Below are 57671 nucleotides of genomic sequence, written 5' to 3' on the forward strand. Positions count from 1 at the left end.
CGCACCCTCGGATGTTGCCGATGATATTCCTTCAATTTCTTTAAGCATACCTTCCATGGAATTGAATATTTCCCTGGAGTTTTTGTTGAAATCATTTATGAGGTTATTTGTAAGAGCCGTATCGCTTATGTACTGTTCCATCGTCTTCAGTATTAAATTGTAGTCGTTGTTGATATCGGAAGCTATAAATTCAAGCATATTATTGGAATTTACGGAAAGGTTACCAACGGAATCTATTACGTCCTTGGTAATACCCTGTATTTCGGTTGCAGTCTGTTTTGAGTATTCCGCTAACTTTCTTATTTCTCCAGCTACTACCATAAATCCCTTTCCGGCATCTCCGGCTCTTGACGCCTCTATGTTTGCATTAAGGGCTAACATATTGGTTTGGGAAGTCACATGAAGTATCGCTGATGACAGTTTGTTTATTTCATCAACGGATTCAGCCCTCTTTAATGCTTCTTCAAGATTCTTTTTTGTTTCATCCAATATTTTAGACAAGCTGTTTTGAGATAATAGAAAATTATTTTTTAATTTTAAAGCCTTTTCACTGATTTCCTTGGCAGACAAAGCGCCTTCTTGTGCTTTTACAGTGATTGATTCTACGGATTTTTTAATATCTGCCGAAGAGTTTTTCATTTCTACAGTGGAAGTTGCAGTTCTTCCCATACCTGACGAGATTTCTTCCGTGATAGAAGACAGTTCCTCAATCATGGTATTGAGCTGAGAAATCGAATGAGTGGAAGTGTTAACAAAGCTGTTTACGTTGTTGGCCTCAGACATAACATTTCTTATTATTTCCGATACGCTTATGTTTATTTGGTTGAAACTTTTTGCTAAATTGCCTATTTCATCTTTCCTCTTTGTATATTTATCATTTAAAATCAGTGTAAAATCTCCATTTGCCATTTTGTCACATTCTCCGGTTAAAAATTTAATAGGTTTGTCTATTCCGACAGCTATGATATATGATACAAGTATTCCTATAAGGGAGGATATTGTGGAAATAATTATAAATTTTGTTTTCAATTCTGTAAGTCCGGAAAGTACTTCTTTTTTATCCATCTCTACAGCAACAGACCATACTCTTTCCTTTACCGGAGCGTATCCGATAAGCTTTGGAGTTCCGTTAAATTTATATTCTCCAAATCCGGTTTTCCCTTCCGACATTAAAGTCTGAAGGTTGCTGAAATTTTCAAATCCCTCAGCTGTTTTTGTAATATTGCCGGAGATGGTAGCCGATGAGCCTGCGTCGGTTTCGTTTTCTTTGACAGTTGCTGACGAGCTGACATCTGCTTTGTCTTGAGTTACTGTTGCACTGGAGCTTGCGTCAACTATTTTTGATATTATACTTTGGTCCGAATGGGCAATAGTTTTTCCTTCCTTGTTGATTACAAAAGCACTTCCTGTTTTTCCTAATTTTGTTTCTTTTGCCAAATCGCATAACTCATATCCATCTCTGAAAGCAATTAATGCACCTATTGTATTTCCGTTATTTTTTATGGGCACAGCATATACCATAACGATGGAATCGCTCCCTTTGTCCTTGATGGGATCTGTTACAGTTTTTTCACCCGACATAGCATTTTTGAAATATTCTTCGCCTTTTAAATTGGACTTTTGACCGTTATTGTATATGGCATTTCCGGATTTATCTACTATTGCCATTTTTAAATATCCGGATCTTTTAACCTCCTTGTCCATCATATTTATAATTTCGGATATATCCTCAGGGCTTTTCTCAACATAGGATATTTTTGTATTCGACGATATTATATCCAAAGAACTCAATTCTTTGGATATTCCATATTCGATTACTTTTGAAGCCTCCAATGCAAGTTGAGGCATTGTATCTTTTGTATTTTCAATTAAAGCCTTAGATGAAGTATTATAAGACTGGATACCTAATCCCGTGCAGATAATAATTAATAAAATAGCCATAAATGTAGCAATTCTTATCTTGATATTTTTCATTAGTATCTTCTCCTAAAAAATATTTTGTTTTTCTTCTTATACCCCAAATATACTACAATACTAAAATTTTATCATAATAAAATTTTACTATCAATGATTTTCGTGTTGATTTCCGATGGTTTCGGCGGTATCTGTATCAACCTTACAAAACTGTAAAGATTAAATAGGATTCTTTTGATATAATATTACCGAAATTGGAAAAGTTAAGTACGAAAGGAGGATATATCAATTTTATAACGGAAAATTGATATGGATGTACGATGGTATTCAGCAGCTTGGTATTTTTATTCGTGTTTTTACCGATAGTCTTGATTCTTTATTATATTTCAAGTGATAAACTAAAAAATTACATATTGCTGGTGTGCAGTTTGTTTTTCTATGCTTGGGGAGAACCTAAATATATTTTTCTGATGATCATATCGATATCTGTAAATTATGTTTTTAGTATTAATATTTCAAGAAACAATAAAACAAAAAGAATGTGGCTTATATTTTCACTCATATTTAATCTGGGAATCCTGATTGTATTTAAATATACAAATTTTCTTGTGAGAATTATAAACTCAGCAGTTAATACTAACTGGCATCTTCCATATATACCGTTACCATTGGGAATATCATTTTTTACGTTTCAAATAATGAGTTACCTGATCGATGTTTATAGGAATGACGCAGAAGTACAAAAAAATATTTTTGATTTGGCATTATATATAAGTCTATTTCCTAAACTCATAGTTGGTCCGATAGTACAATACCGAAGGGTAGGTAAACAAATAAGAAATAGAAAACATTCATTGAATAAATTTGCCCTAGGGGTAGAAAGATTTATAATCGGGCTGGGAAAGAAAGTCATATTTTCTGAACAACTTGGCATTGTTGCAGATGCTGCTTTTAACTCTCAGATATCGGATTTATCTGTTATGGGCGGCTGGCTTGGAGTTTTGTGTTATACCCTTCAAATATATTATGATTTCAGCGGATACAGTGATATGGCAATAGGACTTGGAAAGATGTTTGGATTTGATTTCCCGGAAAATTTTAATTATCCTTATATTTCTCAATCAATATCGGAATTTTGGAGAAGATGGCATATATCCTTGGGGAATTGGTTTAGGGATTATGTATATATACCATTGGGAGGAAACAGATCGGGGTTAAAAAAACAGTGCAGAAATTTGTTTATAGTATGGCTTCTGACGGGCATATGGCATGGAGCTGATTGGACTTTTATTGCATGGGGATTGTATTATGGAGTACTTATAATTTTTGAAAAATTGTTTATGGGAAGATGGCTGCATAAATTGCCTGAAGTGTTTAGACATGTATATTTGGTATTTTGGGTTATGATAGGATGGATATTTTTTAGATCCGAAAGTATAATTCAAGCAAAAAATTTTATAAAAGTTATAATGGGTATTAATGACAATCTGCTGTATGATAATTCGTTTTTGACATATATAGATAATTCGGGATATTTAATTATCTTAGCGATTTTATTTTCAACTAATGTAATACCAAAGATGAAAGATTTAATGAAAAGAAAGAATAAAAATTTGTTTGAGAATAACTTAGGATATTGCTTACATTCCGTATTTTTATCTTCCATATTGTTTATCGCTGTAATATTGTTAGTAAATTCCACTTATAAGCCATTTTTGTATTTTAACTTTTAATATGAATTTAAATATCAAAAAAATAATGTGAAAAAGGGATGATTATAATGAGCAACAATAAGGCTAAGTGGATAGCCATTCCTTTTATAATAATAATTTTAAGTATATTTTTTGTCAACATAATTGTCGGGGATAAAACGATTAGTACTCAGGAGAATAGGACGTTACAGCAAAAACCTACCATAGGGGATCTGAAAGACGGGACATATGGGGATAAATTTGAAAGTTATTTTTCCGATCAGTTTGTGTTTAGGGAAGAGTTATCTAAAATATACAGCAGAATGAAAATTGCTATAGGGAACAGTAAGATCAACAGTTATTATTATTTGCTTGAAGATAATTGGATTATGCCGTCTCCTTCTAAAATAATTCCGGATTCGGAATTAAAGGATATGGCAAAGGAGATAAACGGTTTAGCTGAGATAGGTATAAAAACCGGGAAAAAGGTATACTATGTATCTACTCCTCATAAAGACAGTGTGCTGTCCTATTTATATCCAAAGCATACTGATGGATTGGATAACACATTAAAAAATGAAAAGAATGTGGAGAAATATTTTGATACGACAAAAATTAAAATTATAAATATAGACGAATATTTTTTAAGTAAATTTACAGAAAAGGAAAGAGAAAAATTGTATTTTAAAACTGATCATCATTGGAATGGAATAGGTGCATTTGAGGGATTTAAATATATTATAGAAAAGATGGACATGCCCGGAGTCAATCCTTCTTGGGACAAATACGTTACAACAACATATGATAAAGGAAGATTTTTGGGAAGCTACAACAAGAATATTGGGAATTTGGTAAAAGAAAAAGAATCAATACCTTATGTTTATTTAAAAAACAAACCTCATTATGAATTTTTTACATTTGACGGGGTTAAAGAGATTAAAAAGAGAGAAGAAGATTTTGTTGCTACCCATAGAAACAGGAAGGAAATAATATATGGCGGTGCATACATGTTCAGCAGCGCATGTTCTATTCTAAAGATAAGAAATAAAGACGCTTTGTCAGATAAAAAAATAATTATATTTATAGACAGCTATCAGCCTCCCACCTCATTAATGTTTGCAGATGTGTTTTCTGAAGTTCAGCTTGTGGATCCGAGGTATATTGAAAAATTGAATATGAGTGTTGAAGATATAATAAAAGAAAGCGATGCTGATATACTCATGTTTATGTATAACAACAGAGGATTTAAAGAAATGATAAACACGATGGAAGAACACGGTTAAAATTTTCTGATTAATTGATTGCTGTTGAACCTTACAAAACTGTCAAGAAAACTGTAAGGGTAAGGTTTCACCTATTTTAAAGAAGATGAAGAAAATATAATTCCAGAGTTATGGTAACTCACAATGAAGAAGTGGCATTTACGACGGATATATGTATAACCGTGAGAGACGGAAATGAAGAAAAGACATATAAATTGGTCGGCATATTAAGGGACAGGCTGATATAATAAAGTAAAATTAACCAAATATTAAAACATTTAATTTTTTATGGGGGTAGATACGCGATTTAGTTTAGAGGAATGGGAATTTTAAAAAATTACAAAATTATAAATATAATGATATTATTTGTAATTATTTTGTAACTTTTGGGTGTTATAATATTAATAACGATGGAGTTAATATATTTACCTTAAAACCTTCGGATTTTTTGATTGGGGAAACTAAAATATTTAATAACTCAGGGGGAATCTAAATGATTAAGTTATTAATTGCAGAGGAGGAACCAATTGTTGCTGAAAGGTTGGAGTTTATTTCAAAATCCGCAGATAATAAATTAAAAATCGATATAATATACAATTTCGCTGATGTATTAAAATATGCAATATTGGATGATTATGATATCTTCTGCCTTGATACGAAATTCAAGGGTACTTCCGGTTTTGAAATTGCAAAAAAAATAAGAGATATGGCTAAGTACAAGCTGACTCCCATTATATTTATTGCTGAATCCTTAAAGAATGAAGATAAAATAACGGCTTTTGAAGAAATACACTGTTATGATTATATAGTCAAGCCTTTCACAGATGAAAGATTAAAGAAACCGCTATATGAAATAATATGCAACAAAATAAAAAAGAATGGGAAGAACGAATATCTTGATTTGGTAGATAGAGGTTGTTCGTATCATATAAATCAGAATGACATAGTCTATATTGAGATTCAGAACAAAAAATTGGTGATTACAACCGTAAAAAAGAAAATAGTACTGCATACTTATACGCTGCATAATATTTTAAATAAACTGACATCAAATTTTGTACAGTGCCATAAAAGCTATGCAGTAAACCTTAATTATATAAAAAGAATCGAGCCGGAAGGCAATGTTATTAGTCTTGAATGTACGGATTCGATTATCCCTATAGGAAGAAAATACAAGAAAAATCTAAAGGAAAAGATTTGCAGACCATATTGATTTCCTTATTATTACAAAAAAATGCTGTTCGAGATGTTGTTTGAGGTGTTGTTTGAGGTGTTGTTTACGTAAATCTATTGACATGGTAATTTTAAGGTGATATTTTTAAATTAAGGAAATGGACAAGTTCAAATATTTGATTTGAGAATAGATAATAACACATTAATAATTTTTAATTAAGGGGTAATGTTATGGTAAGTCTGCAAGATAATATGGAGATAAACAAAGAAAATTTAATAATTTACGAAAAAAATAATTTAGTTGTAATATACAATAAAGTGTTGGGGAAACACTTTATTGTATCGGAAGAAGTATATAACTTTTTCAAAAATGCTTCCGAAGAAAAAATTACCTTTGAAGAATTTATAGATTGTTTTCAAGATGAAGAAGACAGAAAGTATATAAAACAAGTCATTTATTGTTTAACACAGATGGGTGTATTTACTTCCAAGAGGAAAGGAAGTCTTGAAAAAAAGGTAAATTTCATGGGAGAAAATATACATTTTTGCATTACCAAAAGGTGTAATCTTAAATGCAAGCACTGTTGTGCAAGTTGTGATATCAATAGATCGGATACTTTGAGTACTGAACAAATTAAAAATATAACGGATATAATTGAACCTTTGAATCCGAAAACAGTGGTACTGACAGGAGGAGAACCTCTAATAAGAGACGATTTTTCAGAAATAGTAAATTATATGAAAGAAAAAATAAAAAACATATGTTTAGTATTATCGACAAATGGAACATTGATTGATGATAAAAATATTGATTTAATTGTTGAGAAATTTGATAGAGTCGAAATAAGCTTAGACGGGATAGATGAAGAAACATGTAGTGCCACAAGGGGAAAAGGTATATTTGGAAGAGTAATAAATTCGGTAAAATGTTTGCAGAAAAAAGGATTTTACAATATAGGGTTATCCATGGTATTCGGTGACAAAAATATGAACCTCAGTAAACAATTCAGAGAATTAAATAAATCTTTGAATACGAGAGCGTTGGAAAGATATTTTGTTCCGGAAGGAAGGGGAAAGGAGAACGTGTTGGAATACTGTTCTGTAAATACCAATTTACCTATTTCAATTCCTAAAATGCTTCATAAGTTGTATTATGACGAGGGAAAAAGAAGTAAGAAGATAAGCTCATGCTCGTGCAGTGCTTTTAAATCACAAATATATATAGATGATGATGGAAGCATATATCCGTGTCCATCCTTAATAAAAGAAAAATATAAAATAGGAAGTATATTTGAGAGAGAAACGGTATTGAATATAAAAGACAAAAATTTGGATAAAATTGATGCTTATAAAAGATTTCAAGGCTTATATCCCTTCAATTTTGAAAAATGCAGTAAATGCGATGTAAATATATTTTGCTGGAACTGCCCGGCAGTTTTGGATATCGCAAAAGAAGATGAGGAAGATTTTAAAAGATGGTGTAGTATGATGAAACCCGTTTTAAACGGAATTGTCTGGGATGAAGGGGTGATTTAATGGATTTTACCTTATTTGCAACATCCAAATGTAACTTAAAATGCAGATATTGCTATGAAGGGAACAAGAAGTCAAACAGGGATATGACAAAGGAAACGGCAGATAAGACAGTTGAATTTATAGCAGACAGAATTAAAGAATCAGGCAGCTCAGGGCTGATAAATATAACGTTTCACGGAGGAGAACCTTTACTGAATTTTGAACTGATAAAATATATATCATCTTGTATCTTGAAAGAAATCCACAACGAGGTTATCTTTAATATGACAACTAACGGAACAATAATGACGGACGAAATGGTTGATTATATAAAAAATCATATAAACAATATATCCGTCAGTATAGACGGGACAAGAAAGGCCCATGACTTAAACCGGACTTTTTACGATGGAACAGGTTCTTATGAAAAAGCGGTATTTAATGCCGAGAGGCTTTTAGCTAAAGGTATAAACGTAAGAGGAAGAATGACTTTTGACTCTCAAAATGTGGGGGAATTGTATGAAGGGGTTGAATCACTGGTCGATATGGGATTCAGATATATAGTTTCCGTAGCGGATCTTTATGATGAAAGATGGAATGAAGAAAATATAGAGATATTGAAAAAGCAAATACTTAAAGTATCAAATATAAAGAAAAAAAACCCACATCAGGAGATTTCACTGACGGCAGCAGATTTATTCAGCAGAAAAAAGGGAGATTGTTTCGGAGGTGTTGCCAACTACACAATAGATTCCGACGGCAGTATTTATCCTTGTACTTTCAGTGCCGGAAACAAAGATTTTGTTATAGGGAATGTAAATGACGGAAATCTGTTGAAAGAAAGAATATGCAAACTGATTGAAATATATCAAAAGGAAAATAAATGCTGCGCCGGATGTACAAGATATGAATACTGCGAAGGAGTAAGGTGTAAAATCCTGAACAAATTGATAACAGGAGATTATACAACCCCTCCCGGCATAGTATGTGCCGTGGAAAATATAAGGGTCGATATTATGAAAAAGTTGCTTAATGTTTCTTGACAAATGCAACAAGCCGGCATAATAATTGATATCGGTTGCCGGCCTGAGCACAGTTAAACAGCAAAATCAGAAAATATACCGGAATATTCATACAGGGTATTTCTGTTAATGCTGAAACTTATATTAAGGAACCAAATATAAATTCAACAAAGATGGAAGAAATCCTGCTTGAATATAGATGTAAAATCCAAAAAATATTTATAATAATGGGATTTTACAAAACTATAATCATGAAAGGGGGATAAAAAATGCTAAAGATCAAGAAGATAGAGAATAAAATAGAAGTTAAAGACGTAGCAGGGCAAAATGATCCATGTAAATATTATTGGGAAGATGAAGGGAAAAAAGGAAAATATGATTGTTTAGTTGACTGCTATGATCACTCAGCTCCATATGGCTCAGACTTGTATTAAATAAAATATGATTTAGATTAAGTTTTATAACCTGTACTAATTTTATCAAGGTAGGCTGTAGATAAAGTTATAATTAGTCTGCCTTGATAAATTATTTTCTATAATTTGTGAAACGCATTATCTAAAATGTATAAATTGGAAGAAAATAAACTTGTTTTTTTAATTAACCTTACAAAACTGTCAAGAAAACCGTAATGGTTTTGTAAGGTTTATCTGATACAATATTTTGTAAGGGGATGATAAGATGAAAGTATACATACATTTGGCGTTATCATATTTAAAAAAGCAGAAGGGAAGAACTGTTGCTCTGGTATTGGGCGTTGCTCTGGCGGTGATGCTTGTATTCGCGTTTAATGTTATATCCGAAAGCCAAAGCAGAAATCAGCTTGCAAATATTTATAAGATGTACGGTACATACCAAGGTATCTTTACTAATCTGATGAAAGATAAACTGGGACAAATTAAAAATGATAAAGATGTAGCTCAATCTGCAGCAGCCACCAATTTTGGAAATATCGTTGCCGATAACGGACTTTCAATGATATTGAATTCTTCAGATAAGGATTATATAGAGATGAACGGATATAAACTTGTAAAAGGGCGTCTTCCTAACTCTCAGGGTGAATTGGTATTGGAAGCTCAGGCCCTTGACAAGATGGGATTAAAAGAAGAACTCGGGAAAACAATAGATTTCAAAATAAAAAAACAGTATACAGACGGAAAAGGAATGAAGCAGGTACATATAGAGAAAAGAAAATTTAAATTAGTAGGTATATTGGATAAACCCAAACAGTATTATGACGGAATTTATTCGTTAAAAGGTTTCACCTATTTTAAAGAAGATGAAGAAAATTTGATTCCGAATAGTCTGATAACATATGATGAAATAGTCAAGCTGAAATCGAATTCAAATCTGTCGGGAGAATTGAATCAGATAAGAGAAAGGTACGGTATCGGAAGACTGGATTATGAAGTAAACAGCCAGCTTATATCTGCTCTCAATGATCTTGCTTCTCAGAATACAAGCAGTTTTAGAGACAAATTAAATATACTGGTGGTCATTACCGCAGTTTTGCTCATATATAACATGTTCAACATTTCTTTGATAGACATGATAAAACAAATAGGCATGCTCAGAGTTATAGGAGCATCGAAGAAACATACAAGGTTGATAATAGGATTTCAGAGTTTGTTTATTTTAATAGTAGGAATTATTTCGGGACTTTTACTGGGGACTGTATTTTCATACTTCGGAATTAAATTATACAGTTTTATGTCAACTCTGCTGGATGTATCCGAATCATCGATATATATAAGCTCAAACAGTATATGGAAGGCAATAGAGGTAGGGATAATAACAGTTGCGGTATCAAGTATGATTCCGATATGGATGTCTGGGAGAGTATCGCCTATAGAAGCTGTAAGGAAGACGGATAGATCAAAGAAAAATCATCAGAACGGATGGCACCACAGAGTGGGAAAGAAGCTGTTTGGACTGACAGGGGAAGTGGCCTATGAAAATGTATGGAGGAATAAGTGGAGAACTCTGATAATAGTGGTATCGGTGGCCATGGCAGGATATTTATTTGTGTACGATATTGCAATCGTTAATAATGCAGAGCTTGATAATGCGACTTCTATTCAGATGTCAAATATGCAGGAGAATAGTTTTAAATTATCTTTTACCGGGAATACGGATTCTGATTTCGTGGGATATACAAAGGAAGATGTAAAAAGGATATCCGATATAGATGGAGTGAAAAATGTGGGCACAAAGGTTACTTTAGAAGGATTTTTGGAATCGGATATAAAGGACCTGCATGATGATTTCGTAAAGTACAACGGTATTACCGGAAAAGATGTAAGTACTCCTATAGAAGTGAAAGGATATGACGAAAAGCGGCTTAAAGGATTTCAGAAATATGTTGAGAAGGGAGATGTATCCTCTTTAAACAATTCCTTAAGTGAATATCCCAATGCTGTAGTGTTTAACTATTATTATGATATATTAAAGAATCATAGTTTGGAGAAGGTCAGGAAGAACTTAAAAATAGGAGATATAATAACGATACAAATTCCCAATATTGAAAATAACAGTTTTAAATATAAAAAGTGTAAAGTAAGAGTAGCTGCCCTTCTGAAATCCGAATGGGTTTTTAAGGGAGACAGTACGAGAGGGAGATATATGGAAGTGATTCTTCCTCAAGAATATCTGATGTCTGTATCTGGGAAAAACATGTATGATCAAGTCAGCGTACAATCAGAGGAGAGAAAGGATATCCATGTATATAATGAAATAAACAAAGTTTTGCAGAATAAGCTGTTTCCATATGTAGAGAGTAAATTAAGCTATATAGAAGAAAGTGAAGAGTCAAGAACAGAAGTATTAAAATCACATATGGTAATAGTAATCCTTATCTTATTTATAGCGGGAATGAATGTATATAATACTATAAAAAATAACTTGTTAATAAGGATAAATGAATTTTCAATAATGAGAGCTATTGGAATGACAGTTAAACAACTCAAAAGCATGATAATAAAAGAAACGGTTGTATATGGAATATTTGGCAGTATAATAGCAGCTTTTTTGGGAATTTACAGGGTTTATGAAGGCTATGAAAGAGTGAGCAGAGATTATAAAAATGGTTTTGGAGTTATCAATATGCCTCAATTCAAATTTCCTATAATCCCGATACTATTATACAGTGGAATAGTAATAGGCATATGTATATTATCAGCGTATATATCTGCAAGGAAAGCAGGAAAGTTCAATATAGTGGAAGGTTTGAATGTTACTGAATAATATAAATTTGATGAGGTGAAAATGATGGATATATTGAAAACCGATAAGCTTACAAAAATATACGGAAGAGAGGAAAATAAAGTAGAGGCTCTAAAGGATGTCTCCATTTCCGTTGAAAAGGGGAAGTTTATTTCTGTAATAGGCCCCAGCGGTTCGGGAAAGAGTACACTGCTTCACTGTATGGCGGGATTGGACACGCCTACGTCGGGTAAAGTGCTTTTAAACGGAGAAAACATATTTGATCTGTCCGACAATAGGCTTTCCGTACTGAGAAGGCGTAATTTCGGATTTGTATTTCAGAGTTTTAATCTGATACCTGTTATAGATATATATGATAATATAACCCTTCCCGTATCTTTGGATAATAAAAGCATAGATAAAGATTATATATCTGAAATAATAGACATTTTGGGATTAAAAGATAAAATAAAAAGATTTCCAAACGAGCTTTCGGGAGGACAGCAGCAGAGAGTGGCAATAGCAAGGGCACTGTCAAATAAGCCGGATGTAATATTTGCAGATGAACCTACAGGGAATCTGGACAGCAAAACAGCGGAGGAAGTAATAAAATTTTTTAGAATCTGCGTAGAAAAGTTGGGAGAAACAATAGTTATGGTAACTCACAATGAAGAGGTGGCATTTACGACGGATATATGTATAACCATGAGAGACGGGGAAATTTTAAGCAAGAGAGACAATGGGGAGAGAAAAAAGTGATGTGGTTATAATATTTGATTAACTGCCAATGGGGGATAGAAATGAAAGATAAATATTTTGCGGATGAGATCTGTGATGTAATATCAAAAGGTAATGAAGTTATATTGAGTAACAGACTAACTGGCAGATGGCTTAAAATTCCGGCAGAATGTTATGAAGCCATAAAATATTCCGTGGAGACTTCAATTCCTATAAATAGAGTTACGGACGTTTTTGAAGATAAAGATGATCAAAATTATTTTAACAGATTGATAAAGAGTATTGATGGTATTGGTTTGCTGATGACCGGCAAGAACAGCAGATTTGAAATAAAATCTGTTCAAAAGGTGGTATTTTCAATAACAAACAGATGCAATTTAAAATGTGAGTATTGTTGTGTAGATTCCGGTAATAGCACGGGGAAAACCGATATATTATCTACCGGCGACGTGAAAATGGCAATTGATAATGTTTTAAAGTTAAATCCGCTGAACCTTGTGATTTCGGGAGGGGAGCCCTTAATAAGGGAAGATTTTTATGATATTCTGGAATATATCAAAGAAGTGTATTCGGGAAAGGTAATTTTATGTACTAATGCAACTTTGATTAAAGAAAAAGATATCAAAAAATTGGCGGAAAATGTTTATGCCGCCGAAATAAGTTTAGACGGATATGATGAAAAAAGCTGCAGCCAAATAAGGGGAAAAGGGATATTTACCAAAGTTATTAACAACGTTAAGTTACTGAAAGAAAATGGAATGAAATATATAAGTTTATCAATGGTAGCAGGGAAATTTAACGAGGATTGGGTTGGGCCATTTTTAGAGTTAAACAAAAAACTGGGGACCAGAGCAACCGTCAGAAATTTCAGCAGGTTAGGCAGAGGAGCACATACTTATCATAAATATTTATCGGATGATTTTGCAATGCATTATTATAAGATGAGCGACTTTGATGACATGAGCACATTTCGGACCAATTATTGCTGGGCCGGCAGTTCCCAACTGTTTGTAAATTATGACGGTAATATATATTTGTGTCCTTTGCTGCAGCATGAAGAATTTAAGATATGTCATGTTTTTGATTTAAATGATGATGTCATAAAAAGAATATTGAAAAGAAACTTTCCTGCATTTTCTAATTTTGATAGGATAGAAATCAGGAATGTTTCCTGTTGTAAGAATTGTAAGATAAACATATTTTGTGATGTATGCCCAGCCAAGGTATATACATTATTAGATAATAGAAATGCATTTGATTATAATTGTAATTTCATGAAAAAAACATTAATGCCTAAAATATGGCGGATATCATAGTTACTTTATTTGATTGAAAGGTGATACATATGAAAAATAAAGTAAAGGCAGTACTGATGGATACGGGAGTTGATAAAAATCACGAATATCTGAAAGATAATATAATAGGAGGAATGTCTTTTAGCTGTGATGATGAATATATAACGGCGGATGATAATTATGAAGACGAGAACGGCCACGGGACTTCCTGTGCCTCCGTTATAAAGAGAGAATTCAAGGATGTGGAAATATTTGCGGTGAAAGTCCTTGATGAAATGGGAAGGACAAACATACAGATATTAGAAGAAGCCTTAAAGTATTTCTTGGATAAGGATTTCAGGCTTATAAATTTGAGCCTGTCGGTCATAGAAAATGAAGAAGTGGAAGATCTGTACGGAATATGCGGGAAGCTGAAAGAAAAAGGCAAGATAATTGTATGTTCCCTTGCAAACGGATTTGAAAAAAGTTATCCTGCTTCATTTGATAATGTTATAGGTGTTAAGGGTTTTATATTGGAAGATGAAAACTCTTTCTGGTACAGCAAAGATAAAGATATCCAGTGCATCATGGACAATAACCCGTATATGAACTGCAAACCAGGAAATTCTTATGCTCTGTTCGGAAAATGCAACAGTCAGGCAGCAGGAAAACTTACGGGAAAGATTGCCCGTATGTTATCGGAAGAACCGGAAATGACATTTGAATCATTAAATGACAAACTCGAAAGGATGGCTCGCAGAAAAAACTGGACAGAAAAGGATTTGGAAGCAAGCAAAAGGTACCCCGACTTTAAGAAAAATTTATATGACAAAAACAGTCCCATTCTTTTAAAGACAGCGGATGCCGTAAAAGAAGCACTAAAATTAGATAAATCCGATGGTATATACGAATACGGCCTTTTCAGCAGGAAAATCGGATTAACATATGATAACTGCTTTGAAGTATTAAAGAAACTGGAAGGAAAATTTAATATTAAATTTGATTATCCCAATATATCAAGATATGATTTCGTATCAATAGAAACCCTAACGGATCTTGTAGCAAAGACCTTATCATATCAAAAAGATAATATATAATTTCCATTAACATAAATAATGATGGAGATGAAAAAATGAACAAAAGGAAAAACATAAAAAGGTTTTTAAAAATATTGTTAAAAAACAGTAAAGGCATTATGCTTATATACTTTATCATAATGCTCTCCATATCAGTATTGGGCCTTTTTCAGCCTCAGCTGATAAAGAGAATCCTCGACGATGCCATACAGGGGAGCAATATTAAATTACTGATAAAACTTGCAGTATTATACGGTTTAATAAGCCTCATAACAGCCATGCTTAATATAATACTGCAGTATATGTACTCCAAGATGCAGAAGAAAATCTCAATCAATTTGAAGATGAATATCCTAAAACATATATCAAAACTATCGGGGAATTATTTTACAAACATAAAAACCGGGAATATACTCAGCACCATAGAAAACGACATATACACCATAGAAAGTTTCGGAGTTGACGTATTATTCTCATTAATAATAGACATTTTCACAGCCGTCATGGCTTTATTCTTTCTAATAAAAATGGAATCAAGCCTGCTGATTTTAGTTGTATTACTTCAATTCATTCTGATGTTCAGCCAATTCAAATTCAATAAGATCATATCGGAAAGAATAAGTGAAATAAGAAACAAAGCAGGAAACATATCAAACATAATAGAAGAATACATATCGAACATAATGAACGTAGTAATAACAAAATCGATCTTTAAATTCTTTAAAAACTATATAAACAAAGAAAAAAACATCATAAAGAAATTCGTAAAACTTGACGTTATCATTTCATGCAATTCCTCCTGGGGAAGACTTTTAAGCAGCTTAATAACAATATTAATCTACGGATACGGAGGATACAAAATAATAAACAAAGAAATGACCTTCGGTGAACTCATTGCATTTCAGCAATATGTAGGAATGTTCATAGGGCCCTGCATGGAAATAATAAACGCAAACACCAAAATACAGAGATCTTCAGTATCAATAAACCGAGTATTTAATATAACAGACGAACCAATAACCATAAAACAAGACAATAAAGGGAAAAGATGCACCGAAGACTTCAAAGGAAACATCTCATTCAACGAAGTCAGCTTTTCCTATAACAAAGACAATAAAATCTTGGACAAGATAAACCTAAAATTTGAAAATGGAAAAGCGACAGCATTAGTAGGATCAAGCGGCTGCGGAAAAACAACAATAATCAAACTTCTGTACAGACTTTGGGATGCGGACGAAGGAAACATAACAATAGACGGAATACCATTAAAAGAATACAACCTGAAAAGTATAAGAAAAGAGATCTCAATAGTAACCCAAGATCTTTTATTATTCGACGATACAATAATGAATAATTTAACCTTAGAAAAAAATAAAGATAAGAGCTATGTAGAAGATTTGTGCAGAAAAGCGGGGATCTATAACTTCATCTCAAATCTTCCCCAAGGATTTGACACAATAGTAGGAGAAAGAGGAGTAAAACTGTCAGGAGGACAGAAACAGAGAATAGCCATAGTCAGAGCCATATTGAACAATTCAAAGATAATAATATTTGACGAAGCCACCTCAGCCTTAGACAGCATATCCCAAAAGAAAATATCCGAAAACATGAAAGAATTCTTAAAAGAGAAGACAGTCATAGAAATAGCCCATAGATTATCCTCAATAAAAGATGCAGATATCATATATGTAATACATAAAGGGAAAGCAGTGGAAAAAGGGAACTTTGAAGAATTGGTAGAAAAGAAGGGATATTATTACAGATTCTTGAAGGAACAAAGTATGGATTCCGATGCAGATTCTATTGCATAAATTTTTATTATTTTTACTTGTGATTCTCTTGACTTATATAACAGTATCTGTTATTCTATATACATAGATACACTATGTATATAGATGTCATATGTATAAGGAGGTAGCGGTATTGAAAGTCGATAAGGAATTGATGAGGGGAAGTACTACGATGATTATTTTAAGCCTGCTTAATGAAGAAGATATGTACGGATACCAAATAATAAGCAAACTTAAAAAACTATCCGACTCTATTTTTAACCTTAAAGAAGGCACTCTGTATCCTATTTTGCACGGCCTTGAAAATAAAGGCTGTATAATTTCCTATTGGGTTGACGGAGAAGCCGGGAGGAGAAGAAAATATTACAGAATAACGGAAGAAGGGCTGAAATTTCTAAAAGGAAAACAGAAGGAATGGAAACTGTATACGGAGGTTGTCAATAAGATTGTGGGGGATTTTTGCTATGAATAAAGAATTGAATAATTTTTTAGATGAAGTATGCGAAAGAATTAAATATAAAAAGATACATAGTGAAATCAGAACCGAGCTTTCGGAACATATTTTAAGTTTGGCGGAAGAGTACAAAAAAGAAGGGCTGACGGAAGACGAGGCCGTAAGGAAAGCCGTTCTGCAGATGGGAAACAGTGAGGAAATAGGCGACAGACTAAATAAGCAGCATAAACCGGAAACGGAATGGTCTCTGCTGTTTTTGGTATCAATCATAGTATCCATAGGCGGTATGATTATGTTTGAATGCAGCAAATATCAGTCAATGAACAGTGTATATTTTGAAAGATATTTGTTTATTGCCCTACTGAGTATTGCTGTAATGCTCGGCGTTTATTTTTATGACTATACAAGACTTAGAAACAGATCCTTTTCTTTATATACAGGGTTATTTATTTTGTTTTTAATTATAAAATTATTTGGTATTACTGTTGCAGGCCGTCCGATTATTAAGGTAGGTTCTTTTTCGGTTTTGCCTGAATTTTTATCTCCTTTCTTTTTAATAGCCTTCGCAGGAATTTTGGATGGATATAAAGGCGGGGGAACTTTTAGCCTTGTAAAGCTGATTATACTTGCTTTTTTGTCTGTTGCATTGATGTTTTTATTTCCCGCTAAGGGTATGGCAATGCTCCTCTTTGCAGGTTTTTTTGTAATACTTATGACGGGGATTTTAAGAGGAAATTTCGGCGGAAAGGTAAGAAATCAGATGTTGCTGCTGTTCTGCATATTTTCAATGATAATTTTCCTTGTATTGTTATCGCTTCAGCCATATCAATTGGAGAGAATAAAGGTTTTTTTGGATAAAGACAGAGATATTATGGGATCAGGTTATCAACAATATATAGCACATAAGTGGCTTTCAATGTCCAAATGGTTCGGGAAAACCGGTCTTACCTTTAACGGAAGTCCCCTTGAATCGATTTTGCCCGGGGCAAATACTGATTTTGTTTTCGTAAATATAGTTGCCACTTTTGGAAAGGCTTTGGGGTTAGGTCTTATAATAGCGGTTGCTGCTTTTATTATAAGAATGTTTGCCGTAACAAGAAAAATTAAAAACGACTATGGATTTTATCTGTCCTTATCTTCTTGTGTTATTTTATCGCTGCAGTTTATTCTCAGCATACTTGTAAACCTTAATATGTTTCCTCTGGCATCGGTAAGTATGCCCTTTATTTCTTACGGGGGAACGAATTATATTGTGGACATGATACTTTTAGGCATTATATTGTCTGTATGGAGGAGAAACAATATAGTTAAAAGGACCGGAATAGGGTCAAAGAGTCTGCCATACCGAAAGTTTATATCATATGAGGACGGTAGGATAATCATTAACTTAAAGTGATATTTATTATATGCTGGTTTTTAATGCCGGCATATATTTTTTTTGTAAATTTATAGAGGATTATTTCGATTTATATAGAAATAATAATAAAAAGAGGTGAAGTTTAATGTATAAATACAAGAACACTGTGATTAAATTGTTCCAGGGGGATATTACAAAGGTAAAAGCAGACGGAATAGTGAATGCGGCAAACAATACCCTTCTTGGAGGAGGAGGGGTGGATGGAGCGATACATAGAGCGGGAGGACCGGAAATTCTTGAGCAATGTAAGAGAATAGGAGGATGTCCCACCGGCGAAGCAAGAATAACTACTGCCGGTAAATTGCCGAGCAAATATGTGATCCATACCGTAGGACCGATTTACAGAAAAGGAAACTCGAGAGAAGCAGAGCTTCTGCACAATGCATATTTTAATTCTTTAAAATTAGCAAAGGAATATAGTTTAAAATCTGTGGCATTTCCTTCTATATCTACAGGGATTTATTCTTATCCCATAGATAAGGCCTCTGATATAGCCATAAAATCAATCATAGAATTTATTGATAAAGAAGATTTTATTGAAGAAATAATTTTTGTTTTGTTTAATGATAAAGACTTTAGCATATATGAAAATAAGTTGAATAAAATTTTTAGGTAATACCCCTTGTATTAATAAATTCACATTAAGGGATATATTTTAAAAATAGGAAATTGATTAATATTGACTTAGTAAATCATTTATTATACTATTTTATAGTAAGACGATATTGAAAAATAAAGGGAGTGTTTATTATTTTTGCAGATACTCACAGGATTATCGGAAATAATATATATGAAAATGTACTTTCAGTATACGATATAGAATTGGATAAATCTCAGCTTCTTTGGGGGTCGGTACTTCCGGATATTTTACCTCAGTTCAAATTTCACAGACACTACCAAAAAGAGAGTTTGAACTATATAGTTAATGAAATAGTGAAGCTGATATTTTTGTTCAGATATATTGATTTTAATGATGAAATGGTTCCCTTGAAATTACAAATAGTTAGTAAGAAAATAGGAATTATATCTCATTATTTAAGTGATTTTGTTTGTTTTCCTCATGCCAACAGATGGACTTTTAAAAACAGTATGTTTAAGCATATATCTTATGAATCCAAATTAAATAATTATGCTCCAATTCATTTATTCAAAAAAAATGTGATTAATGTAGAAGATGTAGATATTTTTCAATATAAAATAATAAAATTAAGGCCACTGATTAAGGAGTATATTGAAAAAGTCGTAAAAGAATATTCAGAGGATATGAGTTTTGAAAGAGATTTGGATTATTCATTATCTTTAAGCCTAAAAGTGACGAACTTTATATTTGATACCATAAATGCCTATGATGAAAATACTGTAAAACAGTTTGCCTTTGAATTTTAAATCTCCTTATTTTTTGATAGGGAGATTTTTTTATAACCCATTTTTTATATGTAAAAATTAATAATAAGGGGGGAAGATGATTATGGAATTGATGTCGGAAAATTTGATTATCAGAAATTCAACATTTAATGATTGTAAAACCTTTGAAGTATGGGAAAAAAAGGATTATGTGAAAGAATTCTTGGCAATTGACGATTCAAGAGATTATGAGGAAGTAGTAAGAGAATTTATACTTAGGGAAGATGATTTTACAAATATGCAGTTTACGATAGTTTTTAAAAAAATTTTAATTCCTATTGGAAGAATCTATATTTCTCACTATGATGAATGTTTAAAGTCTTTGGATATAACAAGGATATACATAGGGGAAGAAGAATATATAGGGAAGGGTTATGGAAAAGAGGCTATGAAAATAATTTTAAGATACGCTTTTGTAAACCTTGAAATGGAAAGAGTGACTCTGGATACGTTTGACGGCAATAAAAGGGCCGATAATTTATATAAGGAATTAGGGTTTGTAGACGAAGGCTGTGCCAGAAATTCCATTAAAAAGAATGGAAAATATTATAATCTTAATCTTAAATCAATGCTTAGAGATGAATATTTTTCAAGATATATAAGATAGTATAAGGAGACTTTATATGAAGAATAAAAAATTAACACTATTATTTGTATTTATTTTATTATTTACATTTATTTTTTCAGGATGTGAGTATAAAGATGAATCTCAAGTTATCTCACCTTCCGGTGAAAACAATTTAGTCGTTCATTTTATTGACATAGGTCAAGGAGACAGTATATTTATACAACTTCCCAATGGACAAACTTCCCTTATAGACGGAGGTTCAAAAATATATGAAGATACTCTATGCGATTATTTAACTAAATTGGGAGTAAAAAAGATAGACTATTTGGTGGCTACTCACCCTCACGAAGATCACATAGGAGGACTTCCAAAGGTAATTAAGCAGTTTGACATTGGGAAAATATATATGCCTGATAAAACATCAAATACTAAGATATTTGAAGAGCTTTTAAATGAAATAAAATCGAAAGGTTTACATATTACGGTAGGTCATGGGGGAGATAAAATAGCCGAAGATGATGAATTTTCATACGACATATTTGCCCCTAATAATGATGATTATGGTGAAATCAATAATTATTCCATAGTTACGAAGATCCAGTTTAAAGGAGTATCTTTTTTATTTACGGGAGATGCGGAAAATATTTCTGAAAAGGAAATGATAGACAAAAATTATGATTTGAAATCGGATATTTTAAAAGTAGGGCATCATGGAGGGAGAACTTCAAGCACTAAAGAATTTCTTGAAGAGGTAATGCCTAAGTATGCCGTTATAAGCGCAGGGAAGGATAATATGTATAATCATCCTCATAAGGAGACTTTGGATAGGCTTAAGGCTATTGGTGCTCAAGTATATAGAACCGACGAGTCGGGAACTGTAATAGTGACTACTGACGGCAGCAATATTAAAATTTCAACCGTAAAGAGCAAATCCGATTCTCAAGATAAGGTATTTATCGGGAACAAAAATACAAAGGTATATCATTCCGAAGATTGCGGAAGTCTTCCAAAAGAGGAAAATCGGGTATATTTTAATACAAAAGAAGAAGCAGAAAAAAGTGGATACAAATCTCATGAAAAATGTATCAAATAGGAGATGAAAGTATGATAGGAATAATCGATAGAATAGAAGAAAATATCGCCATGATAGAAATTGACGGAGAAATGGTTCCTACTGAAATTCATAAGCTTCCCAAAGGAGTAAAAGAAGGGGATGTTTTGGAAGAAAAAAACGGGAAATTCAAGATTCTTCCCAAAAAAACAAAAGAAAGAAAAAAATATATGGATAATTTATTTAAAGAATTAAGCGGACAAAGGGACAAATAACTAAAACCTTAAGAATTATATTCTTGTACAAATATGAATATTTTGGTAAAATAAAGATAAGGTAATCGGAAAAAAAGCAGGGTGTGGTGGGAGTAGGGATAACAAACAAAAATAATCACCCTGTTGCCGCAGAGTGATTATAACTAATTAACACTTTAGTGGCAATCGCATTTTTGCGAATCCGATTACCTTATTAATATTATACCATAAATGAATAAAAAGTAAACTTAGAAGTTTTAAAACTCAAAAATTAAATTTTCAAATTCAAATTTCAATTTTTGCCATTTATATGTATGTATTACGATAAATATATATTGACTAACCCGGTGATATATTGGAATATGTGGAAGATTTATAGCGCCGGTGATGAAGTTGAGTCAAGGTATTTTTGGATATTAGGGGTATAGTTTAATTTTGGGGATTACTTGGCAGATAAATTTTTAAAAAAACTGTTGACAAATATTTAATAGTTTAATACAATAAATAGTTAAATAAACTATTTAAAGCGATGATAAGAAGAGTAAACTGTTGCTTAAGGCTATAGAGAATCGGCGGTGGTGGAAATCCGATGCAATAGGGCAGTTGAAGAACATCTTAGAGGATCTAACCCAAATCTCTCGGGAGAAAGTAGACTTAGACGGAATCAGCCCGTTATCAGCTGAACAGTATCGATTGATGATCCGTACTGGACTTAAGTGAGTATTTTACTAATTAAGGTGGTACCACGGAAACTAAACCTTCCGTCCTTCTGGACGGAGGGATTTTTTATTTTAAGGAGGAATTTTAAATGGATAAGCTAAATGTATTGGAAACTCAAGTAGCTATTAAAAAACTAAAGGATTTTTTTGAAAAGAGAATTTCAGAAAAATTAAACCTTACAAGAGTATCGGCACCTTTGTTTGTCGCACCGGAAACAGGATTGAATGATAATCTAAACGGATATGAAAAAGCCATATCTTTTGAACTACACAATTATCATAAAAGGCTGGAAGTAGTACAGTCTTTAGCAAAGTGGAAGAGGATGGCATTAAAGGTCTATGGTTTTAAGGCGGGAGAAGGATTATATACGGATATGAACGCTATAAGGCCTTTTGAAGAATTGGATTATGCTCATTCCGCATATGTGGATCAATGGGATTGGGAGAAAGTTATATTAAAGAAAGATAGAACAGAAGAATTTTTAAAATCAACGGTTGGTGAAATATATGAGGTTTTTAAAGAAACAGAGGCTTTTATAAACGGTTTGTATCCTGGCCTTGAAAAGAAGTTGCCGGAAGATATTTGTTTTATTACCACTCAGGAATTAGAGGACAGGTATCCTGACAAAACACCAAAGGAAAGAGAAAGTTTAATTTGTAAAGATAAAAAGGCTGTTTTTTTAATGAAAATCGGAGGCAAACTGAAAAGCGGAGAACCTCATGACGGAAGAGCACCGGATTATGATGATTGGGAATTAAACGGAGATATTATATTTTGGAATCCCACATGCGGAGAAGCTCTGGAACTTTCAAGTATGGGAATAAGAGTTGATAAAGATGCCTTGGAGGAAGAATTGAAATTAGCTGATTGTGAAGAAAGAAAAAAACTAAAATATCATAAGATGATTCTGAGCGGAGAACTTCCCGACACGATCGGAGGAGGAATAGGACAGTCGAGAATATGTATGTTTTTCTTGGATAAGAAGCACATAGGAGAAGTTCAATCATCATTTTGGACAGATGAAATAATAGAAGAATGTAGAAAAGAAAAGATTTTTCTGCTATAGTATAATTAGTTTTGTTAATAATATTTAGGTAGTAAACTAAGGGGGAACAAAATTGACCAAAAAAATATATTTTTTTTACATTTTAATTGGTGTAGGAATTGGAATAATATTTTCGACCTTTATATTTAAATTGAATCCAATAATTGAGTATAAACAATATTCGGATGATGAAGTAATAGAAAAAGCAAAAGAATTGGGTATGGTCTTTGTTAAAGAAAATATTGATGTGAAACCGTCATCGAAAGAAGAATACAGTTCATTTGTTGTTAAAAATGGGGATACATTGATTGATATATCGAACAACCTGTTTAAAAAAGGCTTTGTCGATGATCCCGATGAATTTACTCAATTTGTTAAAGACAAAGGTTTGGAAAGAAAAATTGCACCTGAAAAGTACGAATTAAAAAAGAACCTTAGTTATACTACTATTTTGAAAATATTAACGGAGAAGGAATAATTATTCTGTTATTGGTAAACCCCATGATTTTTTTAAGATCATGGGGTTTATATCAGCTTATGCTATATCGTATCCTATTTTTTACAACCACGACAGAGGAAAAACAATATAAATATAAAAAAAATAAAAAATATAGAATTATCTTTTTTGGGTTTTCTATGGTGATTATTTCTGCCCTCGGTCATTTTCATATCTCTTCCGTCCATAAGAACACCTCCATAACTTTGGTTAATATATAATTATGATTTACATGAAATAGAGGTTACATCTTTAATTTTTATGCAGATATTTGCATTTTTCTACATTTTTAAATTTTATATAACAAAATAAATTTATTTTAGCACAAACAAAAAAATATGTAGTATAATTAACATAAAAGATTTTTAAAACATAAATTACTTTTAATGATGGTTTAATCCTTCACTAATTTGGCAACAATTGTTATGGGAGGGATATTTATGGCTACGGCTAACCCAGAGTTATGTAGAATATATGAAGGGTTAAAATATGATTTTTTGTTTAATAATGATATTAATTCTATACATATCCTCCTTTCTTTATATGACTTAGAAGAAAATATAACTAATATTTGCCCTAAGTATAAATGCATTAAAGAAATAAAGAAAAAGATAAGAAGTTTATTAAGGTATAGAAAGGATAGAGATTTAGTTTCAAACAATATTATTTTATTGATACATGAAGATATCGATAGATTGGAATTATATTTCTATTTGGAGGGTTACAAATACGGCTATTATAATTATAAATGGGTAAATATTTTAGAGAAAAAAGCGTTAGAATCTTATGGGATGGAAAAGTTATATGAAATGAGAATTTTATATCATTATAGGTTTAATTTTGGGGAAATAAGAAAAGTAAAAGAGGGATTTGAAGCAGAAGGAAGAAATGTAAACAGAGACGGTGAATTTAAAAAGTTGGTAAATTCTTTCTGTGAAAGGGTTATCAAGTCAAAAATTGTTAATATAAATAAATATATAGATAGACAATTAACTATTGATTATAACCATAAGGTTTTAAATATCAAATCTGACAGCCATAAATTTACACACGAAGAAATAAATAAGGTTTATGGTGTAATTATACGGGGTATATATAAAAATATGAGAAGAGTCTATACAGATGCCAGTTGGTTTGGATTGAACGACAAAGTACTTAGAAGGTATTCATAAGGTATAAAGTTATTGAATACTATTTAATATCATTAAAGGGGGTTTATGATATGTACGTAAAAAATCATATGTTAACAAAGGATAAGCTGACAGTAGTATATCTTGATGAGGATATGAGAAGTGCATTAAAAAAGATTGATGAAGGAGATTTTTTGTCTCTGCCCGTATTTGATCGCAGTAATTTTAAAGGTATCTTGATGAAAGAAGCAATATACAGGTATTATTATGATTCCGATTTTTGTGGTAATAAATCTAAATTTCTTGATGATGTTAAGGTAAAGGATATATACAGTATAAATTTTAAATCCATAAGGGAAAATGAACCTATAGAAGATGCTTCCTATTTGTTGAATGAACTGAGAACACCTTTTCTGCCGGTATTTGATGCCAGAAATAATTTCGTAGGCATACTTACCCATAAAGCTATTTTTGATGCCTTTTCGGAAATGTTCGGACTGGGAGAAGGAACGAGAATTACGGTAAATTTGCTTGATGTTCCCGGCCAATTAGCAAAACTTACGGAAATTATAAGGAAAGAAAATGTGAATATTCTCAATATCGCTGTAATGGATGCTAAAATTATGGATGTATATAAAGTAGTTATAAGAATAAATACTAAAGATGTTGAAAATATTATAGAAAAAATTGAAAAATCAGGGTTCAAAGTTGAAGATGTAAGCAAATAGTGTATAAAGATTTTTAAAATGGGAAAAATATTCCTCTAGATAGTAATGGAGGGATATTTTATGAAAAAAAGTAATATCATAATAATATTTTTGATCTGTACGGTACTTTTTATTATAAGCTTTGGATATGGATATTATTTTATTGATAAAAGAGTATCGGAAAAGCCTAATACTGATAATGATCTTGTAGCTTCAGATGATGAGAAAGGTGATTTGGAAATAATTAAGGAAGAAGAGCGAATTTCTCCTAATACTTTTATTGAAACCCAAACTAAATATACTGAGTGCGGCCATACTATTACTAATGTTTCTCAGGCTCAAGATGAATTTATTAATATGATAGAATCTGAATTTAGAGAATATATGAAGGATAATTATCCTAATACTAAAATAGTATCATTTTCTGCTAAGAAAATAGTTCTTCAGAAAGTAAAGAATTATCTTTGCCCTAATCATTATGTAGTGGGTGAATATCAAGGAAATATTGCTATATTTAAGATAGATGAAAACGGAGAAAGAGTTTTAGAAAAGCTGTTTAATGATTATCCCATATCACTCCTTAATGATGTAGATCAAGAAAAATTAAAAAAAGGAATAGTTGTTGATAATGAGGAAGAATTGTCCAACGTTTTGGAAAACTTTATAAGTTAGATTGACGAGGAACCGATAAATTGTCTATTGGTTCCTTTTTCATAATATTCAACAACAGAAAAGAAAGGGAAAAATAATAACAGGGGAGAACTTGACAAAAAAATTAAATTACCTTAATATAATAGTATAGTCATATGTCAAGACAGATGACTATACATAAATAATTTATAGAAAGGGTAATTTAAAATGAATAGAAATAATAAACTTTATAAAATGTTAATTTCAGCTTTATTATGTTCCATCGGCATCATTATTCCGGTATTTTCTCCTGTAAGAATTGTGTTGGAGCCTGCTTCTTTTACATTGGCAAGTCACGTGGCAATTTTTATCGCAATGTTTATTTCACCGTCTACGGCAGCTTTTGTAGCAGTCGGAACTACAATCGGATTTTTGATTAGCGGATTTCCAATTGTTGTAGTAATGCGTGCAGCGACTCATGTTATTTTTGCCGTTGTAGGAGCGATTATAATAAATAAACATCCTAATATAATTAAATCTTTTAAGTCGGCCTTACCGTTTTCCTTTGGTATTGGTTTGCTGCACGGCCTTTGTGAAGTGCTTGTGGTAATACCATTTTATTTCAGCAACAGCATGAGCGGCGGTTATTATGCTCAGGGATTTGTTAAGTCGGTTATTTTGCTGGTCGGGGTTGGTTCCGTGATTCATAGCATGGTTGATTTTTATATTTCTCAGGTTATTTGGAAATATGTTGCTAAAACAATAAAGATTCCTAAATATACAAGTAGGAAAGATGCTGTGGCAGCCAATATTGATAATAATGAAAAGAAGTCAAATATTTAGAAAATCTTTTTATACGGAATATAAAAAACTAAGCTGGTTTTAATGCCAACTTAGTTTTTTATATAGTTTTTTTGAAAAAGTATGTTAAAATAGAATAAAAGATATAAAGGAAGATGTAAATGATTATAATAGGAATAGATCCGGGAATTGCAATTGTCGGATATGGAGTTGTTAAATTAACCGGAAACAAATTTGAAGTATTGGATTATGGCGCTATAACAACGGAGTCAAAAATGGCTTTTCCAAACAGATTGAAGATTATATATAATAAGATGACGGAAATTATTGATAAATATAGTCCTACTGATTTGGCAATGGAAGAATTGTTTTTTAACAAAAATGTTAAAACGGCTATTAAGGTAGGACAGGCAAGGGGCGTTGAGATACTTGCCGCTGTTAATAAAGGAGTGGAAATATACGAATATACTCCGCTGCAAATTAAACAGGCTGTTGTTGGATATGGAAGAGCGGACAAAAATCAGGTTCAGGAAATGGTTAAGATGTTATTGAATTTAAAGGAAATACCCAAGCCCGATGATGTGGCGGATGCCCTGGCAGTTGCTCTTTGTCATGGGAATTCGTTAAAATTTAAAGAAATGTTTAGAATGAAATGATGGGAGTTGTATTAGTTGTTTGAGTATATTAAAGGCTGTGTGACTTTTTTGGGAGAGGATTATTTAGTGTTGGAAAATAAGGGGATAGGATATAGAATATATACGTCGAAGAATTCTATAGCTAAAGTCAGTAATACAAAAGATGAAATTAAAGTCTTTACATATTTAAATTTGAGGGAAGACGGAATATATCTTTATGGATTTTACGATTATGAAGAACTGAATATGTTTAAAATGCTGTTACTGGTATCTAAAATCGGACCTAAAATGGCTCTGGGGCTGCTTTCTTCATTGACTGTCAATGATATAAAATCCGCTATATTCAATAATAATCCGGACTTATTGTCGAGAGCCCCGGGGATAGGTAAAAAGACGGCGGGAAGAATTATACTGGAATTAAAGGACAGAATAGACAGTATAAGCATAGATGAAGTCAAAATTGGCGGAGAAAACCGAAATATTGACGATGCAGTTTCCGCCCTTCTTTCTTTAGGATATACGAGAAATGAAATTAACAATGTTTTTTCTCAAATGGAACTTGGAAATTTAAAAACCGAGGACATAATAAAGCTATCAATTAAAAAACTTTTAAAAAATTAAAGAAAGGTAATTGATATTATGCAGGATAATGATAACAGAATAGTTGCGCCTTCTTTTAAAATTGAAGAAGATGAAAAAGAGACGGCTTTGAGACCTAAATGGATAGAAGAATATATAGGGCAGGATAAGGTTAAGAATAAGCTGAAGATATTTATACAGGCAGCTAAAGAAAGGAAGGAACCTTTGGATCATTCCCTTATTTATGGCCCTCCGGGACTTGGAAAAACAACTTTGGCTAATATAATAGCTAATGAAATGGGAGTAAATATCAGAGTAACTTCGGGGCCTGCCATTGAAAGGCCTGGGGATTTGGCAAGTATACTTACAAATTTGGGGGAAGACGATGTATTGTTTATAGATGAGATACATCGATTAAACAGGAGCGTTGAGGAGATATTATATCCTGCCATGGAAGACTTTGCTCTGGATATAATTATTGGAAAGGGGCCCAGTGCGAAATCCATAAGGCTTGATCTTTCGAGGTTTACACTAATCGGAGCAACTACGAGGATAGGACTTTTGACTTCTCCTCTCAGGGACAGGTTTGGGGTAATACTGAATCTGGAATTATACGATGAGGAAAGTTTAAAAAAAATAGTTAAAAGGTCTTCCAAAGTATTGAATATAAAAATAGATGACGAGGGAGCTTTGGAAATTGCCCAGAGATCCAGAGGGACTCCCAGAGTTGCAAATCGAATTTTGAAGAGAGTAAGAGATTATGCCCAAGTTGTGGAAAACGGAGTAATTACAAAAGAGGTCGCCGAAAATGCACTAAAGATGATGGAAATCGATAAATTAGGGCTTGACAGTACTGATAAAAAAATGATATTAACTATAGTAGAAAATTTTAACGGAGGGCCTGTAGGATTAGATACTCTTGCTGCGGCAACGGGAGAAGAAAAAGAAACCATTGAAGATGTTTATGAACCTTATTTGATTCAAATCGGATTCTTAAACAGGACCCCCAGGGGAAGAGTACTGACAAGAAAAGCTTATAACTATTTTAATTTACCTTATCCTGAAGAGGAATTGGAGTGATTATTATGCCGTATATGGGTAAAGCTTTAATTATTATGGGATTGGTATTATTAATTATCGGAGGGATATTAATGCTGGGAGGAAAAATCGGGCTCGGAAAACTTCCAGGGGATATTTTTATTAAAAGGGGGAATTTCACGTTTTTCTTTCCGATAGTTTCATCAATAATTATTAGTTTGATACTTACAATATTATTTAACTTATTTAGAAAATAGAAAGGAAATGAACTTATGATGAAAAAAATATTTTTTGTTTTGCTGATATCGTTGTTTGCGGTTTCGATATTACCTAAATTTGCATTTGCATCAGATGGACAAGTTGAATATGTAGAGGTAAGGATAACATCTTCCTTAAAATCGTCTCAGAAAATAAAGCTGTCAAGCAGCGGGAGATTTTTAACAGGAGATTTTGAAGAATTAACCCCTAAGACCGAGTTTATAGATAAGGATGAAATATACATAGTGCCGGGAGAAGCAGAGAAAATAAATATCTTGGATAAAGACGGCAATATTTTAATGACCATGGATTCCAAAGAGAAAATATATTTTTCTTCGGAAGATATGAATAATTCAGTATTAAAGGTAGAAAATAACAGATACAGAGGTTATATTCGTTTTCAGAGAAAAGGAAACGACCTTATTGTGATAAACAGAGTTACTCTTAATGATTATTTATACGGTGTTGTTCCAAGGGAGATGCCATCTTCATTTCCTTTTGAAGCATTAAAAGCTCAGGCTGTAGCAGCAAGAAACTTTGCTTTAAAAAATGTTGGGAAATATTCTTCCGAGGGATATAATCTATCCGATACTACTGATTGTCAGGTTTACGGCGGAATGGATGCCGAAACAGAAATAACAAATAAAGCCGTTGATGAAACCAAAGGAATTATTGCCGAATATAACGGAGAATTGATAGATGCAGTATATTGTTCAAACAGCGGAGGAATAACCGAGGAAAGCGGAAGTGCTTGGGCGGTTGATGAACCTTATTTGAAATCTATAGAAGATTCTTTTTCAACGGATTCTCCCAATAGCGTATGGACTGCGGTTTTTTCGGAAAGTGAGCTTAAAGAAAAATTGAAGACAAAAGGAATAAACGTAGGAGATATAAATAATCTGGAAGTGTTGGAAACATCTTCATCGGGAAGGGTACTAAAGCTAAAAATTGTGGGAAGTGCGGGAGAATATGTTTTGGAGAAGGATAAAATAAGACAGGTACTTGGGTTGAATGATATAAAAAGTACCCTTTTTACCATAGCTAAATCTAACGGTTTCGGAGAAGGAACAAAGGAAGTTTATGCAGTGGACGGAACCATGGATAATCCCAAAACGGTAAATTTAAATGATGCTAATGTTATTAACGGAGACAGTAAAAAAACTGTGAGCAGAGGAATGGTAAAAAGAGTTGTAACTTCCGCAGGGGATAAAGAAATATCAGAGCCGGAGGAAAAGAATAGCGGCGGTGATTTTGTAATTGAAGGGAAAGGTTATGGTCATGGTGTTGGAATGAGCCAATGGGGAGCAAAAAAAATGGCGGAGGAAGGATATAAATTTGAGGAAATCCTAAAATATTATTATAATGGAGTAGACGTAGTGAAGGAAGATATGTAGCGAGGGATGATATAATTGAAAAGAAAAGATTTTGATTATTATTTGCCGGAAGAACTGATTGCACAAACTCCTTTAGAGGACAGAGAAGAGTCGAGACTTATGGTACTTGACAGAAAATCGGGCAGTATTGAACACAGACATTTTAAGGATATTGTTGACTACCTAAATGAGGGGGATTCTTTGGTTCTAAATGACACACGAGTGATTCCTGCAAGACTTTTCGGAAACCGAGAAGGAAAAGAAGAAATCATAGAAATACTTCTTTTAAGAAGGGTTAAAGGAAATGTATGGGAAACTTTAGTGAGACCCGGCAAAAAGGTTAAACCTGATGTTAAATTGGTCTTTGGCGGAGGAATGTTGAAGGGAAATGTTATAAGTATTGGTGAAGAAGGAATAAGACTGATTGAATTTGAATATGAAGGAATATTTGAGGAAATATTGAATAGTTTGGGAGAAATGCCTCTCCCTCCATATATAAAGAAAAAGCTCAAGGACAAAGAAAGATATCAAACGGTTTATTCTAAAAATTTGGGTTCTGCGGCAGCTCCCACAGCGGGTCTTCATTTTACCAAGGAATTATTAAAAAGAATCCGAGATAAGGGAGTCAATACGGTTTTTATAACTCTTCATGTAGGGTTAGGAACATTCAGGCCGGTGAAAGAAGATGAAATAGAAGAACATCATATGCACTCCGAGTATTTTCAAGTATCTGAGGATGCCGCAAGGATTATCAATAAGACAAAGGATGAAGGGAAAAGAATAATAAGCGTCGGTACTACATCTACCAGAACTCTTGAATCCATCGGAGATTCTTCCGGCAGGGTAAGTCCTGCAAGTGGCTGGACGGATATATTTATATACCCGGGGTATAAATTTAAAGTGATTGACGGACTTATAACTAATTTTCATTTGCCTGAGTCGACTTTGATTATGCTTGTAAGTGCGTTTTACAGCAGAGAAAAGATATTGGAGGCTTATAAGACAGCTGTCGACGAAAAATATAGATTTTTCAGTTTCGGGGATGCGATGTTTATTAAATAGAAGGAGATACATAATGGCTGCAAAATTTGAAGTTATAAAAGAGTCTCAAGAGTGCAAGGCAAGGCTGGGGAAATTATATACACCTCACGGTATAGTTGAAACCCCTGTTTTTATGCCTGTAGGAACTCAGGCTACGGTAAAAGCTATGACTCCCGAAGAAGTAAAAACTTTGGGAGCACAGATAATATTGGCAAACACTTATCATTTATATCTCAGACCGGGTCATGAGCTTATAAGGGAAGCAGGAGGAATTCATAAGTTTATGAATTGGAACGGTCCCATTCTTACCGATAGCGGGGGATTTCAGGTATTTAGTTTGGGAGATTTGAGAAAGATAACTGAAGAAGGTGTAGAATTCAGATCATATATTGACGGTTCGAAACATTTTTTAAGGCCCGAAGATTCTATAGAGATTCAAAACTGTTTGGGATCGGATATAATTATGGCTTTTGATGAATGTACTCCGTACCCGAGTACATGGGAATATACAAAGGAATCCATGGAAAGAACGGGAAGATGGGCCGAAAGATGTAAAGAGTATCACGAGGATTGGGATAAGCAATCTTTGTTTGGTATTGTTCAAGGAGGAATGTATAAAGATCTCAGAGAAAAAAGCGCCGAACAGATCACTTCTTTGAATTTACCGGGCTATGCAATAGGAGGGCTAAGTGTGGGGGAGCCTAAGGAACTTATGTATGATATATTGGAATTTACAACTCTCCTTCTTCCTGAGAATAAGCCCAGATATCTGATGGGAGTGGGAAGTCCGGATTATCTCTTTGAATCTGTTATCAGAGGAGTAGATATGGCCGACTGTGTGCTTCCTACCAGAATCGGAAGAAACGGCACGGTACTTACAAGCAGAGGGAAAATAATAATAAAAAACGGAATATATAAAAGAGATTTTGGAAAATTAGATGAGGAATGTGATTGTTATACATGTACTCATTATTCAAGGGCTTATATCAGACATCTTTTTAATGTCCATGAAATTCTGGGTGCAAGGCTGACTACTATTCATAATCTGTATTTTTTATTAAAACTTATGGAAAATATAAGAGAAGCTATTAAACAGGACAGACTTTTGGAATACAGAGATGAATTTTATAAAAAATTTGGATATGTTTAATAATAAAAGAAGGAATTCAATAGTTTTTATTGAATATAAAATATATTATTAAGGAGGGATGAATCTTGCAAGGTAGCGGTAACTTTGGAGCATTAATAATACCTATAGCTTTCTTAGCAATTTTTTATTTCATTGCTATCAGGCCTCAGCAGAAAAAGGAAAAAGAAATCAGAAAGATGAGAGAAGAATTAAATGCAGGTGATGAGATAATTACCATTGGAGGGATCTACGGTAAAGTTGTTAAGGTTAAGGAAGATCTTGTTGTAATTGAGCTAAGCTCAGGAAAAGTTAGACTTGAAGTGGCTAAATGGGCAATTGGTAGCGTTACAAAGAAGAAAGAAACAAAGAAGAATGAAAAGAAAGAAGAAGGGAAAGAAAAAGCTGTTGAAAAAGATAGCAAGAATGATAACGTAAAAGAAGAGAATTCCGAAGATTTATCAGAAAATGATAAAAAAGATGATAACGAATATAAAAAATAATTTAAAGCTTCCTTGTATAAAGGAAGTTTTTTATGTGTATGGAGTAATAAATTCTCCTCCGTTTAAATAGAATTGAGTAGGGATAAGGAGGTGGAATTTTGAATAAAAAAATATTAAACGTATCGATTAACATTTTAAAAGGTTTACTTGTTTGTTATATTGTCACCATAGTATTTATTTTAATTTTTTCAGCATTACTTACATATACAAAAGTTAAAGAAAACAGCATTCCAATGTTAAATACAATAACCATGATCTCAAGTATAAGCTTGGGAGCAATATATTCAACTATAAAAATCAAAGAGAAAGGATGGCTCCATGGAGGAATTGTGGGGATATTGTATTACGTTGTTTTACTGATATTAAATTATACTTTTGCGAAGCCTTTTACAATGGATATATATTCCATGTCTAAACTTTTAATTTCCTTGGGAGCGGGAGTAATAGGAGGAATGATCGGGATAAATTTAAAATAATCTTTTGTCAAATAAAAAACAAATAGTTTTCGCTTTAAAGTGAAAAGACTATTTGTTTTTTATGTCTTTTAAAAACTATTTTTTGAAGGACTTTATTCCTTTAGGGGGGGTAGGCTGGTAAGACCAATAGCGAGAAGCGGTGTTATTGGATTGTCTTATTGCTTTCACTGCCATAGCAGCTAAAATTTCAAGACATTGTTTTTTCATTTGATGTTTCCTCCTTTTTTTGTAATATTATCATCGGCAGCATTAATAAAGCTGTTGCGAATATTGACCATGCTATAACAAATCCAATTTTATCAGAGAAAAAAATGGCAGCTATAGTAAAAAATAATGACATTATGATAATTAACATCCTGCTTATTCTTCTGTATTTTTTTTCTTCCATTTTATTAAACGGATTATTGGAATTTTTGATAAGAGAAAATTTCCATATTATTGGTATGGATAAAATTATCACGACGACACCGATATATAATTTATGTTCTTCCAAAACAGAGTTAAAAGTTAACAGTGAAAAATAATTGATCATTGCAGTAGTATAACATCCCGCATATGATTTACTGTGGTATCCTCCTGTATATGCTCTCAGCAAGCAAAAACCGAATGCAAATAAGATACTGATTAAAAAGGTATCTGTTATCAGAGCTATAATAATAATTATCATCGAAAAAATTAACAAATCATTCAGAATCAGCTCAATTCCGTATTTATAATACTTCATTTCTTCAATTGGAATAACTTTATTGGCAACCAAATGCACGCTTAATTCATGTGCTAAAAACTCTATCATAAATTATCACCCTGACTTTTTTGTTCTGATAAACTTATAATAAAATTTTAATTAATATAAAGCAAGATGATTTAACCGAATGGTAAAAAAGCCCTGGTTTTTTAATCAGAATTGGGGTTTAAAGGCAATATTATCATTGACATAAATATATTATTTTCATATGAATATTTAAAATTACCTCTGTATCGTTTAACGGATGATTCCACGGATTTAAGGCCGTAACCGTGATAAAATTTATCTTTCTTATTCGTTATAAGTGTACCGTTATCTTCGATTAAAATATGTTTATAAGGATTTTTTACAATAATGGACAAATAATTTTTGTAACAAAATATCTTTAGAGAAATATACCTTTCGGATTCCGTAAGTTTTAAATTTGCCTCGACAGCATTATTGAGTACATTGGAAATAATTGAAGATAAATCTGTGGGTGCGATGTTTAACTTTGGAATATTATCGATTTCAAAACAAGCATCTATATTATTATTTTTACATAAAGTCATTTCATAATTTAGAATTGAATCAAGATAATTATTGCCGCAGTGAATTATTGATTTGGTGGATTCCAATGTAGATGTAATAGCATTAATATACCCGACTGATTCCTCAATATGATTTTCTTTTAACAAATATGAAATGTTGGCGAGGTTATTCTTTATATCATGCCTTATTTTCTTTAATTCGGACGCCGAAGCTTCTTGAAATGCCAACTGATCCTTCAATGCTTTGTTTTTTAATTTCAATGCGTACATCTGCTTCTCTTTTTGATAGAATAAACAGATTCTGCCAAAAAGATAAATCATCAATACCGACATCAAAAGAAAGTATAATGACATTCTGACAATCTGTACGGAGTATTGAAAATTTTCATTTTGCAGTGTTCCTTCGATTATCATAAAGAAATTTATAAGAATAATAAAAAATTCGGTAATCAAATCCATGCTTATCCAATATTTAGTCGGTATATTAAAATCAATTTTTTTGAAAAACCGGATATATGAGAATACAAGGAGAAAAGCGGTTATTTTAGAAAGAATGGAAAAAGATATTGTTAAACCGGATACTCCCGAAATCACATTTCTGACATTAATTTTACATATCCAAGACAGTAGGTTCCCTGTAATCATATCACTGATTATAAATATGTAGTTATTAAGCAGGATAAAAAATATTTTTATAAAGATGCTGTCTTTATATAACGATTGAACTATAACCAACGATATAGCCGTAAACAATAAAGTCCTAAGCATAGATAATCTTAAATGGCAGAGCTGAACGAATAAGGTATCAATTAATATTGCCATACTAAGAAACATAGTCTTCTTAAAACCTTTAAATTTGCATATAAGAAGTTCATCTATCATCCGGTACAGAAAAACGGATTCTAAAAATGTAAAAAATAGTTTTATCAACAATTCCCGCATTTTGTAACCTCACAGACTTTCTCAAGAAATTTATTAAGAACATCCTGCTTTTTTCTTCTGCTTAACGGTAAAGTTGTACCATCATCAAGGCGTACATAATCGTCTATTGAGAATATATATTTTATATTTACTATGCAGGTCCTATGAATATCAACAAATTCTAAATCGATATAGTGCTTAAATAGATCCTTAAATTTATAACAATGCAGTAAATACGTTTCTCTTTTGGTATGTAAATAAATTTTTCTGTTAATACTTTCAATATACATAATATCGTTTAACGGTATTTTAATAGTAGCAATTTTATCATCCGTCATATTAACTTTAAAGATTTGAAACTGTGGATTTTCTTCGTTTATAGTATTTACAACCCGCTTTATAACGGAAGGCATACGTTCTCTCAACGATACTTTTGGTAAGAAATCACTTACATTATACTGAAATGTATTTAAAACCTCTTGTTCGAAAGAAGTTATAAATATTAATTTAAATTTTCGATCAATAAGACGCAGCCTTCTGGCTGTTTCCTTGCCGTCAATAACAGGCATATCTATATCCAAAAAAACGATATCATAGTAAGGATTATATTGTTCAAAACTCTTTATTAATGTACTTACATTTGTAAAAGTATAGATAGACACACTTGTTTTTAATTTTTCAAATATTTCCTTTGCCATAGGAGCTACTTTATTCAAAAAACTGATGTCGTCATCGCAAAACGCGACATTTATCATATATCCCGCCCCCTATAAAAATTCTGTGTTTCATTCTGATTTTCACAAACTGCTTGTACAATCTTGTACGTCTAAAGTACTATTCTATTGGTGTGATGAGTAAAACTTTATATGCTGTTAAATTTTCATATTATACTAATTACATTATACTAAATTATTTACTTTTTTCAATAATTTTTCAATAGATTTTTAAAAAGTACCATTCGGTTGGATTTAGATACCACTCGGTAGAAACCCATTTACGGCTATATGGATACATACTATAATGAAGATGAAAGAAAATAGAATATAAAAATTTATTTCATTGATGTTTGGTATTGTAACAAAATTAGATACAATAAATTATTTGATAAACTTCGGGTGAAAGCAAAAAGAAAACTTCAAACACATATAGTTACGGTTCCAAATCAAGTGTGAACATAGGATATAAAATATATTATATTACCAATATTTGGCCATATAATATATTTAAGAATTTATACAAGATTTTTATAATAATTAAGTTTATTACTAGCGTACTGACATATTCATAATTGAACTAAATGTTTTTCTTTGATATACTTACCATAGATGATAAACTGAACATATAAAAGGTTGATTGGCAGTTCACAACAAAAGATGCCAGAATCAAACTTGTTTCACTCTATCCAGAATTATAATATAATTCTGGATAGATATTAGTTTAGTTATGTTCGTGTCATTACACTAGTATTAACTGACGAGATACAAATTGTAGATAAAATTTAATATATATTTTTTTAAATAGGTTGTATAGGATTATGTATTTATATAATATAATCGTGTTCTTGGGGGTATTGATAGAATAGTAAAGAGGAGGTTAATATATTGAAGAAAAAAATATTATTATTTTCAGTGTTACTATTTTCTTTGTTAGTTTCTGTTAAAGTATTAGCAAGTACTCCAAACTGGGGAAAATCAACAGAATCGAAACCAATAGGACTATTTTTTACAGGTTATGTACAGTGTCAACCATCTTATTATGATTCTAGAGGAGGACATGCAGTATTTGGGTGGTTCCAGTATACAAATACTGCTGATGATAGCAGATATTACACAGAAGCTGGCATTAATAAATACGACAGTAATATATATACAAAAAGTAAGGTTATAAGAGACATATGGGGTTTTGGGCATGAAAAAGCTGAATTTGATTATGGGTTTTTCTGGGCTGGAAACGGTGATAATTGGCCAACACCAGCACGTATTAAAGAAGAGTTAAATAAGGATAAACTAAAAGGGTATTCCATGTTAGCTGAATAATCAAGGGTGAGTGATGATGAAACCAAGAGCGATATTTTATACAACCTATATATTTTTAACCGGCATATTGTTATTGATAACAGCGGAAGGAATATGTTTCTTCAATAAAAGAGAATTCCAGCCAGAATATAATAATTTTTCTGAGCAATATATAAAAATCAAAAAGAATACGATAGAACAACTGCCAAAAGAGGTCAAGTCTGATTTTTATGAGAGGTTAAATGCTCTAATTCTTAAGGATAAAGGCAAATTGTTATTTTATACCATCAATGGAGCGGGATTGGGTGTTATTGACGATAAGTCCTATTATAAAAACGAAATGGTAGAGGGAGAATATTTTGATTCAAAAGATTTTACCGATGATAATAAAATAATTATTGCTATTAAGGACAGTTATTTTGCAAATATATATAAAAAGAGAACAAAAAAAGTTATTATAAACGGCGATACTTATATAATTAAAGGGATTATAAAAGGAAAATCATTTATTAATTTGAGTTATGGTAACAATATACAGTTCATATATCCTTATAAATTAGCTAATCAGGTATCTGGAATATATTATATTGATTTAGCTGATAAAAATAATAATAAAGAGATCACCAAACTTTTTAATAATCACATGGCAATGAGAAACGTACATATCTATAGTATGGATTATATAAATATTACCATAAAAGATAAAATTAATTCATTTTGGGAATACGGGAGAGGGTTACGGTTCTTCGTAATGGGATTAATATTCAGTATTTTCAACGGCGGCATCTATATCTATTGGGATATTATTATGGATAAAAAAATTATGAAAATACATTATCTATTGGGTGTTACTCGCAGAAAATATTTCATAAGAAAATTGACGGAATTATTTATATATTTGTTAATTGCTTCATTATTAGCTGAGAGTCTTTATTGCCTTATGGGAAAGTTAAGACCTTTCTATGCATCCCAGTTTACAAAGATGATAGTTAAAGGAAGCGGGAGTTTTTACGGAAATTTTAAGGGAATTGCAATCATTTTAATTATTATATATATGCTGATTTACAGTATTATGTATTTTATAATCACCAGAAATTGGGAAACTCTTTGGGAGGAAAGATAATGCTGCAATTAGAATATGCGTTAAATGATTATAAAAGAAAAATAGGTTTGATGATAACTTTTTCTATTCAATTGATTATTTTATTTATATCCATAATGGGTATCAGTGATGATGTTTTCAAATCTTATTTCGCATATAGAACAATGAAAGAATTATACGTACATAATAAAAATTGTACTTTATATAAAAGTTATGATAATTCGGAAGTTTATCCTAATTCCATGGAAAATGTTTATAAAGGGTTAAAAAAGGTATTGGTCGGACAAGATGAGGCTAAAGCCGTGACCTATTATATTTCTGAAAATACGGTATATATTTTTGGAAATTGGAAAAGAATAGAATCATTTAAGAATATACCATATACTTCTGGAGAGCAAACATACGGAGGGAGAAGATATAATTTAAAAAATTATAAGAAACTTAAATCCACTATTCTTCTGACTGATAGTGCGAAAGGAAATGCAGTAAATATTGATAAAAGTCGAATAGTATTTATAAATGAGCGCATATGGAACGATGATAGTTTTAAAATGGATTTTTCTGTAATGAAACAAATGGTAAATAATTTAATAATGTTTACAGGAGAACCTAGGATAAATGAAGAATATATAAACAGTATAAATTCCAATATTGGAAGTTTTATTATTGTGCCTATTTCAGTAAAAGAAGTTGTGAATGGATTAAAAACAGATTTTTTCTTCGGAGGGGGAGAATCAGAACTATTATTGTTTTTAATAATATTTGTTTTTTCGATAATATGTGGATTAATAAGTTTGATTTACATTGTTATTGATAAGAATATGAAAGAATATGCTATTCATTTTCTTGTTGGAGCCACAATTAGTGATATATGGCTAAGAGAGTTGCTTTTATTAAATATCATGATATTACCAGGATTATTGCTAAGCTATAGTTTATATGCGAAAACTTTGATGTTTATAGATCTTAATATTATTACGATTATAGTTTATCTAACATTGATGTTAGGGGGACTCTTACCCTTATATATAAGATTTAATTGTTCTAAAAATAAATTGGATTTCACAAGGAGGGATCTATTATGAATTTAATTCATCTTGCCGGCATAAAAAAGTTTTACATGAATAATAACAGAAAAGCTTATGTGATTAATGGTATCAGCTTAAAAGTTGACAAGGGAGATTTTATAGTAATAATGGGGCCTTCCGGTTCAGGAAAAACAACTCTTCTTAATATATTGGGTCTACTTACTGAAGCATCTGAAGGAGCTTATTTTTTAGAAGAAAAAGAAGTAGAGACAATTAGCGCTAAACGGAGAGCATTATATAGAAATGAGAAGTTCGGCTATTTGGTGCAAGACTTTGCATTAATGGAAGAATACAGTGTTTATGATAATATAATACTGCCTGTTAAATATTTCAGAAAGAGAGATTCCAGAAAAAATTTAAAAAGCAAAGTTGATATACTAATGAAAGAATACGGGATTGAAGGAAAGCTTAAGGATAAAGTAAAAGAATTATCTGTAGGGCAAAGACAAAGAGTTGCTTTATGCAGAGCATTAATAAACGACCCGGAGATTATTCTTGCAGACGAACCGACAGGCTCCTTGGACAGCAAAAATACTGAAATTGTAATAAACAATTTGCATAAATTAAACAAGGCTGGTAGAACCGTTATAATGGTAACTCACAATCAAGAATTAGCAAAACATGCTACCAAGACATTTATTATCAAAGACGGCAGAATAGTATAAATAGCTAAGACATGAGAACGTTTCGGGACCGGTGAAAAAGTAACCCTTTTTTCTAATAATTATTTTAATTCAAACAAAATTTATAATACTGACTAAAAATTTTAATGTTTAAGGTAAATATACAAAATTTAGAGGTAGCTATTGCTGCTATCCTCTTTATATTTACCGCTATTGTTGCTAATTTCGATTGCATGGACACACTTAATAGACCATATCCTCTTGCGGATATAGTCCGTGAAATCTTTTGAGTTCTGCATTTTTGCCTTCTATGGAAGCCCTTTTTTTATATTTTTTCAAGTATTCTTCCGTCTTTTGATATTGTGATATTTCAATGTCATTATACTTTCTTTTGATGTCGGTATTGATGATTTATCTTTTTGGCAGAATCTGTTTATTCTATCAAAAAGAGAAGCAGATGTACGCATTGAAATTAAAAAACAAAGCATTGAAGGATCAGTTGGCATTTCAAGAAGCTTCGGCGTCCGAATTAAAGAAAATAAGGCATGATATAAAGAATAACCTCGCCAACATTTCATATTTGTTAAAAGAAAATCATATTGAGGAATCAGTCGGGTATATTAATGCTATTACATCTACATTGGAATCCACCAAATCAATAATTCACTGCGGCAATAATTATCTTGATTCAATTCTAAATTATGAAATGACTTTATGTAAAAATAATAATATAGATGCCTGTTTTGAAATCGATAATATTCCAAAGTTAAACATCGCACCCACAGATTTATCTTCAATTATCTCCAATGTACTCAATAATGCTGTCGAGGCAAATTTAAAACTTACGGAATCCGAAAGGTATATTTCTCTAAAGATATTTTGTTACAAAAATTATTTGTCCATTATTGTAAAAAATCCTTATAAACATATTTTAATCGAAGATAACGGTACACTTATAACGAATAAGAAAGATAAATTTTATCACGGTTACGGCCTTAAATCCGTGGAATCATCCGTTAAACGATACAGAGGTAATTTTAAATATTCATATGAAAATAATATATTTATGTCAATGATAATATTGCCTTTAAACCCCAATTCTGATTAAAAAACCAGGGCTTTTTTACCATTCGGTTAAATCATCTTGCTTTATATTAATTAAAATTTTATTATAAGTTTATCAGAACAAAATAAGTTAGGAATAGAATAAGATATAAATTTTTTAAAATATTTAGTAAAAGTAAAATTAGAGGTAAATAATGTTTATGATAATATCTGAAAGGGGTGATTATATGGCAAATGTACTAAGACTACAGAAACTGGAACCTAAACAGGAAAGATATGCACACGCATTCAGTGCATCTTCATGTGCATTTTGTAGCTGCTAGTTATTTAGAAAATTAATGTTTAGGTAAGGTGCAAAGGGGATATGTCAATATTCAAAGGAATAAATAATAATTTGAAAATGATATATCCTCTTGTACATAAAAAAACAAAAAGGAGGTCGAAAAGGGATATTGAAAATACATACTATTATAAAAATTTATATTATTTATATAATATAAAGATAATCATAGTAACTTTTCAATAGCCTCAATAATATGTCTTTTTTAGATAAGAAACTTCATCAACAATATTTAGCGTTTAATAAAGAATTTTATGAAAGTGCTTCTAAATATCATCCTACCAGTGAACAGATTAAGTTAATATATAAAGATATTCCATTAAATTATGTATATAATTATGAAAATTTATGGTTTTATCTACAGCCTCAACATTTAGATTTACCTTTACAAGGGTGGAAAATTCATATCTCAGCTATAACTGAAAATAAATCAGAAATTTTAAAAACTGTTGCTAAAATATGTTTTTCAAAAAATTTATCATTTAAGTTTTTAGCGGATGAAATAGATTTTAGAATTTTAGCAAATAAAATGATAAATAGAGGCTCAAGTAATAAATTTATTACTATATATCCTATTAATGAAAAAGAATTTAAAGACGTTATTGAAATATTATATGAGAAACTTAAAGATTACAATGGTCCATATATTTTATCAGATTTAAGATATAAAGATTGTAAAGTACTGTATTATAGATATGGAGGCATAAGAAAATATGAAGTATTAACTTTTATGGGTGAAAAAGACCTTAGAATCATTGATCCAAATGGTAATGAAATAGAGGACAGAAGAGTTGCATATTGGAATCCTCCATATTGGATAAAAGATCCTTTTCAAATAGATGAAACAAGTAATGTATAAATGTAACAAAGAACAATAAACTTACTATAAAAGATATTAGAAAAGATTTTCAAACAATTGAATTTGATGAAAAAGCAATTAATTGTAAGAATAAGGTGATTTCTCAGGGCGAAATTGAATATCAAATAAAAAAAATTATACAGTATATTATTAATAATATTCGTTATGACAGAAAAGATGCTATATTTCCTGCTGATCCACGTATATTCAATTCAAACCCTTTAAATGTATTTAATGGAGCATGGGGTATAATTTACTCTCTAAATAAATTAAGAGTTGATATACCTTCTAAACTATTATTCAAAGTGTTAAATTATAATATAAACTCAAGTAAATATACTTCTGGGTTATATGTAGGAACATCCGGTATTGCATGGGTATTACTGGAACTGTCATTAAAAGAAGAGACTGAAAGAATTATGAATATAGGTGAAAATCATAAACTCATGTTTGATTCTCCAGGAATATTCTTTGGAGCATCAGGTTATGGATTGACATGTCTTAAATTTTATTTAAAGACTAGTGATGTGGAGTGGTTAAAAAAGGCAAAGAAAATTGGAGAAAGACTAATGGAATCAGCTATAAAAGTTGATGATAATAAATATTGCTGGAAACACATAGATGGGGATACTCATTTAGGCTATGGAGAAGGAGCAACGGGGATATCATTGTTTTTATTGTATTTAAGTATAATATCTGGAGAATATAAATATCTTGAAGTAGGTACTAAAGCTCTTGAATTCGATATATCTTATTTAAAAACAAGTGAAGAAGGAATTTTAGGTATGCAGAGAGGGGTCGCTGGAAACGTTGAAAAGGTAATAACCAGCTATTGGGATGAAGGTACGGCAGGAGTATTAACTTCAGTATTAAGATATTGGAAAGGGACTAAAAATGATAAATATTTGATATTAGCTAAGAGTTTGATCAAAGATGTTTCAAGAAAATATGCTGCTTTTCCAGGACTATTTATGGGTTTATCTGGTTTAGGAAATGCCTTAATTGATGCATATCAATTTATTGGAGATAAAGAGTATCTTAAAGAAGCATATAAAGTGGCAACAGGAGTTTCTTTATTTGCTATAAATGAAAATAATGGTATTTCTTATCCTGGTGAACAATTGTTTAGAAAAAGTACTGACTTTGGTACAGGCTCTTCTGGAATAGCATTATTTTATAACAGACTTTTAAATGCCGAAACAAAATATAATAACTTTAATTTTGTTTTAGATGAGGTATTTAAAGAATAGAAAAGGAGTGGCACAAAAAATGAAGGATTTTAAGTTACTGAAAAACAAAAATTTTTTATATTTTGTATTATCCCAAGGAATATCAGGCTTTGGAGATATATTTTTTGACACTCTGATTCTTCTGCTTGTATATGATTCTACCAAGTCAGTTTTACAGAGTGCTATGGTGGGAATTGCATGGCATATTTCATCTATCATACTTTCACCCATTGCAGGGGCTTTATCCGATAGCTATGATAGAAAAAAGATTTTAATATCTTCTAATTTTATTGGATTTATTATTACCTTTTTTATTGCTTTATTTTACTTGTTTAATAAAAAATTATCATTACCTGTAGCACTATCGGCAATTATATTATCCAATATAGCTCAAACTTTTATAAGACCGGCAAGCAGATCCATTTTACCTGATATTTCAGGTGAAGAAAATATCGAAAGTGCAACGGGGGCATTGAGTTACATAACAAATATATTTAATTTTATTGGAACTTTGTCAGTAGGGTTTATTATTGAGTTTTTGGGTGGATTTACAGCTATAGTTATTGATAGTATAACATTTTTTATAGCCAGCGTGATTATTGCATTTATTAATATTCCTCAAAAATCTATTTCAATTGACATTAATAAAAATAATAATTTATTGGAAAACATTCGTAATGGCTGGGAAGTACTTAAAGCCAATGTTTTATTTAAGAGAATAGTTGTTGCAGCAATTTTAATAAACGTTATGTCCTTTATAGGGCCTTTATTACCTGCCTTTATTGACGAAAAATTTAACGGAGGGTCAATAGACTACAGTATTATTGAAACTATAAGTTTAATTGCCGGTATATTAGTTGGAACCACAGTTTCTACCTTAACCCAACACATTCAAAGTAAGAAACTTATAACCTACGGTTGGATTGGAATGGGGCTGTCTATTTTGGGGACATCATTATTTAAGGCAAAGTTTATAATATATATTATGTTTTTCCTTCAATCATTGTTTAGAACTGTTTCAGAGGTAAACTTTGATATTTTTATGCTCAGAGAAGTCGAGCAGAAATTTAGAGGCAGGATAATAGGAATTGTTTTCAGTTTAAGTGTCATTTCAATTCCCCTTAGTACATTTATAGCGGGAATAGTAGGAGAGAGATTGCCTGTAATGTACATATTTATGTTTGCAGGAATATATGCAGCTATTATCGGAGTCGTATGTCTTATTACAGTAAAAAGATCTGATGACCCACCTGAAATTGAAGATCAATTATAAGATTAAAACTGCGAGGACGTCAGACCGTGTGAAAACTATTGTATGATAAATTATATATACTATATATTGAATAAAAAATTACAAATATTGCCATATATTGGACGCTGATTTTTTCATTAATTACTTTTCACACAGTCTGCCGTCCCCGTGGCTTTTTAGATCAACTCATCAGAAGAATCATAAGAATCGCAGGGACGGTTTGAAGTGACCCCTTAATGGTATAATGTCCAAAAAAACTTTCTGCCTTTGCATTATTCCAACATTTGCCTCTTCTTGACATACTTTGTTTTACTTTTAATTCTTTTAACAAATATCCTTATCTTCCTTATATAAATAAATAGTATAAAATGTTATAATGTAAATAATAAAAGATATTTTACATCAATTGGCAGTGAAATAAATTAAAATGAACTCGGAGGAAACCATGGGATATTTTTCTGTAAAAAAGAAAAGAAATTTTAAAGACAAAGTAGGGATGTTACTTTTTCTTATTTTGATTGTGTGTGTAATCTATGTTGTTGTTAGGATAATCGTTTCTCCGTCAGAGTCCGAAAGTTCAAAAGAGTATGTAAAAGTTAGAAGTGATTACGTATTAATGCTTCTGCAGTGTATTTTAGGATTAATTGTCATGTTTATTCCTTCAGTCATAGAAAGAAAAAAATCGATAGATATACCCGACAGTATGGAAATACTATATTTTATATTTTTGTTTTTAGCGATAGTATTGGGGGAGGTAAGGGATTTTTACTATATAATACCTTATTGGGATATTATACTTCATGCATTCAGTGCCGGAATGCTTGCCTCACTGGGATTTGTCCTGATAGGGATAATCAAAAAAACAGGGCATCTAAAATATTATCTGAGTCCTTTCTATATTGCATTATTTTCATTTTGTTTTGCATTAACAATGGGTGTTATATGGGAAATTTATGAGTATTCCGCCGATGGCTTATTATCTCTTAATATGCAAAAATATGCGTTGGCTGATGGTACAAGGCTTGTAGGGCGAAAAGCTCTTTCCGATACAATGGAAGACCTTATAGTAGATGCTCTAAGTGCTTTGGTTATTACAATATTAGGATATTACCAGTTAAAGAAAGAAGAAAATATGGATTGAAAAAACAAGCCATGAGAACCGTCCCTCTGGCTTCTACCTCTGGCTTAAAAATACAACTTTTAAAATAGTCTTTAACTGTAGCCGAATATATGATATAATCAAAAAAGTATTAATGATAGTTCAAGGAGGTTAATATAATATGAAACATATAAAAACAATAGGCTCAAGAAATTTGAAAGAAACCTTGTCCAAGGGCGGATGTGGAGAATGCCAGACTTCATGCCAGTCGGCATGTAAGACTTCCTGTACAGTTGGAAATCAGAAGTGTGAAAGAAAGTAAATTAAAAGGTGGTGGATTTTCCACTGCTTTTTAATTTATTTTAACTGAGGAGGATGAAGATGTCGGATAATAAAAAAATCCATAAATTTTCTTTGAATGATAGGAATATTGTTCTTGATATAAATAGCGGAGATGTACATGTAGTTGATGATATAGTATATGATATGTTGGATTTTTATGAAAAATATACTAAAGAAGAAATATTGGACAAACTTTCATCTAAATATTCAAAAAGAGATTTAGAGGAAGCTTATGAAGAAATAAGTGAATTGAAAAAGGAAGGTATGCTTTTTTCTGATGAGATAGACATGGGAAATATCAAATATAATGAGCAGAATGTAGTTAAGGCTCTCTGCCTTCATGTAGCTCATGATTGCAATCTGAGATGCAAATATTGCTTTGCCTCTCAAGGAGATTTTAAAGGAGAAAGGCTTCTCATGCCTCTGAAGGTGGGAAGGAAAGCTTTGGAGTTTATTTCAATCAATTCCGGAAAAAGAAAAAACTTGGAAGTCGATTTCTTCGGGGGGGAACCTTTGATGAATTTTGATGTAGTTAAGGAACTTGTTTCCTACGGAAGGATATTGGAAAAGAAATACAATAAAAACTTTAGATTTACAATTACCACAAACGGAGTGCTTCTTGACGAAGATAAGATGGATTTTATTAATGAAAATATGAGCAATGTAGTACTGAGCTTAGACGGAAGAAAGAAAATTAACGATTATATGAGAAAAACGGTTAACGGCCAGGGAAGCTATGATATTATAGTCCCTAAGATGAAGAAAATGGTAGAGAAGAGAAAGGATAAGGATTATTATATAAGAGGTACTTTTACTAAATATAATAAGGATTTTTCAGAAGATATAATGGAGTATTACAACTTGGGATTTAAGAAGGTGTCCATGGAACCTGTGGTAGCTTCTCCAAAGGAAGATTATGCTTTAATGGAAGAGGATTTGGAAGAAGTATTAAGAGAATATGAGAAGTTTTCAAAAGAATATATAGATATTAAGAAAAAGGATAAAGATTTTATGTTTTTTCATTTCATGATTGATTTAAATCAAGGCCCCTGCATCATAAAGAGGACCGTAGGCTGCGGGGCGGGATCGGAATATATGGCGGTCACTCCCGAAGGAGATTTATATCCCTGCCATCAGTTTGTCGGAAATGAGGATTTTAAAATGGGGAATGTGTTTACAGGAATCGAAAATACAACTATCAGGGATGAGTTTAAAAAAGCCAATGTATTGACTAAAGAAGAATGCAGCGGTTGCTGGGCAAGATACTATTGCAGCGGAGGATGCCATGCCAATGCCTATAATTTCAACAAGGATATTAAAAAACCTTATAAAATAGGATGTGAAATGGAAAAAAAGAGAATAGAATGTGCCATATCAATTTTGGCTAATATGTAGAATTAAAAATGTGAATTGGAATTATCGGAGAAAAATAAAGTTTTAGATTATATAACATTATATAATCTAAAACTTTATTTTTTCTATAAATCAGAGCTACACTTTGTAATTGCTTGCGTAGGGGGAATTCAAATCAAATTTGATGAAGGAATTCTAAAGTTTAGATAGAATATCATCATGTGAAGAATTATAATTACACTTTAATCCATCTAAAGAAAATACAATATTAAAATCAAAAAAATGGTATATGGACAAAATTTTTTTAAAAACGGTTGCTAAATTCGGAATAAAAATGTTTTTATATAATAAGTAAAGAATAAGAGGGTAGTCCTTACATACTAAAATATTTATATTCAATGTTTTAATGGAAATGTTGTTATAATTATGGGCAGATTGTAGAGGAAGAATGGGGATGATAGAAAAAAAGGAGGGGGGATAAGTGAATAAGCTGGCAGAGAAATTTTTCTATGAAAAGGATGAAAACCGAGATTTATATAATAAGGTAATAACCAATAACGATAGAAAATCTTTGCCAATATTAGAGGAAAAATTTTTTAATTATCTGTTCAAAATTTATTTAACAAGTTATATAAACAAATCAATTACTTATACCGCTTTAAATTTTAAAAAGAAATATAATCTCTTAAACCTTAGGGAATTGCCTATTTTGAACATTTCTGATGAAGATTTCAATGAAGAAAAAATCAATAACATTCCGGATATACCTTTAGATTATGTAGAAGAGATATGCAACATTTATGATAATTTTGATTTCAGACAGATAATCTCGGATGAAAAACTATTATCAGCTATTGATATGCTGAGCAACAGACAGAAGAAAATTTTGTACATGTATTATGTCCAGGAAAAGGAAGAATGGGAAATAGCAGTTCAATTGAATATAACAAGGCAGTCCGTGAACAAGACAAGAAACAGAGCCATAAGCAGAATAAAATTTCAATTGGGGAGGGATTAAAGTGGATACATTCAGTAAAATAGTAGCTAATGTTGGATTTCCTATTGCAGTGGCGGGCTTTTTATTATTCAATATAGAAAAGAAAATTGATAAATTAAACGAAATGCTTATAAAAATAATGGAATTGTTTGCAACTCAGAAAGATTAAAGGGAGGAGTATTATGGAAGATGAAAAATTTGTAGAACTTTGCAAGTTATCGAAAGCAGGTAATAAAGATGCTTTGAACAAATTAATTCTTATATTTAAACCTTTGCTATATCAAAATAGTATGATCGATGGTGTTTTTGATGAGGATTTATATCAGGAATTAAATATAAAATTAATAGATTGTATTAAAAAATTTGATTTTAACTGCAAGGATGAGATTCTTTCCTGCCTGGATATAAAAAATGAAGAGAAGTAAAAAGAGATTATCCTATTGTAAATTTAATTTTATAATAGGATAATTTTTTTAATAAATCGGTTTTTTTATTAAAAGCTTTTATTTTGGGTAAAAAAAATGTAATATATATATATCGTGGTATAAAGGGGGAAAAATGTATGCAAAAAGGATTTATACTCTCACTTATATTTGCAACCTTGGTTGCAGTGTTTGCATTGAAAAATGCGGATAAAGTACTAATTGATTTTTTATTTGGAAAAGTGATGGTATCTCAAGCCCTGATTATTTTTATTTCAACTGTGGCAGGCGCTTTAATTGTGTTTATACTGGGTTTTGTAAAAAATATAAAGTTGAAAAAGGCTTTAAAGGAAGCAAACAAAACGGTGGAAGCTTTGCAGAATGAGAAAGAGGAACTGAGTAATTTACTGGAATCGGCAAAGAAAAGAGAAAAAGAGGTAACAGAGATAGGCAAGGAGTGATTTCGTGATTGAATTCGATAGGCTTTATAAAATTCATCAATACGACGATAAATTAATTAATAAAATTTCACAAGAATTAAATATTCCGAAGTTGATTGCCAAGCTATTGGTAAACAGAGGTTTTGCTAACTCTTCTCAATGCAGAGAATTCCTTGACACCGATTTAAACAATATGTATGATCCGTTTATGCTGAAGGATATAAATAAAGGAGCGGAAAGGATACTTGAAGCAATTAATGAAAAAGAAAAGATATGTATATACGGGGATTATGATGTAGACGGAATTACAAGTACATCCATACTTTTAATTTTTCTCAAAGGTATAGGCGGAGATTGTTTTTATTATATTCCAAACAGGCTTGAAGAAGGGTATGGGATCAGTAAAAGAGCGGTGGATTATATCTCTTCTCAAAAAGCGTCTTTGATAATAACAGTTGATTGTGGAATAACTAATATTGAAGAAGTGGAGCATCTGAAGCAAAAGAATATGGATATAATAATTACCGATCATCATCAATGCGGCGATATCATTCCAAAATGCAGTGCGGTAATTAATCCAAACAGGTCTGATGATGGTTATCCCTTTAAGAAACTGGCAGGAGTAGGGGTGACATTCAAACTAATACAAGCTTTATCTTCTGTATTGAATATTCCTGTAGATTATGAAAAAATACTTCCGTTGGTGGCTTTCGGAACAGTAGCTGATATAGTATCTTTAACAGGAGAAAATAGGATTATAGTTAAAAATGGGCTCAATATGATAAAAAATACAACTAATATAGGAATTAAAGCATTAATAGAAGTTTCGGGACTTAAGGGAAGAGATATTGATTCTTACCATATTGGGTTTGTTATGGGACCGAGATTAAATGCAGCGGGAAGATTGGGGACAGCGAGGAAGGGAGTGGAACTTTTCCTTTCTGAGGATTATGATTCGGCGTTATCTATTGCAAAAGAATTAAGCGAAGAAAATTCAAAGAGACAAAGTATAGAGAATGATATACTAAAAGAAGCCGAAAAATTAATAGCCGAAGAAATAGATTTGGATTCCGAAAAGGTAATAGTGCTGCAGTCCGATAAATGGCATTCGGGAGTTATAGGGATAGTTGCTTCGAAGCTTTTGGAAAAATACTATAGACCTGTTATATTATTCGCGGTGGAAGGAGATACGGCAAGAGGCTCTGCCAGAAGTATTCCTGCTTTCAATATATATGAGGGTTTAAAATCATGCGAAGGCCTTTTGGAGAAATATGGCGGGCATAAGATGGCGGCGGGTATTTCAATCAATAAAAATAACATTTTAAAATTCAGAAAGGGAATCAATAAGATTGCTGATAAGGTATTGAGTAAGGAGGATTTAATTAAAGAAATAGATATAGACTGCGCAATTTCTTCTCAGGATATAGAATTGGAAACTATAGAGGATATAAAGAAGTTGGAACCCTTCGGTATTGATAATCCTACTCCTCAATTCATATTGAAAAACGGCAAGATAGAGGATTTAAGGACTGTAGGCAAATATAGAAAGCATATTAAAATGTCCATTACGAAAGATGGGAAAAAAGTGAATTGTATAGGATTTGATTTAGGAGAGTATGCTAATATATTAAATCCCAAAGATGAAATAAACATTGTAGGTTTCCTCGGCATAAACGAATATATGAATATATTAAGCCCTCAGATATTTATAAAGGATATAGTGGGTAATTATGAATATAGGAATAAATATTATTATTATTTTAAAAGGAAATTAAATAGCGGACACAAATATAATGATGAAAATGAAAATAATATAAGTATTTCTCACAGTAAGGAGAACAGATTTGATTATATCTTTGATATCTTGGATAAAGAAAAGGGAGTTCTTATCTTAATAAATAATTATTTTAATTTAGTCAGAGTGTCTAACAGAATTCAAACCCAGGGAAGAAATTTCATCAGAAGAATTTGTTTGAACTTTGAATGTGATGAAGGAGAGAAAGAAAATTCCGTTGTTTTTCTACCCAATTTAGAATTAATTGATAAAAATAGATATAATAAGATTATATTATATGATTTTAATTTTAATAAGGATGAATTATTCAAATTTTTAGATGACAGCAATGATTATTCTGTTGAATTCTTGGGAAAAGAAGAGGATATTGAATTAAATAAAAAAGTATTAAATTATATAGTTCCTTCTTTAGAAGATATGCGTATAGTATATAGAAATTTATTTTCTGCAAAGAGTAATTTTTTAATGATTGAAACAAATCCCTATGTTCATTCTTTGAGCAAAAAATTAAGTTCCGGATTCACAAAACCAAAACTTGATTTAATATTGGATATATTTAAAGATTGTAATTTAATTGATTATATTGAGAATAACGGTAATTATAATATTAAACTTTTGAATAGACGAAAAGAAAAGATAGATATAATGAATATTCCTAAGGTTAGATATTTACAGAAGTTGTATTCTCAATGGACAAAAAATCAAGAAATGACGAGTAGGTGAAATTATGATAGAAAATTTAATTTTAAAAATAGAACAATATAATCCTCAGGCAGATATGAAGCAAATAATAAAGGCTTATAATTTTGCTGAAACAGCTCATGAGGGACAGCTTAGAAATTCCGGAGAAAGGTATTTTGTCCATCCTTTTAATGTTGCGATGATATTGGCTGATATGAATATGGATACTCCTACGATTATAGCGGGATTATTCCATGATATATTGGAGGATACAAATATTACTTATGAGACTATTGTATCTGAATTTGGAGAAGAAGTGGCTAATTTAGTCGATGGAGTGACAAAGTTAAGAAAGTTGAATTATAAAACCAAACAGGAAAATCAAGCAGAGAATTTGAGAAAAATGGTTATGGCTATGGCCAAGGATATCAGAGTTATAATTATAAAACTTGCAGACAGACTTCATAATATGCGTACTCTTGAATATATGAGCGATGAAAAAAAGAAGGAAAAAGCACTGGAAACATTGGAGATATATGCACCTTTGGCTCATAGACTTGGTATTTCAAAAATTAAATGGGAATTGGAGGATTTATCCCTGAGATATCTTGATCCTGAAGGGTATTACGACCTTGTGGATAAGGTTTCAAAGCAGAGAAAGGAAAGAGAGGCGTATATTCAGGATATTATTACTACCTTGCAAAAAAAATTGGATGAAATGGATATACATTGTGAAATAAGCGGAAGGCCTAAAAATTTTTATAGTATATACAGAAAGATGGTGTATCAGAATAAGAGCTTTGAGCAGATATTTGATTTAACTGCTATAAGAGTAATTGTGGATTCCGTTAAAGACTGTTATGGAGTATTGGGCATGGTTCATACTTTATGGAAGCCTATTCCGGGAAGGTTTAAGGATTATATTGCTATGCCAAAACCTAATATGTATCAGTCTCTCCATACTACGGTTATTGGACCTAAGGGAGAAATCTTTGAAGTTCAAATAAGAACTTGGGAAATGCATAGGACTGCCGAATACGGTATCGCAGCTCATTGGAAATACAAAGAAGGGACTACAAAATCTGATAATTTTGATGATAAACTTACTTGGCTGAGGCAGCTTCTTGAATGGCAGAAGGATCTGAAAGATCCCAAAGAATTTATGGAATCGTTGAAGATTGACTTTTTTACCGACGAGGTTTTTGTATTCACACCGAAAGGTGACGTTATAGATCTTCCCAATGGTTCTACTCCCGTAGATTTTGCTTACAGAGTCCATACGGATGTGGGCAACAGCTGTGTAGGTGCAAAGGTGGACGGAAGGATAGTTCCCCTTGATTATAAATTGAAAAATGGGAATATAGTTAGTATCATTACTTCCAATAATACGGGGCCGAGCAGAGACTGGCTGAAAATTGTTAAAAGCAGTCAAGCTAAGAGCAAGATAAGACAGTGGTTTAAAAAAGAAGAAAAAGATTTGAATTTAAATAGAGGAAAAGAGATACTTGAAAGAGAAGTCAAAAGGCAGGGATATAAACCTGCTGATATGATAAAAGAAGATTGGCTCAAATCTATTGCGAGTAAATTATCGTTAAGTTCGACAGATGCTCTTTATGCGGGACTGGGATACGGAAGTGTTACCCTTTCACAAATAATGACTAAACTTAAAGAATTTTATAAGAAATATTATATCAGCAAAGATGAAAAAGATAATATAGGGAAGAATATCGGGTCTACTGTTAAAAAGGACCATCCTCTGGCTCAGGGAGTAATAGTCAAAGGACTGGATAATATAAAGGTGCGTTTTTCGAGATGCTGCAATCCTGTGCCGGGTGATGAAATAGTCGGATATATCACAAGAGGAAGAGGCGTATCGGTCCACAGGGCAGATTGTCCCAATATAAAAGAATTAAGAAAAGATGAAAGATTCATTGAAGTTGAATGGGATACTCAGAAAAAGGCTTCTTATAAAGCTGAAATTCAAATAAAAGCTTCGGACAGAACAGGATTTCTTGCAGAAGTAACTCAAAAGATGACGGATTCCAATTTAACGGTAATATCTCTAAATGCAAGGACAAACAAAGAAAAAGTTGCTTTGATTAATATAACCTTAGGGATAAAAGATATTGTAGAACTTAGAGATTTGATGAAAAAAATAAAAAAGATAAAAGGAGTCATTGATGTATATAGGGTGACGAGTTAGGAGAGGGTGAATATATGCGGGCAGTAGTTCAGAGGGTATCTTCGGCAGAAGTGCAGGTAGAAGGTCGGATGGTAGGAAAAATCGGCGGAGGGTTGTTGGTATTTTTGGGTGTCGGAAAGGAAGATGACGAAAAGGATTTAAAGTATCTATCCGAAAAGATATGGGGATTAAGAATATTTCAGGATGAAAATGGGAAAATGAATCTTTCCCTTATTGATGCGGGAGGAGAGTTATTAATAGTTTCTCAGTTTACTCTTTACGGAGATGTAAGGAAGGGCAAGAGACCAAGCTTCACCGATTCTGCCGAACCGAAAATTGCAGAGAAATTTTACGAAGAGTTTATAAAGATGTCTGTTGATAAAGGTATAAAGACGGAAAAGGGAATTTTCGGAGCGGAAATGAAAGTCAGCCTTATAAATGACGGACCTGTTACCATTCTTTTAGATAGCAAAAAAATTTTTTAGGAGGGATAAACTTGAAAATTGAAAGGACTGTTGTGGGGGTTTATGCGGCAAATTGTTATATTGTATATTCGGAAGATACAAATGAAGGGATAGTCATAGATCCGGGTGCCGAAGGAGATATTATAATAGATAAAATAAAGAAATTAGGCTTAAATATAAAGTATATAATAATTACTCACGGTCATGGAGACCATATAGGAGCATTATCTGAGGTTAAACAGTTTACCAATGCTCCTGTACTTATTCATGGATTGGATAAGGATATGCTTAAGGACGGAGATAAAAGCCTGTCAAATGTAATTAATAAAAAGAATGTGAATCTGGAAGCTGATATGTTATTAAAAGGCGGAGAAGAAATCAAGGTGGGAAATTTAAAGTTTGAGATAATTCACACTCCGGGGCATACTCCCGGAGGAATAAGCGTTAAATGCGGAAACAGCTTGTTTACGGGAGATACATTGTTTTATCACTCCGTAGGAAGGACGGATTTTCCCGGAGGTTCCTTTGAAGATATAGTAAATTCGGTTAAAGAAAAGCTCATTATATATCCTGACGAAACTGTGGTTTATCCGGGGCATGACAGATACTCCACTATCGGAGAAGAAAAAAAATATAATCCCTTTATTAATTAAGTATACTATCCTATCTCCCTGGGAAACTTAATATATATAAAAGTATGGGAGGTGTGGATAATGAAAAAGAAAAGAATCAAATTAAACCATAAAAATATCGATTTGCATGATATAGAGGAACTTTATGAGATGGGATTGAGTGAAGAAGAAATTGCCAGGGATTTTGATATACCAATAAAATATGTGGACAGCCTGATGAAGGACGCAGATAGAGAAGAGTGAGGAAAATGGTTTATATACGGCTTAAAGGTCATGATTACAGATATGAAATGTATGAGCTTATAAGGGAATTTTTTTTTGGAGAAGATATAATCTTTTTAGATGAGGATGAAGAATATAAAGATAAAGAAATATTTATAGAAAATTTATTGACGGGGAAATCAAACGATTGGACAGTTGAAACAAAAATATACAAAGACGGTATTTTGACAACAAATGTTAAAGATAAGTCCATTCAAAATCTTAACATTGGACGGAAAAGTCTAAATAAGAAGATTAAAAATGGGATAAAGATAAATTTATATGAGTCTTTAACGGATTTTACGGGAATCAAAATTCCCTGGGGAATACTTACGGGAGTAAGGCCCGTAAAAATTGTTCATGATTTAATGAATAAAGAAGCAGCTCAAGATGAAATATTTAATGTTCTTGTAAATGGATATAAAATAGACAAAGAAAAAGCGGAATTGATTATTCGTGTTGCCGAAAGACAGAGAAAATATATCGGTAATATTAAAAAGGATGATTTTAGCCTTTATATAAGTATACCTTTTTGTCCCGGCAGGTGCTATTATTGTTCTTTTCCGTCCAATGCCATCGAATCAAACAGATGTTATGTAGATGAATATACTCGAAAATTGATTCATGAAATAGAAAGTATCGGTGAAATCATGAAAAACAGAAGTATCAGCACAGTATATATAGGAGGCGGTACTCCCACTGCTATACCCATAAAAAATTTGGACGAAGTCATCCAATGTATATATAAAACATTTAATAAGGATAATATCGATGAAATAACGGTAGAAGCCGGAAGACCGGACACCATGGACAGGGACATGCTGTCGATGTTAAAGAAAAACAGAATAGACAGAATAAGCATAAATCCTCAGACC

General features: G+C 31.8%; 59 protein-coding genes, 1 pseudogene and 1 other annotated feature (2 of these 61 only partly in view). Of the genes and pseudogenes, 54 read left to right on the forward strand and 6 right to left on the reverse strand.

Annotation, left to right across the window (positions count from 1 at the left end):
• On the reverse strand, nucleotides 1-1974 hold the 5' portion of the coding sequence (locus EQM13_RS07110; protein ID WP_071141141.1) for a methyl-accepting chemotaxis protein. Its footprint begins 132 nt before the window's first position; only the first 1974 of its 2106 coding nucleotides appear in the window; the start codon lies at nucleotides 1972-1974; its stop codon lies beyond the left edge, outside the window.
• 410 nt (nucleotides 1975-2384) lie between these two features.
• On the opposite strand from EQM13_RS07110, the gene EQM13_RS07115 reads away from it, so the two are divergent.
• From EQM13_RS07115 to EQM13_RS07270, 33 genes are all read left to right on the forward strand, one after another.
• Nucleotides 2385-3647, forward strand: a complete 1263-nt coding sequence (locus EQM13_RS07115; RefSeq protein ID WP_206172919.1) for an MBOAT family O-acyltransferase — start codon at nucleotides 2385-2387, stop codon at nucleotides 3645-3647.
• 47 nt (nucleotides 3648-3694) lie between these two features.
• Nucleotides 3695-4888: a DHHW family protein gene (locus tag EQM13_RS07120; protein ID WP_128752321.1), complete on the forward strand. Its 1194-nt coding sequence runs from the start codon at nucleotides 3695-3697 to the stop codon at nucleotides 4886-4888.
• A 472-nt stretch (nucleotides 4889-5360) separates the two neighbouring features.
• Nucleotides 5361-6080, forward strand: coding sequence for a LytR/AlgR family response regulator transcription factor (locus EQM13_RS07125; RefSeq protein WP_128752322.1), 720 nt, complete (start codon nucleotides 5361-5363; stop codon nucleotides 6078-6080).
• Between the two features lie 191 nt (nucleotides 6081-6271).
• Entirely contained in the window at nucleotides 6272-7576 is a 1305-nt protein-coding gene (locus EQM13_RS07130; protein ID WP_128752323.1) for a radical SAM/SPASM domain-containing protein, read from the forward strand.
• A complete protein-coding gene (locus EQM13_RS07135) occupies nucleotides 7576-8598 on the forward strand; it encodes a radical SAM/SPASM domain-containing protein (RefSeq protein WP_128752324.1) in 1023 nt (340 codons plus the stop codon). Before EQM13_RS07130 ends, EQM13_RS07135 begins: the two co-directional genes overlap by 1 nt.
• A 248-nt stretch (nucleotides 8599-8846) precedes the next feature.
• Complete coding sequence (locus tag EQM13_RS18395; RefSeq protein ID WP_170177307.1) at nucleotides 8847-9011, forward strand: hypothetical protein; 165 nt, start codon at nucleotides 8847-8849, stop codon at nucleotides 9009-9011.
• Between the two features lie 244 nt (nucleotides 9012-9255).
• Nucleotides 9256-11817, forward strand: coding sequence for an ABC transporter permease (locus EQM13_RS07140; RefSeq protein WP_128752325.1), 2562 nt, complete (start codon nucleotides 9256-9258; stop codon nucleotides 11815-11817).
• A 24-nt stretch (nucleotides 11818-11841) separates the two neighbouring features.
• Complete coding sequence (locus EQM13_RS07145; RefSeq protein WP_128752326.1) at nucleotides 11842-12534, forward strand: ABC transporter ATP-binding protein; 693 nt, start codon at nucleotides 11842-11844, stop codon at nucleotides 12532-12534.
• 41 nt (nucleotides 12535-12575) lie between these two features.
• Nucleotides 12576-13829, forward strand: a complete 1254-nt coding sequence (locus EQM13_RS07150) for a radical SAM protein (RefSeq protein WP_128752327.1) — start codon at nucleotides 12576-12578, stop codon at nucleotides 13827-13829.
• A gap of 29 nt (nucleotides 13830-13858) precedes the next feature.
• A complete protein-coding gene (locus tag EQM13_RS07155; RefSeq protein WP_128752328.1) occupies nucleotides 13859-14884 on the forward strand; it encodes a S8 family serine peptidase in 1026 nt (341 codons plus the stop codon).
• Between the two features lie 35 nt (nucleotides 14885-14919).
• Nucleotides 14920-16674 (forward strand): ABC transporter ATP-binding protein, encoded by a 1755-nt coding sequence (locus tag EQM13_RS07160; protein WP_071141151.1) that lies wholly within the window; start codon nucleotides 14920-14922, stop codon nucleotides 16672-16674.
• Between the two features lie 112 nt (nucleotides 16675-16786).
• Nucleotides 16787-17125, forward strand: coding sequence for a PadR family transcriptional regulator (locus EQM13_RS07165; protein WP_071141152.1), 339 nt, complete (start codon nucleotides 16787-16789; stop codon nucleotides 17123-17125).
• The gene (locus EQM13_RS07170; protein WP_128752329.1) at nucleotides 17118-18503 is read left to right on the forward strand and encodes an FtsW/RodA/SpoVE family cell cycle protein; all 1386 of its coding nucleotides are present in this window, start codon (nucleotides 17118-17120) and stop codon (nucleotides 18501-18503) included. The genes EQM13_RS07165 and EQM13_RS07170 overlap by 8 nt, the downstream gene beginning before the upstream one ends.
• Before the next feature lie 106 nt (nucleotides 18504-18609).
• Nucleotides 18610-19140: an O-acetyl-ADP-ribose deacetylase gene (locus EQM13_RS07175; protein ID WP_128752330.1), complete on the forward strand. Its 531-nt coding sequence runs from the start codon at nucleotides 18610-18612 to the stop codon at nucleotides 19138-19140.
• 125 nt (nucleotides 19141-19265) lie between these two features.
• Nucleotides 19266-19910: a zinc dependent phospholipase C family protein gene (locus EQM13_RS07180; RefSeq protein WP_071141155.1), complete on the forward strand. Its 645-nt coding sequence runs from the start codon at nucleotides 19266-19268 to the stop codon at nucleotides 19908-19910.
• An 82-nt stretch (nucleotides 19911-19992) separates the two neighbouring features.
• Nucleotides 19993-20535 carry a GNAT family N-acetyltransferase gene (locus EQM13_RS07185; protein ID WP_161567189.1) on the forward strand — a complete coding sequence of 181 codons (543 nt, stop codon included), beginning with the start codon at nucleotides 19993-19995 and terminating at the stop codon, nucleotides 20533-20535.
• A gap of 16 nt (nucleotides 20536-20551) precedes the next feature.
• Nucleotides 20552-21589, forward strand: coding sequence for a ComEC/Rec2 family competence protein (locus tag EQM13_RS07190; protein ID WP_128752332.1), 1038 nt, complete (start codon nucleotides 20552-20554; stop codon nucleotides 21587-21589).
• Nucleotides 21577-21822, forward strand: coding sequence for a DUF3006 domain-containing protein (locus EQM13_RS07195; protein ID WP_083381987.1), 246 nt, complete (start codon nucleotides 21577-21579; stop codon nucleotides 21820-21822). Before EQM13_RS07190 ends, EQM13_RS07195 begins: the two co-directional genes overlap by 13 nt.
• 499 nt (nucleotides 21823-22321) lie before the next feature.
• Nucleotides 22322-22573 (forward strand) — a binding site (T-box leader).
• Between the two features lie 36 nt (nucleotides 22574-22609).
• On the forward strand, nucleotides 22610-23587 hold the full coding sequence (gene asnA / locus EQM13_RS07200) for an aspartate--ammonia ligase (RefSeq protein WP_128752333.1): 978 nt from the start codon (nucleotides 22610-22612) through the stop codon (nucleotides 23585-23587).
• A gap of 52 nt (nucleotides 23588-23639) precedes the next feature.
• Nucleotides 23640-24044: a hypothetical protein gene (locus tag EQM13_RS07205; RefSeq protein ID WP_128752334.1), complete on the forward strand. Its 405-nt coding sequence runs from the start codon at nucleotides 23640-23642 to the stop codon at nucleotides 24042-24044.
• Nucleotides 24045-24502: 458 nt separating this feature from the next.
• A complete protein-coding gene (locus tag EQM13_RS07210; RefSeq protein ID WP_128752335.1) occupies nucleotides 24503-25234 on the forward strand; it encodes a hypothetical protein in 732 nt (243 codons plus the stop codon).
• A 50-nt stretch (nucleotides 25235-25284) separates the two neighbouring features.
• The gene (locus EQM13_RS07215; protein WP_128752336.1) at nucleotides 25285-25920 is read left to right on the forward strand and encodes a CBS domain-containing protein; all 636 of its coding nucleotides are present in this window, start codon (nucleotides 25285-25287) and stop codon (nucleotides 25918-25920) included.
• A gap of 60 nt (nucleotides 25921-25980) precedes the next feature.
• A complete protein-coding gene (locus tag EQM13_RS07220) occupies nucleotides 25981-26571 on the forward strand; it encodes a BofC C-terminal domain-containing protein (protein WP_071141163.1) in 591 nt (196 codons plus the stop codon).
• A gap of 186 nt (nucleotides 26572-26757) precedes the next feature.
• Nucleotides 26758-27372: a hypothetical protein gene (locus tag EQM13_RS07225; protein WP_206172921.1), complete on the forward strand. Its 615-nt coding sequence runs from the start codon at nucleotides 26758-26760 to the stop codon at nucleotides 27370-27372.
• Between the two features lie 119 nt (nucleotides 27373-27491).
• Entirely contained in the window at nucleotides 27492-27986 is a 495-nt protein-coding gene (gene ruvC, locus EQM13_RS07230) for a crossover junction endodeoxyribonuclease RuvC (RefSeq protein WP_071141165.1), read from the forward strand.
• Between the two features lie 15 nt (nucleotides 27987-28001).
• Nucleotides 28002-28586, forward strand: a complete 585-nt coding sequence (gene ruvA / locus EQM13_RS07235; RefSeq protein WP_071141166.1) for a Holliday junction branch migration protein RuvA — start codon at nucleotides 28002-28004, stop codon at nucleotides 28584-28586.
• An 18-nt stretch (nucleotides 28587-28604) separates the two neighbouring features.
• Entirely contained in the window at nucleotides 28605-29624 is a 1020-nt protein-coding gene (gene ruvB / locus EQM13_RS07240; protein ID WP_071141167.1) for a Holliday junction branch migration DNA helicase RuvB, read from the forward strand.
• A 14-nt stretch (nucleotides 29625-29638) separates the two neighbouring features.
• Nucleotides 29639-29839 (forward strand): DUF2905 domain-containing protein, encoded by a 201-nt coding sequence (locus EQM13_RS07245; protein ID WP_240663001.1) that lies wholly within the window; start codon nucleotides 29639-29641, stop codon nucleotides 29837-29839.
• 15 nt (nucleotides 29840-29854) lie between these two features.
• On the forward strand, nucleotides 29855-31234 hold the full coding sequence (locus tag EQM13_RS07250; protein ID WP_128752337.1) for a SpoIID/LytB domain-containing protein: 1380 nt from the start codon (nucleotides 29855-29857) through the stop codon (nucleotides 31232-31234).
• Nucleotides 31235-31249: 15 nt separating this feature from the next.
• Nucleotides 31250-32275, forward strand: coding sequence for a tRNA preQ1(34) S-adenosylmethionine ribosyltransferase-isomerase QueA (gene queA / locus EQM13_RS07255; RefSeq protein ID WP_071141170.1), 1026 nt, complete (start codon nucleotides 31250-31252; stop codon nucleotides 32273-32275).
• 13 nt (nucleotides 32276-32288) lie between these two features.
• A complete protein-coding gene (gene tgt / locus EQM13_RS07260; protein ID WP_128752338.1) occupies nucleotides 32289-33404 on the forward strand; it encodes a tRNA guanosine(34) transglycosylase Tgt in 1116 nt (371 codons plus the stop codon).
• 65 nt (nucleotides 33405-33469) lie between these two features.
• The gene (gene yajC / locus EQM13_RS18930; protein WP_071141172.1) at nucleotides 33470-33883 is read left to right on the forward strand and encodes a preprotein translocase subunit YajC; all 414 of its coding nucleotides are present in this window, start codon (nucleotides 33470-33472) and stop codon (nucleotides 33881-33883) included.
• A 98-nt stretch (nucleotides 33884-33981) separates the two neighbouring features.
• Nucleotides 33982-34359, forward strand: a complete 378-nt coding sequence (locus EQM13_RS07270; protein WP_083381990.1) for a TIGR04086 family membrane protein — start codon at nucleotides 33982-33984, stop codon at nucleotides 34357-34359.
• Between the two features lie 75 nt (nucleotides 34360-34434).
• Here the strand turns inward: EQM13_RS07270 and EQM13_RS19000 are convergent, their stop codons facing one another.
• The 4 genes from EQM13_RS19000 to EQM13_RS07290 all read right to left on the reverse strand — a co-directional run bounded on the left by EQM13_RS19000 (nucleotide 34435) and on the right by EQM13_RS07290 (nucleotide 37310).
• Nucleotides 34435-34566, reverse strand: coding sequence for a cyclic lactone autoinducer peptide (locus EQM13_RS19000; RefSeq protein ID WP_114219790.1), 132 nt, complete (start codon nucleotides 34564-34566; stop codon nucleotides 34435-34437).
• The gene (locus EQM13_RS07280) at nucleotides 34547-35152 is read right to left on the reverse strand and encodes an accessory gene regulator ArgB-like protein (RefSeq protein ID WP_114219789.1); all 606 of its coding nucleotides are present in this window, start codon (nucleotides 35150-35152) and stop codon (nucleotides 34547-34549) included. The genes EQM13_RS19000 and EQM13_RS07280 overlap by 20 nt, the downstream gene beginning before the upstream one ends.
• Before the next feature lie 101 nt (nucleotides 35153-35253).
• Nucleotides 35254-36576 (reverse strand): sensor histidine kinase, encoded by a 1323-nt coding sequence (locus EQM13_RS07285; RefSeq protein ID WP_128752339.1) that lies wholly within the window; start codon nucleotides 36574-36576, stop codon nucleotides 35254-35256.
• The gene (locus EQM13_RS07290) at nucleotides 36561-37310 is read right to left on the reverse strand and encodes a LytR/AlgR family response regulator transcription factor (protein WP_128752340.1); all 750 of its coding nucleotides are present in this window, start codon (nucleotides 37308-37310) and stop codon (nucleotides 36561-36563) included. The genes EQM13_RS07285 and EQM13_RS07290 overlap by 16 nt, the downstream gene beginning before the upstream one ends.
• A gap of 846 nt (nucleotides 37311-38156) precedes the next feature.
• On the opposite strand from EQM13_RS07290, the gene EQM13_RS07295 reads away from it, so the two are divergent.
• From EQM13_RS07295 to EQM13_RS07310, 4 genes are read left to right on the forward strand one after another with little or no spacing between them, the layout of a single operon-like run.
• On the forward strand, nucleotides 38157-38591 hold the full coding sequence (locus tag EQM13_RS07295; RefSeq protein ID WP_114219936.1) for a hypothetical protein: 435 nt from the start codon (nucleotides 38157-38159) through the stop codon (nucleotides 38589-38591).
• A 16-nt stretch (nucleotides 38592-38607) separates the two neighbouring features.
• Nucleotides 38608-39693, forward strand: a complete 1086-nt coding sequence (locus tag EQM13_RS07300; protein WP_114219937.1) for a hypothetical protein — start codon at nucleotides 38608-38610, stop codon at nucleotides 39691-39693.
• A complete protein-coding gene (locus tag EQM13_RS07305) occupies nucleotides 39693-40757 on the forward strand; it encodes a hypothetical protein (RefSeq protein ID WP_114219938.1) in 1065 nt (354 codons plus the stop codon). The genes EQM13_RS07300 and EQM13_RS07305 overlap by 1 nt, the downstream gene beginning before the upstream one ends.
• A complete protein-coding gene (locus EQM13_RS07310) occupies nucleotides 40754-41425 on the forward strand; it encodes an ABC transporter ATP-binding protein (protein WP_114219939.1) in 672 nt (223 codons plus the stop codon). Before EQM13_RS07305 ends, EQM13_RS07310 begins: the two co-directional genes overlap by 4 nt.
• A 130-nt stretch (nucleotides 41426-41555) precedes the next feature.
• Here EQM13_RS07310 and EQM13_RS07315 read toward each other — a convergent pair.
• Nucleotides 41556-41755: pseudogene (locus EQM13_RS07315) on the reverse strand (transposase); the annotation flags it as partial.
• 85 nt (nucleotides 41756-41840) lie between these two features.
• Between EQM13_RS07315 and EQM13_RS07320 the strand changes: the two are divergent.
• From EQM13_RS07320 to hemZ, 17 genes are all read left to right on the forward strand, one after another.
• Nucleotides 41841-42491 (forward strand): sensor histidine kinase, encoded by a 651-nt coding sequence (locus EQM13_RS07320; protein ID WP_161567190.1) that lies wholly within the window; start codon nucleotides 41841-41843, stop codon nucleotides 42489-42491.
• Nucleotides 42492-42984: 493 nt separating this feature from the next.
• A complete protein-coding gene (locus EQM13_RS07325) occupies nucleotides 42985-43647 on the forward strand; it encodes a class III lanthionine synthetase LanKC N-terminal domain-containing protein (protein WP_114219508.1) in 663 nt (220 codons plus the stop codon).
• A gap of 95 nt (nucleotides 43648-43742) precedes the next feature.
• Complete coding sequence (locus EQM13_RS07330; protein ID WP_161567191.1) at nucleotides 43743-44897, forward strand: lanthionine synthetase C family protein; 1155 nt, start codon at nucleotides 43743-43745, stop codon at nucleotides 44895-44897.
• A 19-nt stretch (nucleotides 44898-44916) separates the two neighbouring features.
• Nucleotides 44917-46149: an MFS transporter gene (locus EQM13_RS07335; RefSeq protein WP_161567192.1), complete on the forward strand. Its 1233-nt coding sequence runs from the start codon at nucleotides 44917-44919 to the stop codon at nucleotides 46147-46149.
• A gap of 424 nt (nucleotides 46150-46573) precedes the next feature.
• The gene (locus tag EQM13_RS07340; RefSeq protein WP_128752341.1) at nucleotides 46574-47269 is read left to right on the forward strand and encodes a hypothetical protein; all 696 of its coding nucleotides are present in this window, start codon (nucleotides 46574-46576) and stop codon (nucleotides 47267-47269) included.
• 139 nt (nucleotides 47270-47408) lie between these two features.
• Nucleotides 47409-47549, forward strand: coding sequence for a six-cysteine ranthipeptide SCIFF (gene scfA, locus EQM13_RS07345; RefSeq protein WP_071141175.1), 141 nt, complete (start codon nucleotides 47409-47411; stop codon nucleotides 47547-47549).
• Between the two features lie 59 nt (nucleotides 47550-47608).
• A complete protein-coding gene (scfB, locus tag EQM13_RS07350; RefSeq protein WP_128752342.1) occupies nucleotides 47609-48964 on the forward strand; it encodes a thioether cross-link-forming SCIFF peptide maturase in 1356 nt (451 codons plus the stop codon).
• A 439-nt stretch (nucleotides 48965-49403) separates the two neighbouring features.
• Nucleotides 49404-49940, forward strand: coding sequence for a sigma factor-like helix-turn-helix DNA-binding protein (locus EQM13_RS07355; protein WP_114219513.1), 537 nt, complete (start codon nucleotides 49404-49406; stop codon nucleotides 49938-49940).
• Between the two features lies 1 nt (nucleotide 49941).
• A complete protein-coding gene (locus EQM13_RS07360; RefSeq protein WP_114219514.1) occupies nucleotides 49942-50088 on the forward strand; it encodes a YvrJ family protein in 147 nt (48 codons plus the stop codon).
• Between the two features lie 13 nt (nucleotides 50089-50101).
• Nucleotides 50102-50344, forward strand: a complete 243-nt coding sequence (locus EQM13_RS07365; RefSeq protein ID WP_071141178.1) for a helix-turn-helix domain-containing protein — start codon at nucleotides 50102-50104, stop codon at nucleotides 50342-50344.
• 137 nt (nucleotides 50345-50481) lie between these two features.
• Nucleotides 50482-50802, forward strand: coding sequence for a LapA family protein (locus tag EQM13_RS07370; protein ID WP_114219515.1), 321 nt, complete (start codon nucleotides 50482-50484; stop codon nucleotides 50800-50802).
• 4 nt (nucleotides 50803-50806) lie between these two features.
• Entirely contained in the window at nucleotides 50807-53299 is a 2493-nt protein-coding gene (gene recJ / locus EQM13_RS07375; RefSeq protein ID WP_128752343.1) for a single-stranded-DNA-specific exonuclease RecJ, read from the forward strand.
• 4 nt (nucleotides 53300-53303) lie between these two features.
• Nucleotides 53304-55460, forward strand: coding sequence for a RelA/SpoT family protein (locus tag EQM13_RS07380; RefSeq protein WP_128752344.1), 2157 nt, complete (start codon nucleotides 53304-53306; stop codon nucleotides 55458-55460).
• Between the two features lie 14 nt (nucleotides 55461-55474).
• Nucleotides 55475-55924: a D-aminoacyl-tRNA deacylase gene (gene dtd, locus EQM13_RS07385; RefSeq protein WP_071141182.1), complete on the forward strand. Its 450-nt coding sequence runs from the start codon at nucleotides 55475-55477 to the stop codon at nucleotides 55922-55924.
• 11 nt (nucleotides 55925-55935) lie between these two features.
• Nucleotides 55936-56556: an MBL fold metallo-hydrolase gene (locus EQM13_RS07390; RefSeq protein ID WP_128752345.1), complete on the forward strand. Its 621-nt coding sequence runs from the start codon at nucleotides 55936-55938 to the stop codon at nucleotides 56554-56556.
• A gap of 60 nt (nucleotides 56557-56616) precedes the next feature.
• On the forward strand, nucleotides 56617-56778 hold the full coding sequence (locus EQM13_RS18210; protein ID WP_159429072.1) for a hypothetical protein: 162 nt from the start codon (nucleotides 56617-56619) through the stop codon (nucleotides 56776-56778).
• Between the two features lie 5 nt (nucleotides 56779-56783).
• A protein-coding gene (gene hemZ, locus EQM13_RS07395; protein ID WP_128752346.1) for a coproporphyrinogen dehydrogenase HemZ crosses the window boundary here: on the forward strand, nucleotides 56784-57671 show its 5' portion. 624 nt of this gene lie beyond the right edge of the window; the window shows 888 of its 1512 coding nt (coding positions 1-888); it begins with the start codon at nucleotides 56784-56786; the stop codon falls past the right edge of the window.

The sequence above is a fragment of the Acidilutibacter cellobiosedens genome (genome assembly GCF_004103715.1).
Lineage (GTDB): Bacteria > Bacillota > Clostridia > Tissierellales > Acidilutibacteraceae > Acidilutibacter > Acidilutibacter cellobiosedens.

Bases quoted from the DNA above. Each gene is read 5' to 3' on its own strand.
- EQM13_RS07115 (WP_206172919.1), top strand. From the start codon at position 2,385: ATGATCATATCGATATCTGTAAATTATGTTTTTAGTATTAATATTTCA.
- EQM13_RS07120 (WP_128752321.1), top strand. From the start codon at position 3,695: ATGAGCAACAATAAGGCTAAGTGGATAGCCATTCCTTTTATAATAATA.
- EQM13_RS07125 (WP_128752322.1), top strand. From the start codon at position 5,361: ATGATTAAGTTATTAATTGCAGAGGAGGAACCAATTGTTGCTGAAAGG.
- EQM13_RS07130 (WP_128752323.1), top strand. From the start codon at position 6,272: ATGGTAAGTCTGCAAGATAATATGGAGATAAACAAAGAAAATTTAATA.
- EQM13_RS07135 (WP_128752324.1), top strand. From the start codon at position 7,576: ATGGATTTTACCTTATTTGCAACATCCAAATGTAACTTAAAATGCAGA.
- EQM13_RS18395 (WP_170177307.1), top strand. From the start codon at position 8,847: ATGCTAAAGATCAAGAAGATAGAGAATAAAATAGAAGTTAAAGACGTA.
- EQM13_RS07140 (WP_128752325.1), top strand. From the start codon at position 9,256: ATGAAAGTATACATACATTTGGCGTTATCATATTTAAAAAAGCAGAAG.
- EQM13_RS07145 (WP_128752326.1), top strand. From the start codon at position 11,842: ATGGATATATTGAAAACCGATAAGCTTACAAAAATATACGGAAGAGAG.
- EQM13_RS07150 (WP_128752327.1), top strand. From the start codon at position 12,576: ATGAAAGATAAATATTTTGCGGATGAGATCTGTGATGTAATATCAAAA.
- EQM13_RS07155 (WP_128752328.1), top strand. From the start codon at position 13,859: ATGAAAAATAAAGTAAAGGCAGTACTGATGGATACGGGAGTTGATAAA.
- EQM13_RS07160 (WP_071141151.1), top strand. From the start codon at position 14,920: ATGAACAAAAGGAAAAACATAAAAAGGTTTTTAAAAATATTGTTAAAA.
- EQM13_RS07170 (WP_128752329.1), top strand. From the start codon at position 17,118: ATGAATAAAGAATTGAATAATTTTTTAGATGAAGTATGCGAAAGAATT.
- EQM13_RS07175 (WP_128752330.1), top strand. From the start codon at position 18,610: ATGTATAAATACAAGAACACTGTGATTAAATTGTTCCAGGGGGATATT.
- EQM13_RS07185 (WP_161567189.1), top strand. From the start codon at position 19,993: ATGGAATTGATGTCGGAAAATTTGATTATCAGAAATTCAACATTTAAT.
- EQM13_RS07190 (WP_128752332.1), top strand. From the start codon at position 20,552: ATGAAGAATAAAAAATTAACACTATTATTTGTATTTATTTTATTATTT.
- EQM13_RS07195 (WP_083381987.1), top strand. From the start codon at position 21,577: ATGTATCAAATAGGAGATGAAAGTATGATAGGAATAATCGATAGAATA.
- asnA (WP_128752333.1), top strand. From the start codon at position 22,610: ATGGATAAGCTAAATGTATTGGAAACTCAAGTAGCTATTAAAAAACTA.
- EQM13_RS07210 (WP_128752335.1), top strand. From the start codon at position 24,503: ATGGCTACGGCTAACCCAGAGTTATGTAGAATATATGAAGGGTTAAAA.
- EQM13_RS07215 (WP_128752336.1), top strand. From the start codon at position 25,285: ATGTACGTAAAAAATCATATGTTAACAAAGGATAAGCTGACAGTAGTA.
- EQM13_RS07220 (WP_071141163.1), top strand. From the start codon at position 25,981: ATGAAAAAAAGTAATATCATAATAATATTTTTGATCTGTACGGTACTT.
- EQM13_RS07225 (WP_206172921.1), top strand. From the start codon at position 26,758: ATGAATAGAAATAATAAACTTTATAAAATGTTAATTTCAGCTTTATTA.
- ruvC (WP_071141165.1), top strand. From the start codon at position 27,492: ATGATTATAATAGGAATAGATCCGGGAATTGCAATTGTCGGATATGGA.
- ruvB (WP_071141167.1), top strand. From the start codon at position 28,605: ATGCAGGATAATGATAACAGAATAGTTGCGCCTTCTTTTAAAATTGAA.
- EQM13_RS07245 (WP_240663001.1), top strand. From the start codon at position 29,639: ATGGGTAAAGCTTTAATTATTATGGGATTGGTATTATTAATTATCGGA.
- EQM13_RS07250 (WP_128752337.1), top strand. From the start codon at position 29,855: ATGATGAAAAAAATATTTTTTGTTTTGCTGATATCGTTGTTTGCGGTT.
- tgt (WP_128752338.1), top strand. From the start codon at position 32,289: ATGGCTGCAAAATTTGAAGTTATAAAAGAGTCTCAAGAGTGCAAGGCA.
- EQM13_RS19000 (WP_114219790.1), bottom strand. From the start codon at position 34,566: ATGAAAAAACAATGTCTTGAAATTTTAGCTGCTATGGCAGTGAAAGCA.
- EQM13_RS07280 (WP_114219789.1), bottom strand. From the start codon at position 35,152: ATGATAGAGTTTTTAGCACATGAATTAAGCGTGCATTTGGTTGCCAAT.
- EQM13_RS07285 (WP_128752339.1), bottom strand. From the start codon at position 36,576: ATGCGGGAATTGTTGATAAAACTATTTTTTACATTTTTAGAATCCGTT.
- EQM13_RS07290 (WP_128752340.1), bottom strand. From the start codon at position 37,310: ATGATAAATGTCGCGTTTTGCGATGACGACATCAGTTTTTTGAATAAA.
- EQM13_RS07300 (WP_114219937.1), top strand. From the start codon at position 38,608: ATGAAACCAAGAGCGATATTTTATACAACCTATATATTTTTAACCGGC.
- EQM13_RS07305 (WP_114219938.1), top strand. From the start codon at position 39,693: ATGCTGCAATTAGAATATGCGTTAAATGATTATAAAAGAAAAATAGGT.
- EQM13_RS07310 (WP_114219939.1), top strand. From the start codon at position 40,754: ATGAATTTAATTCATCTTGCCGGCATAAAAAAGTTTTACATGAATAAT.
- EQM13_RS07320 (WP_161567190.1), top strand. From the start codon at position 41,841: ATGTACGCATTGAAATTAAAAAACAAAGCATTGAAGGATCAGTTGGCA.
- EQM13_RS07325 (WP_114219508.1), top strand. From the start codon at position 42,985: ATGTCTTTTTTAGATAAGAAACTTCATCAACAATATTTAGCGTTTAAT.
- EQM13_RS07335 (WP_161567192.1), top strand. From the start codon at position 44,917: ATGAAGGATTTTAAGTTACTGAAAAACAAAAATTTTTTATATTTTGTA.
- EQM13_RS07340 (WP_128752341.1), top strand. From the start codon at position 46,574: ATGGGATATTTTTCTGTAAAAAAGAAAAGAAATTTTAAAGACAAAGTA.
- scfA (WP_071141175.1), top strand. From the start codon at position 47,409: ATGAAACATATAAAAACAATAGGCTCAAGAAATTTGAAAGAAACCTTG.
- scfB (WP_128752342.1), top strand. From the start codon at position 47,609: ATGTCGGATAATAAAAAAATCCATAAATTTTCTTTGAATGATAGGAAT.
- EQM13_RS07365 (WP_071141178.1), top strand. From the start codon at position 50,102: ATGGAAGATGAAAAATTTGTAGAACTTTGCAAGTTATCGAAAGCAGGT.
- EQM13_RS07370 (WP_114219515.1), top strand. From the start codon at position 50,482: ATGCAAAAAGGATTTATACTCTCACTTATATTTGCAACCTTGGTTGCA.
- EQM13_RS07380 (WP_128752344.1), top strand. From the start codon at position 53,304: ATGATAGAAAATTTAATTTTAAAAATAGAACAATATAATCCTCAGGCA.
- dtd (WP_071141182.1), top strand. From the start codon at position 55,475: ATGCGGGCAGTAGTTCAGAGGGTATCTTCGGCAGAAGTGCAGGTAGAA.
- EQM13_RS18210 (WP_159429072.1), top strand. From the start codon at position 56,617: ATGAAAAAGAAAAGAATCAAATTAAACCATAAAAATATCGATTTGCAT.